Source organism: Enterobacter sp. Li2LvB3, assembly GCF_056156645.1.
The window spans coordinates 1-57671 of record NZ_JBSICG010000030.1; the positions used below are offsets into that span (position 1 = coordinate 1).

Below are 57671 nucleotides of genomic sequence, written 5' to 3' on the forward strand. Positions count from 1 at the left end.
GAAAGCCCTGAGTATTTACTCAGGGCTTTTTTCTTATCTTCCGTATAATTTTTGCTAAATTAGCAAAAATCCTCTGCGTTTTACGCTCTTTTTCTGAATAACAGCAGCAGCGATAATCTTCCTCAGTTAACGAACATTATGATTAACGAGGAATTACATGACTATCCCTGCATTTGGTCTGGGCACTTTCCGCCTGAAAGACGATGTTGTTATCGCATCTGTAAAAACTGCTCTTGAACTTGGCTATCGTACTGTTGATACGGCGCAGATTTATGAAAATGAAGCTGCCGTTGGCCAGGCGATTGAAGAGAGTGGTGTAGCCCGTAATGAACTTTTCATCACCACTAAAATCTGGATTGAGAACCTCAGCAAAGAAAAGCTGATCCCAAGCCTGAAAGAGAGTCTGAAGAAACTGCGTACCGACTACGTAGATCTGACGCTGATCCACTGGCCGTCACCGAACGATTCGGTTTCCGTGGAAGAGTTCATGCAGGCGCTGCTTGAAGCAAAAGAGCAGGGCTTAACCCGTGAAATTGGTATCTCTAACTTCACTATCCCGTTGATGGAAAAAGCCATTGCGGCTGTTGGTGCAGAGAATATTGCAACCAACCAGGTTGAACTGTCCCCTTATCTGCAAAACCGTAAAGTGGTTGACTGGGCAAAACAGCACGGTATCCATATCACCTCTTACATGACGCTGGCTTACGGTAACGCACTGAAAGATGAAGTGATTATTCGCATTGCACAGAAACACAATGCCACGGCTGCACAGGTGATTCTGGCCTGGGCAATGGGTGAAGGTTATGCCGTTATCCCATCTTCAACCAAACGTGAAAACCTGGCGAGCAACCTGTTAGCACTGGATCTCCAGCTGGATGATGAAGACAAAAAAGCGATCGCTGCTCTGGATTGCAACGATCGCCTGGTAAGCCCGGAAGGTTTAGCACCAGACTGGGATTAATATTGACCCAACCTCTGTACCCTAAACCCTCACACAGCTCCTTCGGGAGCTGTTTTCGCATGTTCGCTCAGGAAGTCGATAAATGCGCGGATGCGCGTACTCACCGCTCTGTCACTGTAATACACTGCACTAAAAGGCATCTCTACCGGCAGGCGTTTATCAGCCATTAACTCTACAAGCTCCCCACGGGCAATCTCTTTATTGATCATGTAATCGGATAAACAGGCAATCCCGTTTCCTTCAAGACAAAGTTGCTTCAGTGTTTCCCCACTGTTTGACGATAAGCCGCAATCTATCTCATGAAGCTGTCCGTCACTACAGGCGACAGGCCAGGTATTTAGCGATACGGGCTCTGTAAAACCCAGGCACAGATGCTGTTTCAAATCCTCGACCGTTTCAGGCTGACCAAACTGCGCAAGGTATTCCGGCGATGCAATAATTTTTCGGTAGCTCCTGAACAAAGGGCGGGCCCGCAAGCTGGAATCGGTAAGTGTGCCAACGCGAATCGCAACATCTACCTTTCTCTCTATCAGATTAATGAATGTCTCAGATGACACCAGCGACAATGTCATTTCCGGGTAGCGTTCACGGAAAGGTTTAATGAGTGGCATCAGGTAATGAAGGACCACAGGTGTTGCCGCATCAATACGCAGCAGCCCGCGTGGCGTGCTGCGAGACTCCATGATTTCTGTCTCTGCTGCAGCCATTTCCTGCAAGACGGACTGTACGCGGCGGAAATAGCGCTCGCCTTCTTCTGTCAGACTTAACTGCCTTGTGGTTCGGTTGAGCAGGCTAACACCGAGTTTCATCTCCAGCTTTTTCACCGAGCGGCTAATGGCGGAATTTGCCTGTCCGAGTTGCTCCGCAGCACGGCTAAAACTGCCGCTTTCTACCACGGCGACAAATATCGCCAGCTCTTCTGATGTCGCCTTCATTATTGCACCACCTGCAAAATTCTATTGAGATTTTGACCATTTTTGTTATTTAAGCACTGGCGCATACTTCTTGTCATCTTAATCCTGATGATACGGAGTATTTTATGCCACTGGCGCTACTTGCCCTGACGATCAGTGCCTTCGCAATTGGCACGACCGAATTTGTTATCGTGGGTCTGGTTCCTACGATTGCGAACCAACTTGCCATCTCTCTGCCTTCTGCCGGGCTGCTGGTTTCTATCTACGCATTAGGTGTGGCCGTTGGTGCCCCTGTGCTTACGGCGTTGACCGGACGTTTTCCGCGCAAGCAGTTATTGATGGCGCTGATGGTTCTGTTCACCGCCGGGAATATTCTGGCCTGGCAAGCACCTGACTACACCACGCTGGTCATTGCCCGCTTGCTGACGGGCCTTGCCCATGGTGTGTTTTTCTCGATTGGTTCAACCATTGCAACCAGCCTGGTGCCAAAAGAGAAAGCGGCATCTGCCATTGCGATTATGTTTGGCGGGTTAACTGTCGCGCTGGTCACCGGCGTGCCTCTGGGGACGTTTATCGGCCAACATTTTGGCTGGCGCGAAACATTCCTGGCCGTCTCAGTACTGGGAGTGATAGCCCTGGTGGCCAGTCTGCTGCTCGTCCCTTCAAATATCCCTGGCCGTGCGAGTGCCAGCCTGAGCGATCAACTTAAAGTACTGACCCATCCTCGCCTTCTGATCATCTATGCGATCACGGCTTTGGGGTATGGTGGTGTCTTTACCGCTTTTACATTCCTTGCACCGATGATGCAGGATCTGGCGGGCTTCTCACCGAGCGCAGTTAGTTGGATCTTGTTGGGTTATGGCGTGTCGGTGGCAATAGGCAATATCTGGGGTGGCAAGCTTGCCGATAAACACGGTGCAGTACCGGCCCTGAAATTTATTTTCGCTGCGCTGGTTGTACTGCTGCTGATCTTCCAGTTCACCGCTTCTGTGCAATATGCGGCGCTGGCCACGGTACTGGTGATGGGGATCTTTGCATTTGGTAACGTGCCGGGTCTTCAGGTCTATGTCGTTCAGAAGGCAGAGCTTTATACACCCAATGCCGTAGATGTTGCATCTGGTCTGAACATTGCTGCATTCAATATTGGGATCGCACTCGGTTCCATTATTGGTGGGCAGACTGTTGAGCACTTTGGCCTGACTCAGACACCGTGGATTGGCGCTGCGATCGTGCTTATCGCTTTCCTGCTGATAGGCCTGAGCGGTCGCCTTGATAAACCTGCCCGGGCGGCTCTTGGCTAAATAACAGTAAGTGCTTGCTTACAAAACTTGGAAAGGTTTCTCAGTAATTGCGTTGAAACTGTGACCTAAAATCCCTATAACATTAGAACCAGTCCGTTTTCCGGGCTGGTTCATGTTATAGAGGTCATTTCCGAAAGTGCGAAAAAATACCTATGCCATGCGTTATGTTGCCGGATTACCCGCGGAGAGAATACTGCCTCCGGGATCGTTCGCGAGCATCAGCCAGGCATTACCCGCCGGTACGCCATTAAGCAGCGATGAAAAAATTCGTGTGCTGGTGTGGAATATCTTTAAGCAACAGCGTGCTGAGTGGTTATCCGTCCTCAAAAATTTTGGTAAGGACGCTCATCTCGTTCTCCTGCAAGAAGCGCAAACGACGCCTGAGCTGGTAAGGTTTGCGACCACTAACTATCTCGCGGCCGATCAGGTGCCTGCGTTTGTGCTGCCGCAGCACCCTTCTGGTGTCATGACGCTTTCAGCGGCGCATCCTGTTTATTGTTGTCCCCTTCGTGAGCGAGAACCCATTCTGCGGCTGGCAAAATCGGCGCTGGTTACCGTCTACCCGTTACCGGATAGCCGTTTGCTGATGGTCGTAAATATTCACGCTGTTAATTTCAGCCTGGGCGTCGATGTCTACAGTAAGCAGTTACTTCCGATTGGCGATCAGATTGCCCATCACAGCGGGCCTATCATTATGGCAGGGGATTTTAATGCCTGGAGCCGCCCACGGATGAACGCCTTGTATCGCTTTGCGCGCGAGATGTCGCTGCGCGAAGTTCGTTTTAACGATGACCAGCGTAAGAAAGCCTTTGGTCGTCCTCTCGATTTTGTCTTTTATCGCGGTTTGAGCGTTCACGATGCCTCTGTGCTGGTGACACGCGCATCCGATCACAATCCTCTACTAGTTGAATTCAGTCCCGGCAAACCTGATAAATAATGGTGTGTCAGGTCTGCCGTGGGGCAGACCTATGTGCAGGTGCTGCCCTTTATTTTTTATCAACCAAAGGACAGTAAGATGACAACACACTCCCATCATGACAACGTAGAAAAACAGTTTGGCTCCCAGGCAAGTGCTTATCTGAGCAGCGCCGTCCATGCGTCTGGTCGAGATCTGACTCGTCTCAGCGAGCGGCTGGCGGCATTCCCGCAGGCGCACGTGCTGGATTTGGGTTGTGGGGCAGGGCACGCTAGTTTTGCCGCCGCGCAGCAGGTCGCTCAGGTAACAGCATACGATTTGTCCAGCCAGATGCTCGACGTTGTAACGGAGGCCGCCAAAGCTAAAGGACTGAAAAACCTCGTTACCCGTCAGGGGTACGCGGAATCATTACCGTTTGCCGATGATACTTTTGAGATTGTCATCAGTCGTTACTCCGCGCACCACTGGCACGATGTCGGGCAAGCATTGCGGGAAGTTAAACGTGTGCTGAAGCCGGGTGGGATTTTTATCATCATGGATATCATGTCGCCTGGCCATCCGGTACGGGATGTCTGGTTGCAGACGGTTGAAGCACTGCGCGACACATCGCATGTTCGCAATTATTCCAGTGGGGAGTGGTTGCAGATGACCGCAGAGGCTGGGTTGATTTCACGCTCATTGATAACAGACCGATTGCCGCTCGAATTCAGCTCCTGGATTGCGCGGATGCGGACGTCAGAAGCATTAAGCCAGGCTATTCGTCTTTATCAGGATAGCGCGTCTGCGGACGTGAAGGCGTACTTTGAGTTGCAGGAGGATGGATCGTTTACCAGCGATACCATTATGGCTGAAGTACAAAAAGCGGGATAAATAAAAAAAGGCACCGGGGGAATCGGTGCCTTTTTTATGTTCAGACTGTCTGATCAGGAGTCTGGCGTTGCGCTATTTTTCACAAACAGCGTCAACTGATCGCCGGGTTGCAGATTGTCAGTATCGTTATTCCAGCGCATAACATCCTGGATGTTCACGCCGTGACGTTTTGCAATACTGGACAGCGAATCACCCTTACGCACGCGATAAGTAATGCTATCGCTGTTGTTGGCAAGACGCTGCGCACTGCTACCTGCGCCAACCGTCAGATTCTGACCCACTTTCAGACCAGAGCTACGCAGATTGTTCCACTGCTGTAGGTCTTTTGCGCTCACGCCAAGACGTGATGCAATACCTGAAAGCGTATCACCTGAACGAACCTTATAGCTGCGGCTGCTTACTGATGAAGTATCTGCAACAAGCGTAGACTGAACCGCTGCAATCTCACCAGAAGCTAAAGACTCGCGTAACTGCTCCGCGTGTTTTTGCGGAACCATCACATACTGAGGGCCACTGGCACCCAGCGTTGAGCCTTTAACGCCTGCATTAAAGGTTTTCAGTTTACTTACCGACATACCCGTCATATCGGCAACCTGTTGAATATCAACCGGGCTGCTGAGGCGAACACGCGCCAGTGCACGACTTTCGTCTGGTGTTGGCAGTTGTACACCGTAACGCTTGCTGTTCTTGAGAATATCGCTCAATGCCAGCATTTTCGGTACGTAAACCTTGGTTTCCTGTGGCAGTGAGAGCGACCAGAAGTCGGTGGATTTTCCACGCGCTTTATTCGCTTTCATTGCCTTCAGTACACGACCTTCACCACTGTTGTACGCTGCGACTGTTAACAACCAGTCACCGTCGAACATCTTGTTCAGACGTTGCATCATGTCGAGAGCGGCAGTCGTGGAAGCGACTACGTCACGACGCGCATCGTAGCTGCGGGTCTGTTTTAAACCATAATTGCGCCCTGTGCTCGGTATGATCTGCCAAATGCCTGCGGCATTGGCGCCAGACGTCGCGTGTGGGTCAAAAGCGCTCTCCACTATGGGTAGGAGTACCAGCTCCATCGGCATGTTACGTTTCTTAACTTGCCCGGCTATCCAGTACATATACGGCTCTGCCCGTAAAGTTACATCGTGGAGATAGCTCTTATTTCTCAAATACTTCTGTTTCTGTTCGCGAATCCGGGTGTTTTCCGGAATTCCCATCTTTAGCTCGTCGCCAATAGAGGCCCACAAGTCCTGATCCTGCGCGAATGATGTCCCATCGTCCATCCATCGCGCCTGACTTGTAAACTTCCCTGCTTCCCCTTGACCAGCTGCAGAAAGGCTCTGTGCGTGCTGTTGTACGTTGCTGCCGTTTTGCGACTGGCAACCTACAAGCAGGACAGAGGCGAGTAATATCGCTTTTGCCTTCATGTGTGTGTCAATAGTTGCTTAAAAGACGAGCGATGATAACGGCGAAATTTTCAAAAGGCAACCCAGAATTATCGGAAGTTATCTTTCTTTGACCTTAACCATGCAAAACAATCTTCTGGTTGTTGCAAATTTGTTTCTTGGTTAATTTTATTAATTAAATCAATATCATGAGTTCTTAAAAATAAATTTATTTCACGCTCATTTTTCAGAATTACGGGGAGTGTTTTTTGGTTTTTTGCACGTAACTCCTTCACTTTCTGGTAATAATCCTGAATAGCGCGATCGTCGGGTAAGATGCTTACAGCAAACTTCATATTCCCTAATGTATACTCATGTGCGCAACAAATGAGCGTGTCGTCCGGGAGCGCGGCAATCTTCTGTAAAGATTGATACATCTGCGCTGGTGTACCTTCAAACAACCTTCCGCAGCCGCCTGAAAAGAGTGTGTCGCCGCAAAATAGATAAGGTTTGCTGTAGAAACAAATATGTCCTGAAGTGTGACCCGGTGTGGCAAAAACGGAAAAATCCCACCCGAGAATGAGGACTTTTTCGCCTTCTTTGACTACATGAGTGGTTCCCTTATCTTGTGTTTCTGCCGGTCCGTATACCACAAGATGCGGAAATTTTGCCCGCAATGCAGGGACACCGCCAACGTGATCGTTGTGATGATGCGTCAGGAGAATAGCTTCCGGTTGCCAGCCGTTTTCGGCAATTGCAGTTAAAATCGGCGCGGATTCTCCGGGATCGACAATGACGCAACGACGATCGTCGTCAACTAAAACCCAGATGTAATTGTCCTGGAAGGCTGGAATACTGATAAGATTCATTAATTACCTCTTTTAACGTGGCGGGCGTTTTGATGAAACCGGCAAGGATACCTCAGACTGTCGCAGCACCGGAACGTTGGGCGGAATTGCCCTGGGGTGAATACTATCGCGAGGCGTTAGAACAACAGCTTAAACCCTGGCTTGCGAAAATGTATGGTTTTCACCTGCTTAAAATTGGCAATCTCAGTGCAGAAATCAACACTGAAAGTTGTGCTATCTCACATCAGGTTAACGTCTCTCTTGGGGGATCGCCCGTTCAGGTTAAAGCCGATCCGTTGCATTTGCCTTTTGCGGAAAAATCCGTCGATGCTTGTCTGCTGGCACATACCTTGCCCTGGTGCAGTGATCCGCATCGTTTGCTGCGTGAAGCCGACCGGGTGCTGATCGATGACGGCTGGCTGATCCTCAGCGGCTTCAATCCACTGAGTCTGATGGGGCTACGTAAACTGGTGCCAGTGCTGCGCCGCACGCCACCTTATAACAGCCGAATGTTTACGCTGATGCGCCAGCTGGACTGGCTTTCACTGCTGAACTTTGAAGTCCTCTGCTACGGTGGTTTTCAGGTGTTACCCTGGTCCCGACAGGGCGGAGTGTTACTGAGCACACATCTGCCGGCGCTGGGCTGTATGCAGTTTATCGTGGCGCGTAAGCGGACGATTCCCCTCACGCTTAACCCGATGAAACAAAGTAAATCGAAAACACAGATCCGTCAGACCGTTGGCGCAACGCGGCAGTACCGCAAACCCTGATCAGGATTCAGGCTGATACCCGACATCTTCCTGAGTTGGGTTTGACGCGGCTGTACGAGCCAGCTCGTCACAGCGTTCGTTTTCCGGGTGTCCGGCATGGCCTTTTACCCATTCCCATTTGATTTCATGCTGCCCTAACGCGGCGTCCAGGCGCTTCCAGAGATCGACATTTTTGACCGGTTTTTTATCTGCCGTTTTCCAGCCGCGTTTTTTCCAGTTGAAGATCCACTGGGTAATGCCCTGGCGCACGTACTGGCTGTCGGTGCTCAGTACCACATCGCAGTGCTCTTTTAACGCTTCCAGCGCCACGATGGCCGCCATCAGCTCCATGCGGTTGTTGGTGGTCAGGCGATAGCCTTCACTAAAGGTTTTTTCATGCTGACGATAGCGCATAATGGCGCCGTAACCGCCAGGTCCTGGGTTACCGAGACAAGATCCATCGGTGAAAATTTCTACCTGTTTACGCATCTCTGGTAGACTTCCTGTATTTGAAACGTTCAGTTAAACGATAAGTCTGACATAAATGACCGACATGAGCACTGCAATTACTCGCCAGATTGTTCTCGATACCGAAACCACCGGTATGAACCAAATCGGCGCACACTACGAAGGGCACAAGATTATTGAGATCGGTGCTGTAGAGGTAGTGAACCGTCGCCTTACGGGGAACAACTTCCACGTTTATCTCAAGCCGGACCGGCTGGTGGACCCGGAAGCGTTCGGCGTTCACGGTATTGCCGATGAGTTCTTGCTGGATAAGCCGACCTTTGCAGATGTTGCAGACGAATTTCTGGAATACATCAGAGGCGCAGAGCTGGTCATTCACAACGCATCGTTCGATATCGGCTTTATGGACTATGAGTTCAGCAAGCTCAATCGCGATATTCCGAAGACCAACACCTTCTGTAAGGTGACCGATAGCCTGGCGCTGGCAAGGAAGATGTTTCCCGGCAAGCGAAACAGCCTTGATGCACTCTGTTCACGTTACGAGATAGACAACACCAAGCGTACGCTCCACGGCGCATTGCTCGATGCCCAGATCCTGGCGGATGTCTATCTGACCATGACCGGTGGGCAGACGTCGATGGCATTCAGTATGGAAAATGAAGGCCAACAAACTCTGGGTGAAGCGGGTATTCAGCGGGTTGTGCGTCAGGCGAGTCGTTTACGCGTGGTTTTAGCCAGTGATGAAGAGTTGCTTAACCACGAATCCCGTCTCGATTTAGTGCAGAAGAAAGGCGGAAGTTGCATGTGGCGTGCATAAACAGTGCCTGAATGCCTGTAAAATCACCGTCTGGGCGATTTTTGCAGCAAACGATTCAAAACTTAAGAAAAAGCGTTGACGAGTTCAGAGGCAATCCGTAATATCCGCTTCGTTCCCCAAACGGGAACAGTGGAGCGGTAGTTCAGTCGGTTAGAATACCTGCCTGTCACGCAGGGGGTCGCGGGTTCGAGTCCCGTCCGTTCCGCCACTATTCAGAAGGCCTGAATCAGAAATGATTCAGGCCTTCGTCGTTTCTATCCCGCAAAAATCTTATCTAATACCTTTTGTTAATTAACAAATATTCAATATGAGTGGTGCAATTAATTAACAATTGCATGATTGTAGTGCATTGCTTGCACTGGATTTGTGCAATTTTTGTGCTTTACTCATTCGCAGTCATTTCCATCTGTAACAATTTTGTAAAAATAAATCGCTTTAAATCATTCAGTTAACCTGCATTTTCCAGAAAGTTCCTGAACCAATGGTTTATTGGTTCATTATTTGCTTAATCATTAGGACGGTAAGTTATCGATCATATCCATAACTTATTGTTAATAAAAATAAAGAAATGATGACAGCGAGCGAACCAATATGGAAAAACCGTCACGGTTTCTGGCAAATTCCAGTACCGCACTCGAGCAATTGCGCGGGCTTATTAACCAGCATGAGTCAACACCAGGCATTCCATTGCCCACTGAACGTGAGCTTTCGGAAACACTCGGCGTAGGGCGACGTGAAGTGCGCCGTGCGCTGGACGTGCTGGAAGAAGAAGGGCGGATCTGGCGTAAACAGGGCAAAGGCACGTTTATTGGCCCGGCAGCTCCTGTAGAGCCTTTGGCGCTTCAGGGGCTGGTACAACAGACCAATTTGCTGGAAGTGATGGAAGCTCGTCTGCAACTTGAACCCGGCCTGGCCCGTCTTGCGGCGCTGCGTGCCACCAGGGAAAACCTCGCGCTGATGCAGCGTATGCTGGAACGCATTAATAAGGTCAGCCCGGATGACCGCGATCTTAATGAACTGTGGGATAGCGCATTCCATCGCGCAATAGCAGAAGCTGCAGGTAACCGCCTGATGCTGGGGTTATTCGATGCAATTGATGCCGTCAGGCGCGAACCCGGCTGGCAACATCTGCGCGAATTAGCCCGCACCCCTGAACGCGTTGATAACTACAACGACCATCATCACAAAATCATGTCAGCGATTATCCATCGCCAGCCTAACGAAGCCGCTGCCGCGATGCGCGAACACCTGCTCAGCCTGCAAACGGCCCTGATTCAGGCAATTCACCTTGAGGACGATTTCACGCTATGACAACGATCCCGTTTAAGGAAGCATCTCCTGTTCTGCGGCTGCAAAACCTCAACGTTAAATTTGCGGGGTCGCCCGTCAGCGTACTTGATGGCATCTCGTTGACCGTAAAAGCGGGTGAAACGCTGGCGCTGGTGGGGGAATCCGGGTGTGGGAAAAGTATTACCTCGTTAGCGCTGATGGGGTTATTACCCGCCAGCGCACAAATCGTCAGCGGCGAGATGCAGTTTCGTCGCCATGATCTGCTAAAGCTCTCCCCGCGCGAATACGCCGATCTCCGTGGCAGCGAGCTGGCGATGATTTTTCAGGAACCCATGACCTCGCTGAACCCCGCTTTTACCCTGGGTGACCAGCTGAGCGAAGCGGTTATGCGCCATCAGAAAATGACGCGTGCGCAAGCAATGGACGCAGCGCTGAACATTCTGGAAAAGGTTCAGATCCCGGCGGCAGAGATGCGCCTTAAGGCTTATCCGCACCAGCTTTCTGGCGGGATGCGTCAGCGTGTGATGATTGCGATGGCGCTGATTAATCACCCGCGTTTACTGATTGCCGACGAACCGACCACCGCGCTGGATGTGACCATTCAGGCGCAAATCCTCGCATTGCTCAACACATTAAAAGAAGAAACGGGCACGGCGGTGCTGATGATCACTCACGATTTGGGCGTGGTAGCGGAAGTGGCGCAGCAGGTGGCGGTGATGTACGCCGGACAAGTGGTGGAGCAGGGGAGCGTAGAGGCGATTTTTGCAGACCCGCAGCACCCGTACACCATCGGACTGATGGGATCTATTCCCTCGCTTGGGGCGCGTAAAGGCCAGCTTTCTACCATTCCGGGTGCCGTGCCGCTACCCGAATCCATGCCGAAAGGCTGCCGTTTTGCCACCCGTTGTCCTTTTGCGCAGACCCGTTGTCACGATGAAAAACCACAACTTAACACGTTGGGTGCAGGGCATCAGGTGGCCTGTTTCCGCGTACCGCTGGAACAACATATTGCACTGGGAGAGACAGCATGACGACGCCAATTCTTGAAGCCCGTGACCTCAGCAAGCTGTTCCCCGGCCCTAAAAAACTGTTTACTCCGGCGCGTTTTGTCACCGCCGTTGATCGCGTTTCCCTTTCCGTTATGCCGGGGGAAACACTGGCCATCGTGGGCGAATCCGGCTCCGGGAAATCCACGCTGGGCCGTTTGCTGCTGCGTCTGCTGGCCGCTAGCGAAGGGCGCGTATTTTATCAGGGCGAGGAGATAACGCACGCGTCTGGCGCGCGCCTTAATCAGCTCCGGCGCGAACTGCAAATTATTTTCCAGGATCCTTTTGCCTCACTGAACCCACGTATGACGGTCGAGCAGATCGTGGGCGAACCGTTGTGGCTGCATCAGAACATGAAAAAAGCAGACCGCCAGTACCGCGTTGCCGAGTTGCTTAAAACCGTTGGGCTACCGGCGGCCTGGGCCGGGCGTTATCCGCATGAATTTTCCGGCGGCCAGCGTCAGCGAATTGGCATTGCGCGAGCGCTGGCATCAGGGCCGAAACTGCTGCTGGGGGATGAGCCCGTCTCCGCGCTGGATGTCTCCGTACAGGCCCAGGTGGTCAACCTGCTGGAAAGTCTTAAGCACCAGTTGGGGCTGACGATGGTGATTGTCGCTCATGGTCTGGCGGTGATCCGTCATATGAGCGACCGCGTGGCGGTGATGTATCTCGGGCAAATTGTGGAGCTTGCCACCGTCGATGAAATCTTTGACGCGCCGCTGCACCCCTATACCCAGGCGCTGATTGCCTCTGCCCCGCAAATGCAGCCGGGCACCCAGCGCGATACGCCGCTGTTACAAGGGGATTTGCCGAACCCGTCAAACCCGCCTTCCGGGTGTCGTTTCCATACCCGTTGCCCGTATGTCACCGATGAATGCCGCCAGGTTGAGCCGATTAACCAGGTGCTTGAAGGCGGGCGTCAGGTTGCCTGTCATCGCTGGCAGGACATTAATCGCGATCGCAGTGTTATTCAGATAGCACCGCCATCCGCAGCATTTCTGCGCCGCCGCGCGCTGTTTGAACACGCGGCATCTCACTCCTCCCTTCCTTCAAGGAACTCATGATAATGACAATGCGTAATTCTCTTTTGACCGTACTGGGAAGTGTAATGTTGCTTGGTGCGGCGCTGCCCGCCCATTCAGAAAGTGTGCTGCGAATTGGTCTGGGGGCAGACCCGGACATGCTCGACCCGCATCTGGCGCGCACCTACTATGGCCGCTTTGTTTTCGCATCATTGTGCGACAGGCTGGTGGACGTTGACGAACACCTGAAAGTGGTGCCGGGTCTGGCGAAGGACTGGGCCTGGAGTGACGACGGGAAAACCCTGACCATGAATCTGCGTGAAGGGGTGACCTTCCACGATGGTGAAAAATTCGATGCCGCCGCGGCGAAATATAACCTCGAACGCGCCCTGACATTAAAAGGCTCCCTGCGTAAAAGCGAGATCTCTTCTGTTGAGTCGATTGACGTCACCGGCCCAATGCAAATCGCCCTGCATCTGAAAAACCCTGATGCCGCGCTGTTAATGCAGCTCACCGATCGTGCCGGCGCGATGATGGCACCAGAAGCGGCGAAAAAACCTGATTTTGCTGCCCATCCGGTCTGTTCCGGCCCGTATAAATTCGAGAGCCGCGTGTCACAGGACCGCATCGTGCTGACGCGTTTTGATAACTACTGGAATAAAGACGCTTACCACTTCGATAAGATAATTTATCTGCCGATCCCGGACGCCTCTGTACGTCTGGCCAACCTGCGTGCAGGCGATCTTGATCTGACCGAAGGCATTGCGGCGAGCGATGTTAAAACCGTGGAAGCCGACAGCAAGCTGATGCTGGCGAAGGTCACTGGTCTGGGTTATCAGGGCATTACCTTCAACATTAATAACGGCAAAGTCCCGGCGAACGATCCGTTCAAGGATGCCCGCGTGCGCGAGGCGTTCTCACAGGCTATCGACCGTGATGCCATCAATCAGGTGGTGTTCGAAGGGCTGTACACGCCAGCAAACCAGGCGTTTTCAACGGTAAGCCCGTATCACGTCAACCTGCCGGTACCACCGCGCGACGTCGACAAAGCGAAAGCGCTGTTGAAAGCGGCGGGCGTGGCAACACCGCTGACCGTAAATCTTCTGGTACCAAACAACCCGACCTCTCAGCAGGTAGGGCAGGTGCTTCAGGCGATGGTGGCGGAAGCTGGCTTTAACCTCAATCTGCAAATGACCGAATTCGCTACGCTGCTCGATCGCCAGCAAAGCGGTGATTATCAGCTGAGTTTCTCCGGCTGGTCTGGTCGCCCCGATCCGGATGGCAGCATCTTTGGCTTCATTAACAGCAAAGGCACCTTAAACGATGGGCGTTACAGCAATGCGCAGGTGGATGAATGGTTAACTCAGGCGCGTCTGAACACCGATCAGGCCGCACGCCAGCCGCTGTACGACAAAGTAGTGAAGCAACTGCAAACCGACATGCCTATCGCTTACCTCTACTTTGAGCCGCGTATTTTTGGCCTGAACAAAAGCGTGCAGGGCTTTAAACCTTATCCGGACGGCATTGTGCGTCTTGCCGGTCTGACGCTGGCGAAATAAATAAGTCCCTGAGGAGAAACCATGCTTGAACTGATTTGCAAACGTCTGCTGCTGGCCATCCCGACTCTGCTACTGGTGAGCATGATGGTGTTTGGTCTGCAAAAGCTGCTGCCAGGCGACCCGCTGATTGCGATGGCCGGGGAGGAGCGCGATCCGGCGGTGATTGCGCAGTTGCGCGCTGAATTAAACCTGGATGCGCCCATTCCTGTGCAGTACTTCCACTGGCTGACTCGCGCGCTCCAGGGCGATCTTGGTGTCTCCTTACGTACTCACGAACCGGTCACACAACTGATTGCCAGCAAACTGCCGGTGACGCTGGAGCTGTCGCTGCTGGCGATGATCATTGCGCTGGTGTTCGGTATCGGGATGGGGATCCTTGCGGCGGTCAATAAAAACAGCTGGGTGGATCATGGCGCGAACTTTGTGGCGATCTCGGGGATCTCAATACCGCACTTCTGGCTTGGGATCCTGCTGATCCTGGTGTTCTCGGTCAATCTGCAATGGCTGCCTGCCTCGGGGTTTGTGCCGTTCGGTGAAGATCCGCTCCAGAACCTGCGCACGCTGCTGCTGCCGGCATCGGTTCTTGGGACGGGGCTGGCGGCCACGCTGATGCGCCATACCCGCGCGTCGATGATTGCGGTGCTGAAAGCGGACTACATCCGTACCGCCCGGGCAAAGGGGTTGCTGCCGAAATCGGTGATTTTAAAGCACGCATTTCGCAATGCGCTGGTTCCGGTTATCACCCTCACCACGCTGTTGTTTGGCGAGCTGTTGGGCGGCGCGGTGCTGACCGAGCAGGTCTTCACCATTCCAGGCTTTGGCAAGATGATCGTCGATTCTGTCTTTAACCGCGATTATGCCGTGGTGCAGGGCGTGGTACTGATCGTGGCGATCGGCTTCCTGCTGCTGAACCTGCTGGCCGACGTGCTGTATGTCCTTATCAACCCGAAAATGCGAGGTTAAATGATGGCGGAACTGACGACTCAAACCGTTGCGCCTGCACTTCCGCGCGCACAGAACCGGGTACTGAAAAAATTCCTCGCCAACAAAAGTGCGGTGATTGGCGCGGTGATTGTGGGCTTCTTCGTTTTGCTGGCGCTGCTCGCGCCCTGGATAGCCCCATTTGACCCGGTCAAAGCTAACTTTCTGGCGGTGCGTAAAGCCCCTTCGGCCATGTACTGGTTTGGCACTGACGAACTGGGGCGCGATATTCTGTCGCGCATTGTCTGGGGGGCGAGAACCTCACTGATGGCCGGATGTATGTCGGTAGTGATTGCCGTTGTCATCGGCGTGCCGCTGGGGCTGGTGGCGGGCTACTTCCAGAAAATGTGGGATGGCGTGATCTCGCGTTTTATTGAAGCGCTGCTGGCCTGTCCATTCCTGATTATGGCGATCGCGCTGGGGGCGTTTTTAGGGCCAAGCCTGACCAACGCCATGATCGCCATCGGTCTTTCCGCGATGCCTATCTTCGCTCGTCTGACGCGTGGCCAGGTGATTGCCATTCGCAATGAAGAGTACATCGACGGTGCGCGGGCGATTGGCCTGCCGGATCGCTGGATCATTTTGAAATACGTTCTGCCTAACGTGATGTCACCGATTCTGGTGCAGGCCACGCTGGCGATCGCCTCGGCGATTATCGCAGAAGCCAGTCTCTCATTTTTAGGGCTCGGCCAGCAGCCGCCGAACCCGTCCTGGGGCTCCATGCTTAATACCGCGAAGGGGTTCCTTGAGCAGGCCCCGTGGATGTCTGTTTTCCCCGGTATCGCGATTTTCCTTGCGGTACAGGGCTTTAATTTACTCGGTGACGGGCTGCGCGATGCGCTCGATCCGCGCCACGACTAAGGAGTCATGATGACCAAAGCGCTTGATTTTACTTCCGGTTACGATTCACGACGCCCCCCGATGATGGGCCACAACGCCGTGGCAACTTCGCAGCCGCTGGCGGCGCAGGCGGGGATGCGGATGCTGCAACTGGGCGGTAACGCCGTTGATGCCGCGATTGCCACTGCGATGGCGCTGACGGTGGTCGAACCCACCGGGAATGGTATTGGCAGCGATGCGTTTGCCATCGTCTGGGACGGGGAAAAACTTCACGGTCTTAATGCATCTGGTCGTTCACCTGCCAGCTGGCACGCGGATATGTTTGCCGGTAAAACGGCAGTGCCGGAAATTGGCTGGGAGGCCGTGACCGTTCCGGGCGCGGTATCGGGTTGGGTCGCACTGGCGGAACGTTTTGGCACATTGCCGCTCACAACGCTGGCTCAGCCCGCAATTGAGTATGCGCGTAACGGTTTCCCGGTGTCGCCGCTGATTGGTCATCTGTGGCAGCGTGGCTACAACAAGCTGAAAGACCAGCCGGGCTTTAGTGCGTGTTTCGCCCCGGAAGGACGTGCTCCGCGTATTGGCGAAATCTTCCGTAACCCGGCGCAAGCAAACTCGCTGGAGCTGATTGCCAAAACCAACGGTGAAGCGTTTTATCGTGGCGAGCTGGCGCAGAAAATTGCCGCCTTCGCCAAAGAACATGGCGCACATCTTACGGCTGATGATCTGGCAAACCATCGCGTAGACTGGGTTGAGCTGTTGTCGCGCGATTTTGCGGGCGGCTCGGTGCAGGAGTTGCCGCCAAACGGGCAGGGGATCGCCACGCTGATTGCGCTCGGCATCCTGGAGCAGTGCGGTATCGAAAAACATCACCCGGATTCCGTGCAGGCGCTGCACTTGTCCATCGAAGCAATGAAACTGGCGCTGGCCGATCTCGACCGCTACGTGGCGGATGAAGAGCATATGGAGTTCGCCGCTAAAGAGTTACTGAGCGATGCCTACCTGAAATCGCGTGCTGCGCTGATTGACCAGGATAAAGCCTCTGACTTCACCTACGGTTCCCCAACCCAAAGCGGGACGGTTTATCTCACCGCAGCGGATTCCAGCGGCATGATGATCTCCTTTATTCAGTCAAACTTTATGGGCTTTGGCTCCGGCGTGGTGGTTCCCTATACCGGGATCAGCCTGCAAAACCGTGGCTGCGGTTTTGTGCTGGATCCAAATCACCCGAACGCGCTGGCAGGCAACAAACGCCCGTTCCACACCATCATTCCGGGCTTTGCGATGGACGGGAACGGCAAGCCGCTAATGTCATTCGGCGTGATGGGCGGGCCAATGCAGGCGCAGGGGCACATGCAAATGGCGCTGCGTATTATGCTGCACGGGCAAAACCCGCAGGCGGCAATCGACGCGCCGCGCTGGCGCGTGGTGCAGGGCAGAGAGGTTATTGTTGAGTCGACGTTTGACCGCAATACCATTGCGGCGCTGCGCGAGCGCGGGCATCAGATTGTTGTGGAAGACCCACTTCAGGATTACAACTTTGGTGGCGCGCAGGTGATTTACCGTCTGCCGGAAGGGCACTACGTTGCCGCGACGGAAAGCCGCAAAGACGGGCAGGCGTTGGTCAGCTAATGATTTTCCACCCTCTCCCTTTGGGAGAGGGCTGGGGTGAGGGGAAGCATTCACCCAATGCTAAACGGATCTGCATCCTGCCACGCCGGAAACTTCTCCCGATACTCTTTCAGCGCCGTCATCGAAATTTCAGCATCAATACGCGTTGCCTGATGCGGCTCGGCGGTGGCAATAATCTCACCCTGTGGATTAATGACCCGGCTGTCGCCCCGGTAGTGATGCCCGTTGCCGTCGGTGCCCACACGGTTACAGCCAACGACATAAGCCTGATTTTCAATCGCGCGCGCCACCAGCAGCGACTGCCAGTGCAGGGAGCGCGGTGCAGGCCAGTTGGCAACATACAGCGCCACGTCATAATCATTACGGTTACGCGACCAGACCGGGAAACGCAGGTCGTAGCAAACCAGCGGCAGAATGCGCCAGCCGCGCCACTCAAACACCACGCGCTCATTACCCGCTTCGTAGTGATGATGTTCCTCCGCCATGCGGAACAGGTGGCGTTTATCGTAAAAATGCACGTTGCCTTCCGGCTCGACCAGCAGGAAGCGGTTCACCGGCCCGCGATCGGTTTGCAGTGCGGCACTGCCGGCAATCAGGGCGTTTGTTTGCTGCGCTTTGGCGTGCATCCAGGCCACCACGTCGTCTTGTGGCATTGACTGTTTTGCCGCTTCCATCGCGAAGCCGGTGGTGAACATCTCTGGCAGGACAATGACATCGCGCCCGGTAATACCTTCCAGTTGACGATCAAAGTGACGCAGGTTGGCAGGGCCATCCATCCACACTAAAGGTTGCTGCAAAATCGAAATCTTCAGACCAGGCACAATTCAGACTCCTCAAACGACTGCTTTTTGACACTGTAGCACGACACTACGAGAAAATGTGGCAATAAAAAACCCCGCACGCGGCGGGGTTTGTCAGCACGAAACGGGTTATGCCGCTTCAGGTTTACGGTGCTTCTCCGGCAGCTTTACCGGCTGTGTCGCCAGCTCTTCCGGTTCGAAATCATCCACGTTGATACTGCGCAGACGGCTTTCTTCCGCTTTCACCAGAATTGCCGCTTCATCTTTATCGATGATACCGCCCGCCAGCGCTTGTTTAGCCAGTTCATCCAGACGGGTAAACGGCAGGTTTTTGCCCAGCTGTTTACAGATTTTCTGGTGAATCGGATCGGCGGCCATCACGTCCAGCAGCGCCTCTTCCAGCAGACCCACCGGGTTATGCTCGGTTGGCGCCAGGTACTGACCACGGCCGATACGGGAGCGGGTTGCGCTCGGTACTTGCAGGATCTTCGCCACCTTATGATCCAGCTTGTCAGATGGTGCCAGGTGATGACGTCCGGTCGGGAAGATCACCACGCGCAGGGCTCCAGCCACAAAGCGGTTCGGGAAGTTCGCCAGCAAATCGTCGATAGCCTGCTCAGCCTGATGCATAGCATCCTGTACACCCCAGTGCACCAGCGGCAGATCCGCTTCCTGACGGCCTTCGTCGTCATAACGTTTCAGCACCGCGGAGGCCAGGAATACCTGACTCAGCACATCACCCAGACGGGCAGAGATACGTTCACGACGCTTCAGGCTACCGCCCAGTACCGCCATGGAAACGTCAGACAGCAGGGCCAGGTTGGCACTCAGACGGTTCAGCTGTTGGTAATAGCGCTTAGTTGCATCACCGGTTGGCGTTGAACTGGTGCGGCCGTTGGTCAGGCCCAGCCAGAAGCTGCGCATTTTGTTGCTGCCCACATGACCGATATGTTTGAACAGCAGCTTATCGAAGGCATCCACGTCGTTATTCTGCGCGGCAGCCATCTCTTCCAGCACATACGGATGGCAGCGAATGGCCCCCTGGCCGAAGATCATCATGCTGCGGGTCAGGATATTCGCCCCTTCAACGGTGATCGCGATTGGCGCACCCTGATAACCACGGGCGAGGAAGTTGCCTTCGCCGAGCATAATGCCTTTACCGCCCGCGATATCCATTGCATCGATGATCGACTGCTGGGCACGGTGGGTACAGTGGTACTTCACAATTGCAGACAGCACGGCCGGTTTTTCGCCCAGCATAATGCCGTAGGTAATTAACGATGCTGCGGCATCCATTACGTAGGCATTACCCGCGATGCGCGCCAGCGGCTCTTCGATACCTTCCATTTTGCCGATGGAAATTTTGAACTGGCGGCGGATATGCGCGTAAGCACCAATCCCCATCGCCACAGACTTCAGACCACCGGTTGAGTTCGACGGCAGCGTAATGCCGCGACCCACCGACAGACATTCCACCAGCATACGCCAGCCCTGACCGGCCATTTTCGGGCCGCCGATGATGTAATCAATCGGTACAAAGATATCCTGACCGCGGGTCGGGCCGTTCTGGAACGGTACGTTCAGCGGGAAGTGGCGACGACCGATTTCAACGCCTGGAGTAGAGGTTGGGATCAGCGCACAGGTAATGCCCAGATCTTCTTCACCACCCAGCAGTTTTTCCGGGTCGGAAAGTTTAAAGGCCAGGCCCAGCACAGTGGCGATAGGTGCCAGCGTGATGTAGCGCTTGTTCCAGGTCAGGCGCATCCCGAGCACCTGCTCACCCTGCCATTCACCCATGCAAACCACACCGGTATCCGGGATAGCGCCTGCATCTGAACCCGCTTCAGGGCTGGTCAGCGCGAAGCATGGAATTTCAAGGCCACGAGCCAGACGCGGCAGGTAGTGATCTTTCTGTTCTTCGGTACCGTAATGTTGCAGCAACTCGCCCGGGCCTAAAGAGTTCGGTACGCCGACGGTGATCGCCAGGATACCGGAAACGCCAGACAGTTTTTGCAGTACGCGAGCCTGAGCGTAGGCAGAGAATTCCAGGCCACCGTACTCTTTCTTGATGATCATGGCGAAGAAGCGATGCTCTTTCAGATACGCCCACAGTTCTGGCGGCAGGTCGGCCATTTCGTGAGTAATCGCAAAATCGTTTGCCATGCGGCACGCTTCTTCCACCGGGCCGTCGATGAAGGCCTGTTCTTCAGCGGTCAGTCGTGGCTGCGGATAGTTATGCAGCTTTTTCCAGTCCGGGTTGCCCTGGAACAGGTCGCCTTCCCACCAGGTGGTGCCCGCATCAATCGCCTCTTTCTCAGTACGCGACATCGGCGGCATCACTTTACGAAAGCCCTTGAACACCGGTGCGGAGATCATCGACTTACGCATAGGCGTAAAGTTAAACGGCAACAAGATGATTGCCAGAGGAACCAAAAGCCAGATATTCCAGAGACCTGCGACGCCAAACGCAGCCGTCCAGGCCAGTAAAATCAGGCTGCTCAGGAATAAACTTACACGGTGATAGAACAGCACACCGAGCAGAACAACAGTTGCGATAATGCTCAAAATCATCATAAAGAAAAGCTCCCTTGCTTGTAGGAGGTCTGACCACTTGTGATGATATGGTTGTAGTGGATGTTATTTCTTTTAGCAATACGTTCACAAAATAATTACAACCTGGTTCACATTGTTCATGTTTTGGCAGGCACGAAAAATCAAAACGCCGGACGAATCGCAAGGCTTTAGCTTCTCGCTTTTATCGCTATCCGGTACACTCCACTGTGTTATTTCATCAATACTGAAGGATTATCCTCATGTACCAGGATCTTATTCGTAACGAACTGAACGAAGCGGCGGAAACGCTGGCCAACTTTCTGAAAGATGATGCCAATATTCACGCTATTCAGCGCGCGGCGGTCCTGCTGGCCGACAGCTTCAAAGCCGGTGGTAAAGTGCTCTCCTGCGGTAATGGTGGCTCTCACTGCGACGCAATGCACTTCGCGGAAGAGCTGACCGGACGTTATCGTGAAAACCGCCCAGGGTATCCGGCGATTGCGATTTCTGACGTTAGCCACATTTCCTGCGTGAGTAACGATTTTGGCTACGACTATGTCTTCTCGCGTTACGTTGAAGCGGTAGGCCGTGAAGGTGATGTTCTGCTGGGCATTTCCACTTCCGGTAACTCCGGTAACGTGATCAAAGCGATTGCTGCTGCGCGTGAAAAAGGCATGAAAGTCATCACCCTGACCGGTAAAGATGGCGGTAAGATGGCGGGTACTGCGGATATCGAAATCCGTGTTCCGCACTTCGGTTATGCCGATCGCATTCAGGAAATTCACATCAAAGTGATTCATATCCTGATTCAGTTGATCGAAAAAGAAATGATCAAGTAAGACTTCGCTGGGGGCATGAATGCCCCCGCTGTTGTGGAGGTGATGTATGTGCGAACTGCTCGGGATGAGCGCCAATGTGCCAACCGATATCTGCTTTAGTTTCACCGGGCTGGTTCAGCGCGGTGGGGGAACCGGGCCGCATAAAGACGGCTGGGGCATTACCTTCTACGAAGGCAAAGGCTGTCGCACGTTCAAAGATCCGCAACCCAGCTTTAATTCACCAATTGCCAAACTGGTGCAGGACTATCCGATAAAGTCTTGCTCGGTTATCGCGCATATCCGCCAGGCGAATCGTGGTGAAGTGGCGCTGGAAAATACCCATCCCTTTACCCGTGAACTGTGGGGCCGTAACTGGACTTACGCGCACAACGGGCAGCTTTCTGGCTATAAATCGCTGGAAACCGGTAACTTCCGCCCGGTAGGGGAAACCGACAGTGAAAAAGCCTTCTGCTGGCTGCTGCACAAGCTGACGGAGCGCTACCCGCGTACCCCAGGCAACATGACTGCTGTGTTTAAATACATCGCGACGCTGGCCTCTGAACTACGTGAAAAAGGCGTGTTCAATATGCTGCTCTCTGACGGGCGCTACGTGATGGCGTTCTGCTCGACGAATCTGTTCTGGATCACCCGCCGCGCGCCGTTTGGCGTTGCGACGCTACTCGATCAGGATGTGGAGATAGACTTTCAGAAGGAGACCACACCGAACGATGTGGTCACTGTCATTGCAACGCAACCGCTGACGGGCAACGAAACCTGGCAAAAGATTATGCCAGGCGAGTGGGTACTATTTTGCCTCGGGGACCGAGTAGTTTGATGCCAGTTGTGGCTGGACGACTTCGTGGCTCAGAGGTTTACTGACCACATAGCGGCCATCCACAACCGAAACGACAGGCGGTTTATGCGTCTGCTCGAAGTAGTCAAAACCTGGTTTCAGCTGTTTCCAGAAATCCGAGTAGTAGGAGTACTGGTGACGCTTCATGTTGGCATCGGTCATGCGGAACGGATAGATGCTTATCTGTACGCTTGACTGACCGAAGACTAACGCGCCGGTGACAAACTGGAAAATCTCATCAATGCTGGTATCGGTCATCGCATAACAGCCGATAGACACGCAGGCACCGTGGATCATCAGGTATTTACCTTCGTAACCGTGAGCACGGTCATAGGCATTCGGGAAGCCGATATTAATGGCTTTATAGAAGCGGCTGTCAGGTTTTAACTGGCTACGCTGAACGTTATAAAACCCTTCCGGGCTTTTAAAATCGCCCTGACGCTGTTTTGGCCCCAGACCACCGGAGTAATTACAAATCTTGTAACTGTCGAGCAGCTGGTATGTCTCACCCATTTTCACAAACAGGTCGAGTGTGCGTTCTTCCTTGAAGATTTGAATATAAACCGGTGATCCCATTAACTGCTGTTTATATTCTTTGCTGATCGGCGTGGTGGAGCTGTTGCTGCTGAGCAGCCCGGCAAATGACACGCACGGAATCAGAAGCATCGCAATGAACAATGCGATTTTACGCATACTACTAGTTCCTTGATAAAACTAAGACCAAATTGCCAGGACGGCAAAAGATACCCGAAATCAGATTATTCTGGTTAGGAGCGCTCACATTAGCACCGCTGTAGTTTTTCGCAAGCGTGAACGAGCGAGTTTACAAAATAGTTTTACCTTATAACCCATCCTGCCCGCGCTGGCGTTAGGAACTTTGCGTAATAGCTCGCATTTTGGCGCGCGCTTCGGCAGTTCCACTGCCCCTGAGAGGGTGAAAATGGTACACTTCGGCCCCTCTGGATTGTTGTTGATGGATACTTGCTAACCACATGTTTAGAATCAGAAAAGGACTTGATCTCCCGATCGCTGGCGTGCCAGAACAGCACGTATCACAAGCCCCTGGTATTCGCCATGTCGCCATTTTGGGGGCAGATTACGTCGGAATGCGCCCCTCGATGCTGGTGCAGGAAGGGGAACGGGTCATCAAAGGACAGGCGCTCTTCGAAGATAAAAAAAATCCGGGCGTGAAGTTCACTGCACCTGCCAGTGGCACCGTTGTGGCAATCAACCGTGGCGAACGCCGCGTATTGCAGTCGGTTGTTATCCGTATTGAAGGTAACGAACAGCGCGAGTTTGCACGTTTTGACGTCGCCGATTTCGCCACCCTGAAGCGCGAAGTTGTGCAGACGCAACTGCTTGAATCCGGCCTGTGGACTGCATTTCGCACGCGGCCGTTCAGCAAATCCCCGGTGCCCGGCTCTGTACCGGCCGCCATCTTCGTTACGGCTATCGACACCAACCCGCTCAGCGCAGACCCGCAGCCTCTTATCTTTGCACAGCGTAAAGCGTTTGATGCCGGGCTCACCCTGCTGACACGGCTGACGGCCGGGAAAGTCCACGTCTGCCAGGGCAGTGGCGGCAAGCTTGGTGGCCATCCGCAAGGTCAGGTTACCTTTAATGAATTTGCTGGCCCGCATCCGGCAGGCCTTGCCGGAACGCACATTCATTTTCTTGAACCCGTCAGCCTGACGAAGCAGGTCTGGCATCTTAATTATCAGGATGTGATTGCTATCGGTAAGCTCTTTACTGAGGGCGAATTGTGTTCTGAACGCGTGATCGCCATCGGTGGGCCGCAGGCTGTGAACCCGCGTCTGGTGCGCACGCTGCTGGGGGCGGATATCTCTGAACTGATGTCGGGTGAAACAAAAGAGGGTGAAAACCGTCTGATCTCCGGTTCGGTGCTCAGCGGCAGGCAGGCTGCTGGTGCGCAGGCATATCTGGGGCGTTTTCACTTACAGGTCAGCATTGTGCAGGAAGGGCGCGAGAAAGAACTGTTTGGCTGGGTGCTACCCGGTGCGGATAAATTCTCTGTTACCCGCACCACGCTTGGACACTTCCTGCGCCACAAGCTTTTTAACTTCTCAACCAGCACTCACGGCGGTGAGCGCGCAATGGTGCCAATTGGCAACTACGAGCGTGTGATGCCGCTCGATATCCTGCCAACCCTGTTGCTACGCGATCTGCTGGCCGGTGACAGCGATGGCGCGCAGGCGCTCGGCTGCCTGGAGCTGGATGAAGAAGACCTGGCGCTTTGCACCTATGTTTGCCCAGGGAAATACGAATACGGACCCGTATTGCGCGAGGTGTTAACCCGCATTGAGCAGGAAGGATAACTGATGGGCTTAAAACACCTCTTCGAAAAAATGGAGCCGCACTTCTTACAGGGCGGCAAACTGGAAAAGTACTACCCGCTGTTTGAAGCAACCGCGACCGTTTTCTACACGCCAGGGCTAGTCACGAAAGGCGCCACGCACGTTCGTGATGCCATTGATCTTAAAAGGATGATGATCCTGGTCTGGCTCGCCGTTTTTCCAGCCATGTTCTGGGGCATGTACAACGTCGGCCTGCAAACCATCCCGGCGCTGCATCATCTGTATGATGCGCCGCAGCTGGCACAGGTAATTCAGTCAGACTGGCATTATCGTCTTGCTCAACTGCTTGGCGTGAGCTTTGCCGCTGATGCCAGCTGGATAAGCATGATGACGCTGGGGGCGGTTTTCTTCCTGCCGATTTACCTCACGGTCTTTATCGTTGGCGGGTTCTGGGAAGTCCTGTTCGCCATTATTCGCAAACATGAAATCAACGAAGGTTTCTTTGTCACCTCTATTCTGTTTGCCCTGATTGTGCCGCCAACCTTACCTCTGTGGCAGGCTGCGCTTGGCATCAGCTTCGGGGTGGTGATTGCAAAAGAGATCTTCGGCGGAACCGGGCGCAACTTCCTCAACCCGGCACTGGCAGGGCGTGCATTCCTGTTTTTTGCCTATCCGGCTCAAATCTCTGGCGACCTGGTCTGGACGGCAGCGGATGGCTTTTCCGGTGCCACGCCGCTTTCGCAGTGGGCGGCTCACGGCGGTGAAACGCTGGTGAATAACGCGACGGGGCAACCCGTCACCTGGTTTGATGCCTTTATTGGCAATCTCCCGGGGTCGATTGGTGAAGTCTCTACGCTGATGATTTTGCTTGGCGGGGCCATCATTCTGTTCGGCCGTGTGGCCTCCTGGCGCATTGTGGCGGGTGTGATGCTGGGCATGGTGCTTACTGCCACGCTGTTCAATGTTATCGGCTCTGCTACCAACCCCATGTTCTCTATGCCCTGGTACTGGCATCTGGTTCTGGGGGGATTTGCTTTTGGCATGATGTTTATGGCAACTGACCCTGTTTCGGCCTCATTTACCGACAAAGGGAAATGGTGCTACGGCGCGCTTATCGGCGTGATGTGTGTATTGATTCGCGTGGTCAACCCGGCTTATCCGGAAGGGATGATGTTGGCCATTTTGTTTGCCAACTTGTTTGCGCCGCTATTCGATTATCTGGTGGTACGCGCCAACATTAAGCGGAGGAAAGCGCGTGGCTGATATCAAAAATAACGACAGCACCGGCAAAACGCTGTTGGTGGTGCTGGTGCTCTGCCTGGTATGTTCCATCGTGGTGGCGGGATCTGCCGTGGGTTTAAAACCTCTTCAGCAGGAGCAGCGCGCACTGGACAAACAGCGCAACATTCTGGCGGTTGCCGGGCTTATGCAGGACGGGATGAGCGCGGATGATGTGGCAAAAATCTTTGCCGAACGCATTTCGTCCCGGCTGGTGGATCTCAAAACAGGTGAGCTGCTGGACCGCGACCCAGCGAAATATAATCAGGCTCAGGCACTGAAAGATCCACAGATGAGCATTGTGCTGGAAGCATCTCAAGATCCGGCCGGCATTAAGCGACGCAGCAATCTTGCGGAGATCTATCTGGTACGCGACGAGAAAAAACGCGTGCAGGAGATGGTGCTGCCGATCTACGGCAACGGCCTGTGGTCAATGATGTATGCCTTTGTTGCGTTAGATACAGACGGTCGCACGGTGAAAGGCATTACCTACTATGACCAGGGCGAAACGCCGGGGCTCGGCGGTGAAATCGAGAACCCTAACTGGCGGGCGCAGTTTATCGGTAAAAAAGTGCTCGACGATGACGGATTACCCGCGCTGAAAGTGATGAAAGGCGCGGCGCGTCCAGGTGATGAGTTCGCTGTGGACGGGCTTTCCGGGGCTACACTCACGTCCAAAGGCGTGCAGCACAGTTTTGACTTCTGGATGGGGGAGCTGGGTTTTGGCCCCTTCCTGAAAAATGTACGTGAAGGAGCGCTGAACAATGGCTGATGCGGGTGAATTGAAAGAAGTTAAAAAGGTACTCGTTGGCCCGCTTTTAGCCAATAACCCGATTACGTTGCAGGTGCTTGGCGTCTGTTCTGCACTGGCGGTGACTACCAAGCTGGAAACTGCGCTGGTGATGACCGTCGCGGTGACGCTGGTTACTGCATTTTCCAGCATGTTTATCTCCATGATCCGCCACCACATTCCGAACAGCGTGAGGATCATCGTGCAGATGGCGATTATCGCGTCACTGGTGATCGTCGTCGATCAGCTGTTGCGCGCTTTTGCCTATGAAACCTCAAAACAGCTCTCGGTATTTGTTGGTCTGATCATCACCAACTGTATTGTGATGGGGCGCGCGGAAGCCTACGCCATGAAGATGCCGCCGCTGGCGAGCTTTATGGACGGTATCGGCAACGGCCTGGGTTATGGGGTCATTCTCCTGACGGTGGGTTTCCTGCGTGAGTTAATCGGCAGCGGTAAGCTGTTCGGTATCACGGTGCTGGACACGGTGCAACATGGCGGCTGGTATCTGCCTAACGGGCTGTTCCTGCTGGCCCCAAGCGCATTTTTCATTATCGGTTTGCTGATCTGGCTGATTCGTACCCTGAAACCAGAGCAGCAGGAAAAGGAGTAACCGACAATGTCTCATTACCTGAGTTTGTTTGTGCGCGCGGTGTTTGTTGAAAATATGGCGCTCGCGTTTTTCCTGGGCATGTGCACCTTCCTCGCAGTGTCCAAAAAGGTATCAACGGCATTTGGTCTGGGCGTGGCGGTCACCGTGGTGCTCGGATTATCTGTACCGATTAATAATCTGGTGTACAACTTTGTCCTGCGTGATGGCGCGCTGGTTGAGGGAGTCGATCTGAGCTTCCTAAGCTTCATCACCTTTATCGGTGTGATTGCGGCGCTGGTACAAATACTTGAGATGATCCTCGATAAATATTTCCCGTCGCTTTATAACGCGCTGGGGATCTTCCTGCCGCTGATCGCGGTGAACTGCGCCATCTTCGGCGGCGTGTCGTTTATGGTCCAGCGTGATTACAACTTCAGTGAATCCATCGTTTACGGCTTTGGCTCCGGTATTGGCTGGATGCTGGCGATTGTCACTATGGCGGGGATCCGGGAAAAAATGAAATATGCCAACGCGCCCGCAGGGTTGCGAGGCTTAGGGATCACCTTTATCACCACCGGGCTAATGGCGCTGGGCTTTATGTCCTTCTCCGGCGTGCAGCTCTGAGGGCTTAGATATGGAAATTATTCTTGGCGTGGCGATGTTCACGCTCATTGTACTGGTACTGTCTGGGCTGATACTGGCTGCGCGTTCTAAGCTTGTGAACGCCGGGGACGTCATTATTGATATTAATGGCGAGCCGCAGAACCAGATCCGCACTCCGGCGGGCGACAAACTGCTTAACACGCTTTCGGGTAACGGGATATTTGTCTCCTCGGCCTGTGGCGGCGGGGGTTCCTGTGGGCAATGTCGTGTGACGGTGAAAGAGGGCGGTGGCGACATTTTGCCAACTGAACTGGCGCACATCACGAAACGTGAGGCGAAAGACGGTTGCCGCCTGGCCTGTCAGGTTGCGGTGCGCCAGAACATGAAAATTGAGCTGCCGGAAGAGATCTTCGGCATCAAAAAATGGGAGTGCGAGGTTATCTCTAACGATAACAAAGCCACTTTTATTAAAGAGCTGAAACTGCGCGTGCCTGATGGGGAAGATGTGCCCTTCCGCGCAGGCGGGTATATCCAGATTGAGTGCCCGGAGCACACCGTTGCTTACGCCGATTTTGACGTGCCGGACGAATACCGCGCCGACTGGGATAAATTTAATCTCTTCCGCTTTGCGTCAGAGGTCAATGAGCCAACGTTACGTGCCTACTCTATGGCTAACTACCCGGAAGAGAAGGGCATCATTATGCTTAACGTGCGTATCGCCACGCCACCACCGGCTGTGCCGGATGCACCACCGGGCGTGATGTCGTCTTATATCTGGTCACTGAAAGCAGGTGATAAAGTCACGATCTCGGGTCCGTTTGGCGAATTCTTCGCTAAAGAGACGGATGCTGAAATGGTGTTTATCGGCGGCGGAGCAGGGATGGCACCGATGCGTTCGCATATTTTCGACCAGCTTAAACGGCTCGGCAGTCAACGAAAAATAAGCTTCTGGTACGGGGCCCGCTCGCTGCGCGAAATGTTCTATGACGATGAATTCGAACAACTGGTGCGTGAAAATCCTAACTTTACCTTCCATGTGGCGCTGTCTGACCCGCAGCCGGAAGATAACTGGACAGGTTATACGGGCTTCATCCACAACGTTCTCTATGAGCACTACCTGAAGCAGCACGCAGCACCGGAAGATTGTGAATTCTACATGTGTGGTCCGCCAATGATGAATGCGGCCGTCATTAAGATGCTCAAAGATCTGGGTGTGGAAGATGAGAACATCATGCTGGATGACTTTGGAGGCTGATGATGTTGACGTTTCTGGCAACCTTTTTGGTCTTTGTGCTGGTGGTATTCGGCATGTCGTTAGGCTGGATCATCAGGCGTAAAAGCATACAGGGCAGTTGCGGCGGTATCTCTTCTCTGGGGATGGAAAAAGTCTGCGATTGCCCGGAGCCGTGCGACGCGCGGAAAAAAAGAATGGCCCGCGAACAGCAACGCATTATTTAAGGTTTTGTAGGCCGGGTATGGCGCAGCCGCTACCCGGCGTTTTCCACATCCACTTCTCAATCCTCATAAATTTACTGTATACTTATCCAGTGATAAGTGAGGGCTTACTATGCGCAAAATAATCCATGTGGATATGGACTGTTTTTTTGCCGCAGTGGAGATGCGTGACAACCCGGCGCTGCGGGATATCCCTATCGCCATTGGCGGTAGCCGCGTCCAGCGTGGAGTGATCAGCACTGCCAATTACCCAGCGCGCAAATTTGGCGTGCGCAGCGCCATGCCGACGGCGATGGCGCTGAAACTCTGCCCGCACCTCACCCTTCTGCCGGGCCGGTTTGAAGCCTACAAAGAAGCCTCCGTTCATATCCGGGACATTTTCTCCCGTTACACGTCGCTGATTGAACCGCTTTCGCTTGATGAGGCCTATCTGGATGTCACTGACAGCGTCCATTGCCACGGCTCTGCCACGCTGATGGCACAGGAGATCCGCCAGACTATTGCCCGTGAGCTGAACCTAACAGCATCGGCAGGCGTTGCGCCGGTGAAGTTCCTTGCAAAAATCGCTTCAGATTTGAATAAACCGAATGGCCAGTACGTCATCACCCCGGATGACGTTCCGGCTTTTTTAAAAACGTTACCGCTTGGAAAAATACCCGGTGTCGGGAAAGTCTCAGCCGCGAAGCTTGAAAGTATGGGGCTGCGTACCTGCGAAGATGTGCAGCGCAGCGATCTCGTGATGCTGCTCAAGCGTTTCGGGAAGTTTGGCCGTGTTCTGTGGGAGCGCAGCCAGGGCATTGACGAGCGGAGCGTGAATAACGAGCGGCTGCGTAAATCCGTTGGCGTAGAGCGTACGCTGATTGAAGATATTCATGACTGGGCTGAATGCGAGGCCATTATTACCGGGCAACTTTACCCGGAGCTGGAACGACGCCTTGCCAGGGTGAAACCAGACCTTCTGATTGCCCGCCAGGGGATCAAACTCAAGTTCAATGATTTTCAGCAAACCACCCAGGAGCACGTCTGGCCGCGCCTGAATAAAGACGATCTTATCGCGACGGCAAAAAAGGCCTGGGAAGAACGACGGGGTGGAAGAGGGGTTCGGCTGGTGGGATTACACGTCACGCTTCTGGATCCGCAGCTTGAGCGACAGCTGGTATTGGGATTGTAAAAAAGCCCGGTGGCGCTACCGCTTACCGGGCCTGTGTTTTTCACCCTCTCCCTGCGGGAGAGGGCTGGGGTGAGGGTTTTACTTCGCAGGAATCGCTTTCAGCAGTTCAGTCAGCAGGGTCCAGTAGTGGCCCACGCTTTCGATATGAACCTGCTCATCCGGGGAGTGTGGCCCGGTGATGGTTGGCCCGATGGACACCATATCCATATCCGGATACGGTTTTTTGAACAGACCACATTCCAGACCCGCGTGGATCACCTGAATGTTCGGAGTGCTGTTGAACAGACGCTGGTATGTTTCACGCACCAGAGCCATTACCGGTGAGCTTGCATCCGGCTGCCAGCCTGGGTAGCTACCTTTAGCGGACGTTGACGCGCCAGCCAGTTTGCCCAGAGATTCCAGCATACTGACAACGTACTCTTTACCGCTGTCGATAAGTGAACGGATCAGGCAGATGATTTCTGCGCTGTCGTCGCTCATGGTCACGACGCCAACGTTCAGAGACGTTTCCACAACGCCTTTTGCGACGTCAGAGTTGCGAATAACACCGTTTGGCGAGGCATTTAGCAACTGGATAAAGTTGTCGCGAGACTGTGCAGTCAGAGCGGCTTTATCTGTCGATACCGATTCCAGAACCACAGTCAGGTTTTTTTCTTTTGCAGACAGTTCGTTTTTCAGGATATCCAGATAAACGCTGGAGAGTTTTTTCAGCTCGTCTGCTTTTGCCGCTGGCACTGCAACAGTGGTAAATGCTTCACGCGGGATTGCGTTACGCAGCGTACCGCCGTTGAAATCAACCAGACGCAGGTCCAGTTCAGCCGCGTGGCCTGCCAGGAAGCGCGCCAGCAGTTTGTTGGCGTTACCCAGGCCTAAGTGAATATCGCCACCAGAGTGACCCCCTTTCAGGCCTTTCAGCGTCAGCTTGAAGGTCTGGAAACCAGCAGGGATCGCTTCACGGGACAGTGGCAGCGTAGTGATGAAATCGATCCCGCCTGCGCAACCCATGTAGATCTCGCCTTCTTCTTCTGAGTCGGTGTTGATCAGGATATCCGCTTGCAGCCAGTTTGCTTGCAGGCCGAAAGCCCCGTCCATACCGGCTTCTTCGGTCATGGTCAGCAGTACTTCCAGTGGGCCGTGCTCAACGCTGTCGTCTGCCAGTACAGCCAGGGCTGATGCCATGCCAATACCGTTATCCGCGCCAAGCGTGGTGCCGCGCGCTTTTACCCAGTCGCCGTCGATATAAGGCTGAATAGGATCTTTAGTGAAATCGTGAACGGTATCGTTGTTTTTCTGTGGAACCATGTCCAGGTGCGCTTGCAGTACAACCGGTTTACGGTTTTCCATGCCTGCGGTTGCGGCTTTGCGGATCAGAATGTTGCCAACCTGGTCGCGCTCAGTGTGCAGACCTTTTTCCTTCGCCCAGCCAATAATATGTTCGGCAAGCTGTTCTTCATGATAGGACGGGTGCGGAATGGAACAGATTTTGGCAAAAATATCCCACAGCGGCTGTGGAGATAATTGAGACAGTTCAGACACGATAAGTCTCCTTGTCGATGCTCTGCAAACATTGATGCAGGTCACAGGGTTAGCAGGTTAATAGTTACCACAAGTCAGGCTTGCGAGATGCAACTGAGAATACCACTTTCTCTGGTTGCTGGTAGCATAAAGCATGTAAAAACTCGGGCTCAGGGCGCTAAACACTGGTTTTTAGCGCGTCAGATCTCTATAATCTCGCGCAACCTATTTCCCCCTTGAACACTTTTTAAGCCGTATACAAACAGGCTGGGACACTTCACATGAGCGAAAAATACGTCGTCACCTGGGACATGTTGCAGATTCACGCACGCAAACTGGCTGCGCGTCTGATGCCTTCCGAGCAGTGGAAAGGCATTATTGCCGTTAGCCGTGGTGGTCTGGTACCGGGCGCATTGCTGGCACGTGAGCTGGGTATTCGTCATGTCGATACCGTATGTATCTCCAGCTATGATCACGACAACCAGCGCGAACTGACTGTGCTGAAACGCGCCGAAGGCGACGGTGAAGGCTTCATCGTTATTGACGATCTGGTCGATACCGGCGGTACTGCGGTTGCGATCCGCGAAATGTACCCTAAAGCACACTTCGTCACTATCTTCGCGAAACCTGCTGGCCGTCCGCTGGTTGACGATTACGTGATTGACATCCCTCAGGATACCTGGATTGAGCAACCGTGGGATATGGGCGTGGTCTTCGTTCCACCTATCTCTGGTCGTTAATACCTGCGCGAAATTATTTTAACGCCCGGTGATACCGGGCGTTGTTTTTTTTAGCTTGTGGCGAGTTACAATAGTCTCTATACGATGTATTCACGGAGGCAATGCAATGACGCAGGCAAATCTTAGCGAAACGCTATTCAAACCCCGCTTTAAACACCCTGAAACGTCGACGCTGGTGCGCCGTTTTAACCAGGGGACTATGCCGTCAGTACAGTCTGCGTTAGACGGCAAAAATGTGCCTCACTGGTATCGCATGATTAACCGCCTGATGTGGATCTGGCGCGGAATCGATCCCCGTGAAATCCTCGACGTGCAGGCGCGTATCGTGATGAGTGACGCCGAACGTACTGACAGCGAACTCTATGATACCGTGGTCGGTTATCGTGGCGGAAACTGGATTTACGAATGGGCCAAACAGGCGATGCTCTGGCAACAGAAGGCCAGCCAGGAAGAGGATGCCACTCTGAGCGGCCAGCACTGGCTCCATGCTGCTAATCTCTACAGCATTGCTGCTTATCCTCATCTGAAAGGCGACGAACTGGCCGAACAAGCGCAGGCGCTGGCAAACCGTGCTTATGAAGAAGCGGCCCAGCGTTTACCAGGCCGGATGCGTGAACTGGAGTTCACTATCCCGGGAGGCGCCTCCGTGACCGGATTCCTGCATATGCCTGATGGCGAAGGTCCGTTCCCGGTCATATTAATGTGCGGTGGTCTGGATTCTCTTCAGACTGACAACTACAGCCTTTTTGAGCGCTACTTTGCACCAAAAGGGATCGCGATGTTAACGCTCGATATGCCGTCTATTGGCTTTTCCTCTAAATGGAAACTGACCCAGGATTCGAGCCTGTTGCACCAGCACGCGTTAAAAGCGCTGGAAAATATCCCGTGGGTAGACCACACCAGAGTAGCCGCTTTTGGTTTCCGCTTTGGCGCGAACGTCGCGGTGCGTCTGGCTTATCTTGAATCTTCTCGTCTTAAAGCTGTTGCCTGTCTTGGCCCGGTGGTTCATGCGCTTTTAAGTGAGCCTGCTCGCCAGGGAAGCGTACCGGAAATGTATCTGGACGTACTGGCAAGCCGACTTGGTATGCATGATGCATCTGATGATGCACTGCGTGTTGAACTGAATCGTTACTCATTAAAAATGCAGGGCTTGTTGGGACGGCGTTGTCCGACGCCGATGCTGTCCGGTTACTGGAAAAACGATCCCTTCAGCCCGGAAGAAGAGTCGCGCTTAATCACTTCGTCATCTGCGGATGGCAAGCTGCTTGAGGTACCGTTCAGCCCGGTGTATCAGAATTTTGACAAAGCGCTAAATGAGATTACGCGCTGGATCACGCAGAGATTGTGTTAAGAGATTGCTAAATTTTGATGGTTTGGTAAAACAGTGGCTTCACAAAAGGAGATCGCAATGACGTTACCGAGTGGACACCCGAAAAGTAGACTGATTAAGAAGTTCATGGCTCTTGGCCCGTATATTCGAGAAGAGCAGTGTGAAGAGAATCGCTTTTTTTTCGATTGCCTGGCTGTATGCGTCAATGTGAAGCCTGCACCCGAAAAACGTGAGTTCTGGGGCTGGTGGATGGAAATGGAAGCCGAGGAAAAACGTTTCACTTACAGCTATCAGTTTGGTCTGTTTAATAAAGACGGTAACTGGCAAGCTGCGCCAATCAAAGATCAGGAAGTGATCGATCGCCTCGAGTACACCCTGAAAGAGTACCTCGGTAAAGCAAGAGCGTTGTTGGCGACGCTGGATCTGAAGCTTGAACCCGCGGATGACTTTTCCAGTGAAGCGGTAAAATTGACAGCGTAACCGTTTTTCTCCCTCTTCCTGCGGGGTGAGGTGAGGGCAATAAAAAACCGGCTATAAGCCGGTTTTTTTATATCTACATTATTAGAACTGGTAAGTCATACCCAGTGCAACGATGTCGTCGTTGCTCAGACCCAGTTTGTTATTGTCATCGAGTTGGTTGATTTTATAATCAACAAACGCTGACATATTTTTGTTGAAATAATAGGTCGCGCCCAAATCGATATATTTCACGAGATCTTCGTCGCCGATACCTTCGATATCTTTGCCTTTAGACTGTACATAGCCCAGGGACGGACGCAGACCAAAATCAAACTGGTATTGCGCAACCACTTCGAAGTTCTGCGCTTTATTCGCAAAACCACCGGAAATTGGGGTCATGTTGCGGGTTTCGGAATACATGGTTGCCAGGTAAATATTGTTCGCGTCATATTTCAGACCGGTAGCCCAGGCTTCCGCTTTGTCACCCTGGCCACGAGCCAGCAGGTTCTGGTCATTGGTACGGTCAGAGTTGGTGTACGCGCCGCTGATGGCGAAGTCGCTGCCACCGAAGTCATACGTCACAGAAGTACCGAAACCGTCGCCGTTCTGCTTTTTGGCGTCACGGTTTTCGTTTTTGCCCTGGTATTGCAGGGTCACATCCAGGCCATCAACCGCACCGAAGAAGTCGGTGTTGCGGTAGGTTGCCAGGCCGCTGGAACGCTTGGTCATGAAGTTATCAGTCTGAGCAGAAGAGTCGCCACCGAATTCAGGGAACATATCGGTCCAGGCTTCAACGTCGTACAGTGCGCCAAGGTTACGACCGTAGTCGAAGGAACCGAAGTTTTTCAGTTTCAGACCAGCAAATGCCAGACGGGTTTTCTGTGAAGAATCGCTCTCTGCTTTGTTACCCGAAAACTCAGCTTCCCAACGACCGTAACCGGTCAGCTGATCGTTAATCTGAGTTTCACCTTTGAAGCCGAAACGTACGTAAGTCTGGTCACCATCTTTAGAGGCATCATCACTGATATAGTGCATGGCTTTGACTTTGCCGTACACGTCCAGTTTATTGCCATCTTTATTATAAACTTCGGCTGCGTGTACAGATGCGGAAGCCACAACGCCCATTACCACTAATGCCAGAATACTCTTTTTCATTTTCAATCCTGAGTTTTATAAACGCGCTAAAATTCGCTGAGCAATGAACGCCTGTTCTTGCCCCGTGAAAAACAGAAAGGGTTTTAACGTTCTGGAATTAAAGTTTTATGACAATTTGAGAATTAATTTAAAAAATTGTGATTTATTATTTCAGTAATAAAAATGTCAAAATCTGCCGCTACGCTTGCTGATCCCGCGCAACAAAGTGTTCCGCATTGTGCGAAGGCAGTTGGCAACGGGGCTGAGTCCTGCTACAACGTTCGTTTGACATCATTTTCCCTTATCGTTGAACGGCAGAGAATCATGAGTGACAGCCAGACGCTGGTGGTAAAACTCGGTACCAGTGTTTTAACAGGCGGATCGCGCCGCCTAAATCGCGCCCACATTGTTGAGCTTGTACGTCAGTGCGCTCAGTTACATGCCGCAGGGCATCGAATTGTGATTGTGACCTCCGGGGCAATTGCTGCCGGGCGTGAACACCTGGGCTACCCCGAACTCCCCGCGACGATAGCATCCAAGCAGTTGCTGGCCGCCGTGGGGCAAAGCCGACTCATTCAACTCTGGGAACAACTGTTCTCTATTTATGGTATTCACGTCGGCCAGATGTTGCTGACGCGTGCGGATATGGAAGACAGAGAACGCTTCCTGAACGCCCGCGATACGCTGCGCGCGTTGCTCGACAACAATATCGTTCCCGTCATTAACGAAAACGACGCCGTCGCGACCGCTGAAATCAAAGTGGGCGATAACGACAACCTTTCTGCGCTGGCCGCCATTCTGGCCGGGGCGGATAAATTGCTGCTGCTGACCGATCAGCAAGGGCTGTTTACCGCCGACCCGCGTAACAATCCAGACGCTGAGCTGATAACCGATGTTCACGGTATTGATGATGCACTGCGTGCCATTGCCGGGGATAGCGTGTCTGGTCTTGGTACCGGAGGTATGGGAACCAAACTGCAAGCGGCGGACGTCGCATGTCGTGCGGGCATCGACACCGTTATCGCGGCCGGCAGCCGTCCTGGCGTGATTGGCGATGTGATGGAAGGCCTCTCCGTAGGGACGCGCTTCCACGCGCAGGAATCGCCACTGGAAAACCGCAAGCGCTGGATTTTTGGCGCGCCTCCGGCAGGTGAAATTACCGTGGATGAAGGGGCGACCTCCGCAATTCTGGAAAGAGGGAGTTCATTACTTCCAAAAGGAATTAAAAGCGTGACAGGTAACTTCTCCCGTGGTGAAGTGATTCGTATCCGCAACCTTGCAGGTCGCGACATCGCGCACGGTGTCAGTCGCTATAACAGCGATGCGTTGCGCCGTATCGCCGGGCACCATTCCCAGCAGATCGATGCGATCCTGGGCTATGAATATGGCCCGGTTGCCGTGCATCGCGATGACATGATTATTCGTTAAGGAGCCTGAACATGCTGGAACAAATGGGCGCAGCCGCCAAAGCCGCCTCTTACAAACTGGCGCTCCTTTCCAGCCGCGAGAAAAACCGCGTGCTGGAAAAAATCGCTGATTATCTGGAATCGCAGTCTGCTGACATTCTGCGTGCCAACGAACAAGATTTAGCTGAAGCCCGTGAAAACGGCCTGAGCGACGCTATGCTTGACCGCCTGGCGCTGACGCCAGCACGCCTGAAAGGCATCGCTGACGATGTGCGTCAGGTGTGCAACCTGGCTGACCCGGTAGGGCAGGTGATTGATGGCGGGCTGCTCGACAGCGGTTTACGCCTTGAGCGTCGCCGCGTGCCGCTCGGCGTTATCGGTGTTATCTATGAAGCGCGTCCGAACGTGACCGTTGATGTGGCCTCTCTGTGCCTGAAAACCGGCAACGCGGCCATCCTGCGTGGCGGAAAAGAGACCTGGCGCACCAACGCCGCAACGGTAAAAGTCATCCAGCAGGCGCTGGAAGAGTGCGGTTTACCCGCAGGCGCTGTTCAGGCCATCGAAAGCCCGGATCGCGCACTGGTGAATGAAATGCTGCGTATGGACAAATACATCGACATGCTAATCCCTCGCGGTGGCGCGGGCCTGCACAAGCTGTGCCGTGAGCAGTCGACGATCCCGGTTATCACCGGCGGTATCGGTGTGTGTCATATCGTAGTGGATGACAGCGCCGAAATTGAACCGGCGCTGAAAATCATCGTCAATGCGAAAACGCAGCGTCCAAGTACCTGCAACACGGTCGAAACGCTGCTGGTTCATCAGGGGATCGCGGATACCTTCCTGCCTGCACTGAGCAAGCAGATGGCGGAAAGTGGCGTAACGCTGCACGCCGAAGCTAACGCTCTGGCGTTGCTGAAAGAGGGCCCCGCGACGGTGGTTCCGGTTAAAGCAGAGCAGTATGACGATGAGTTCCTGTCGCTGGATCTGAACGTGAAGGTGGTGGCCGATCTTGATGACGCCATTGCGCACATCCGTGAACACGGTACGCAGCACTCTGACGCGATCCTGACCCGCACGCTGCGCAACGCTGACCGCTTTGTGAATGAAGTGGATTCATCTGCGGTATACGTGAATGCTTCAACCCGTTTCACCGATGGCGGCCAGTTCGGCCTGGGGGCAGAAGTTGCCGTCAGTACCCAGAAGCTGCACGCGCGCGGCCCGATGGGGCTCGAAGCGCTGACCACCTACAAGTGGATCGGTTTCGGTGATGATACGATTCGTGCGTAAATAAGCATGGGTGGTGCAAAAATAGCCGTTTGATTCGCAAGGCCATTGACGCACCACCCTGTTAGATCTACTCTTTTGCCCCGTGGTTACGCTCGTAACCGGCCTCTCAGGGCCGATATAGCTCAGTTGGTAGAGCAGCGCATTCGTAATGCGAAGGTCGTAGGTTCGACTCCTATTATCGGCACCATTTCAAACTCTTCCCAAGTCTACCGAAATCAACTAAAAGCCCGTATACTGCGGTTCATGGCCCGTATCTTATCTCCTGTTATCAACTGGACTCAACCGAAATCAAGTCGCAGTTGGGGGCATAAGTGGGGGCATTCTGTGTTCGGTCCAGGGAGATGCCCCCAATGAAACTTAATGCGAGACAGGTAGACGCTGCTAAACCCAGAGAGAAAGCCTATAAGCTGGCAGATGGTGCTGGTTTGTATCTTGAGGTTGTTCCCTCTGGTTCCAGATACTGGCGGATGAAGTATCGCTTCAATGGAAAAGAGAAACGCCTGGCTTTCGGTGTCTATCCAGCAGTGTCGCTTGCGCAAGCAAGAGCACTGCGTGACGACGCCAAGAAAAAGCTGGCTGAGGGTATCGATCCATCTTTTGCCAAGAAAGAAGAAAAGCTGGTTCGCGATGTGCAACTCAACAACACGTTTCAGTCTGTGGCACTTGAGTGGCACGGTACGAAGGTGAGCCGGTGGTCAGAAGGCTATGCCTCCGATATTATTGAAGCTTTCAATAAAGATATTTTCCCCTATATCGGCCAACTTCCGGTGAATGAAATCAAACCACTGGTTCTGCTGAATGTGCTGCGTCGAATGGAAAGCCGTGGCGCGACAGAGAAGGCTAAGAAGGTTCGCCAGCGCTGCAGCGAAGTCTTTCGTTACGCCATCGTTACTGGCCGTGCGGAATACAACCCAGCAGCGGATCTAACCAGCGCGATGTCAGGGCATGAATCGAAGCATTATCCCTTCCTTACTGTTGAGGAGCTACCAGACTTCTTTAAAGCTCTCGCAGGCTACACAGGAAGCCCGTTAGTTGTTCTTGCCGCTCGTCTGCTGATCCTTACGGGAGTTCGTACTGGCGAGCTCCGAGGTGCTTTCTGGAGTGAATTTGACCTTGAGAAAGCGGTGTGGGAAATCCCTGCTGAGCGTATGAAGATGAAACGGCCTCACCTTGTCCCCCTATCTACCCAAGCGCTGGAAATCGTACAACAACTCAAGGTGATATCTGGGCAATATCCACTGGTATTCCCAGGGCGAAATGATCCCCGCAAGACGATGAGTGAAGCGAGTATTAATCAGGTGTTCAAGCGGATTGGATACACGGGGAAGGTAACGGGGCATGGTTTTCGCCACACGATGAGTACGATTTTGCATGAGGAAGGATTCAATACGGCATGGATTGAAACCCAGCTTGCGCATGTTGATAAGAATGCGATTCGTGGGACGTATAACCATGCGTTGTATCTGGAAGGGCGAAGGGAGATGATGCAGTGGTACGCTGATTATATTGATAAGCTTCTCAGTTCATCGACAAAAAGTTAGTGGTTGTTCACCCGCACCTGAAGGTGCGGGGAACGCAATTCTTTTGTTTTTTGTTTGTTCTATAACCTTCTGGAATATTTAACGCGCTGCATAGACTTTTGCGTGAAGCGATCCAGTACTCATCAATGATTGAGGCCAGGAAAGACATCATCGAATACTTGATGCAATACTACAATCGGCAAAGCCCACATCAACACAATGGTGGCGTTGCACCTGTTGATGCCGAGAATCGGCTTAACTTACTGTCCGGAATTAGTTGACAACTACAAGTACTTTCGCCCCAGAGCCACCTGGAGTGCCTCCTTATCCAGCATGGCTTCGGCAAGCAGCTTCTTGAGTCTGGCGTTCTCTTCCTCAAGCGACTTTAGGCGATTAACCTCGGGCACCTCCATACCACCATACTTCTTACGCCAGGTATAAAAGGTGGCGTCGGAAATGGCGTGCTTGCGGCAGAGCTCACGGGCAGAAACCCCGGCTTCAGCTTCGCGGAGGATACTGATGATCTATTCGTCGGAAAAACGCTTCTTCATGGGGATGTCCTCATGCGGCCTATGAAGACATTACTAACATCGCGGTGTATTAAGCAACGGGGAGCAGGTCAACCCCATGATTTCTGAGTTGCTGATTTTAATGCAATCATACGTTTTTACTACAAATTATGGTGGGAGAATTAGCATGAGATCTGTGTAATTCTTATTCAGAAACTCAGGTGATGGGTTTTAATTAACTAAACTTATTAAGGACGCTCTTACCCGTGATGCGTCCTTCTTTTTTATTACCGACATATTATGCTCAGTTATAGTGCACAAGCATTATTTCTGTGCAAAGATCCTCCATGAAGTTCCGTGGTTTGCTTTTTTTTTATTTTTTTGATAAAAAATAGGATGTTTCAAGCTGCATTGAGACAGAACATAAAAATGCAGACAAAGTCGTATCATTCTCTAATTGGTCAAGCAATCATAGTTTACAGTATGTGAGAGAGTCGATGCTGAGAAACCTTAACCGAGACAAGTCGGTTCTTTTACGAGCAAAGAGGATGCTTATAAGCCCTGATTCAGGGCGAGACGAAATGCTTCATCAGCTCGTTGAACTCACTAGTAATGCATTACAAATCCCGGCATGCTTTATCACAATTCCTGATGATCAAAAAAACCATATTATTGCTTTCAACAATAAGAAATTAGCTAACTCCCACCTGACAACCCGCTTTTGCTGTAAGATTGTGGAGAAAATTTCTCCTCTTATAGTTCCTGATGTCAGCTCTGATACCGCTTTATCCGATGACACAACGATAGCAGACGCGCCAGATCTCCTTTTTTTTGCGGGGATTCCCCTGAGAAATTATGAGGGAGCGGTACTTGGTACTTTATGTGTAGCTGATACTACTCCTCATACTTTCAATAACAAGAAATACAGCATACTGACATCATCGGGAGAGTTGGTCGAGTCGTTTCTGGAGTTCTGGCATTCTGCCGGGTTGATTGATCCTTTAACTGAATTACCAAATCAGCAATGCTTGATACGCGATCTCCAGAATTTGACTATGTCTGACGATAGTGCATCGGGACGGATTATTGTATTGGAATGTTTCGACATTGGGCGTACCTATGAGTTCGTGCGTTCAATGTCATTTGGACCAGTCGAAAGGCTGCTGCGAAACGTTGTATATCTTCTGCGCTTGCACTTGTGTTTAACATCCGAAGAGACACTCTATTCTATTGCGGTTGGACGGTTTGCTCTTATAACGAGTCATCAAAGTAGGATGACTGCTAATTCCGTATCAAGAGCACTCAACGGCCTCAAAGCAGAACTCGGAAATGGGCTTGCGATCACGATAAAACCTTATGCGGGTGAAATCTTTTTCACAGCGGGTCACATTCCGGCACAGGAGCTCATTCGTCGAGCCCTTAGTGCACTGCATGAGGCTATTGCTCTTAACTTACCAGCTTTTAATTTCAGTGAAAAAGAGGATCAACGCCGAACTCAAGAGTTTATGCTGATGACCGATTTATCGTATGCCCTCAAGCATGATTCCGGACTCTGGTTGGCTTACCAACCAAAGATTTGTCTGCACACTGGTAAACCAATTGGGCTGGAAGCACTTATACGTTGGTGTCATCCAACAAGAGGTGAGCTATTACCTTCAGAATTCGTCTCGTTGGCAGAACAAACAGAACTTCTGACAGAACTTACTTCATGGATTGTTGACCGGGTTATTAAACGCCTATCGCGACTTCAAGGGAGTGCAATCCAGCTTCCGGTAACGATCAACATTAGCGAACGAGATTTCGCTCGTAATGGATTTGCTGAACAGTTATCAGAGAAAATGATGAATCAGAAATTACCCCTGTCACTTTTTGGTATAGAATGTCTGGAAACGGAGAAAATACTGGATAATCCTGTCGCCCTGTATGGATTGGAGATACTGAAATCCAAAGGAGTGAATATTTCGCTTGATGATTTCGGCGCTGGGTATAGTAATATCAGTTATCTGAGACGTATGCCTCTGGATACTATCAAGCTCGACAGGTCGCTTATTGTTGAAATAACTTCAAGTAAAGAATCGCGAATTATTGCAAAAAGTATTATTGATATGCTTAAGAAGTTACATTATACCGTTCTAGCTGAAGGGGTGGAGGATGCATCGACAGTTGAAGCATTGAAGGATCTCGGATGTGATCAGGCACAAGGCTATTACTTTTGTAGACCATTATCGGAAATAGACCTTGATAAAATACTGGAGGCAAAGATAGATAAATTCGAATAAAAAGTTTACTGTAACTAATTATTATGTGTTGTCACTCATGTCTCCTGAACCCTTCTTTATCTGCAATAATTACTACATTACGTCCGGCACCTTTAGCTTCATAAAGAGCTTCGTCAGCGCGTCGTAGTAAAACCTGAATATCACCAGCACAATCAGCCAGAGAAGCTATACCCGCAGAAACAGTCACATGCCCAATATAGGGGAAATGCTCAATATTTATTTTCTGACGAATACGTTCAGCAATAGCAGATGCGTCATGAATGTTTGTATCAGGCATAAGGAGTATAAACTCTTCTCCACCAAACCTGCTAACTATGTCATCATTGCGGCAGGATTCTTTTAAAATAGCTGCCAACATAATCAAAACGTCATCACCAGCATCATGACCAAAGCTGTCGTTAATTTTTTTGAAATGGTCTATATCAAATGAAACTACACATACTTCCTTTGCATTAAGAATTTTTTCAGATAGCCGCTGGAACCCTCTACGGTTGTAAATACTAGTTAATGGGTCAGTGAGGGCATCGTCGGTCAGTTCAGCGACCTGCGCTACGGTGTTGCGAAGGTGCTCACCAACTGCATCTCTTAGCTGACTTGCTTCATAATACCAAATATCTACTGTTTCAAGATGGTGTACACCACCATCATCTTCGCCTCCTTTTCGTACAATGTTTGCCAATTTTTCTAAAGGAGATGCAACTCTCACACCTAGAAAGATCATCACACTTCCCACAATAATGATGATGGCCAAAATGAACCAGAACGTTTTTTTGATCATCTGAAAAAGTAGATCATTCACTGTTCTTTCTGCGCCGGAAATAAATATATTCCATCCGGTTTTTGACAAACTGGCATAGCCTTCCTGTTGAGTTTTCCCATTATTAATTACAGTCAGTATCCCGCTCATATTTCTGCTCATATATTCCTTCAATGAAGGTGCTAAGTTCATTTTAGTTCCTATCAGTGAGGATTCATGGCTGAAGATGATTAGGCCATTATCGCTGACGATTCGTATATTTGTACCCGTCGGATAGAAATGTTGGCTTAAAATATCACTCAACATGCTCTTTCTTTTGAGATAAATGCTACCACCAATAAACCCTAAATACTGTCCTTTATCAGAGAAAATTGGCTGTGAAAGGAACACAACATGATTACCTGATGCTGAAATGAAAGGTTCTGAGATGAAAGATTTCTTCGTCGTAATGGCTATAAGACTGGCTCCTGAGGTTAATGTTCTGCCAACCAGTTTTAAACTTTCTGGCGAAGTTGCAGCAACAACTCTGTTACTGTTTACTATTACAACTGAGTTGAAAAATCCAGACTGAAGACGCAGACGATCTACCTCTTCCCGGAGTTGTTGTATATTGGTGAGCCCATTGAGTTGGCTGGCACTCCAGTGAAGCTCACTTAAGGCGCTACTGAGATAGCGGTCAGTTGTATCAGCTAGTTTGCGAGCGTACGCAATATTGTTCTGCATAATGCTCTCTGCAATATTGACTTTTTGATAAAAAGTTAATGCGCCCAAAAGCAGGCTGGAAGTAAGTAATACTGATCCTAACGAAAGAGTGATCAGAAGTGTTCTGAGACGTATCTTTTTATGTGGCATCAGATAATTCGTAAGTATAGTTTGGTTGCTATACCCCATCTTAATTCGAAAATCGTGGTGTGACCATACACTCCTCCTTTCATCTTGAAATTGTATTACTATGTTCTGGCTTAGATTTGACAAAGCCCATGTAGTCCGATTCCTCCTATGTTCAAACTATTGGGCTGGACTGTCTACCGGTCTGGGAACAGTCCAATATCCAGACCGACAATACTAGTATAACCATTTGATTTTAGATATTAATTTATGGTGACTCAAAAATCATGAACGATGTTTGTATTTATAATTACTGAACGATTTGTGTTATCTGATTCTTACCAATAATCTTTCCCGTTTTGTTTTCAATCGTAAACAAAATCGACACGTCATCCTGGCCCTCAGGCGTTGCCGTAAGCGTTTTAACCATCGTTCCCGAATCTGCTCTGATCGTCATCGTTTTCGTGCCTTTTGCCAGCACCTTGTCGCGCTGCGTGATGCGCCAGCTCAGGCGGCATTCGCGGCACGGTTTCCAGGTGTCGTTGATGGCCCACAGACGCACGATCGCCGCCGCTCCGGATTGCCACTGCGCGGTGACCGGTTCAATGGACGGCAGAACAGGCTGGTACGCACGCTGGAGCGCGTAAAACCCGGCCTTAGGTTTACGCAGGTAGTCCACCACGCCCCAGTTGATGGAGGGCCAGGTTTCCACGAACATGAAGTGAAACAGGGCCGTCACCGGCTGGTAGCGCTGTCGACGGTAGCTTTCTGCCGCCGTGGCCACCAACTGCGACTGATACGCCTGAGTATTGCGGATCATCGCCTGAATGTTGTCCCCGCGCGAAATACCAGCAAACTTAAAGGTCTGGAAGGGCTGAAAATTATGGTATTTCCAGACGGTCCAGCCGGGATCGTCTGCGGCGGTCGTTTTTGGCCAGAGCGACGCCGCCGGGATGATGGTTTTTAGCGTCGATAAGCGGGGAAGCGCCTGCGCGCCGAACTCGGTGATGATCCCCGTTTTAGCCGGAACAAGCAGGTCGCGCATGGAACCAAAGTACCAGCCCGCCCAGTAATGCTCCTCAACGGCGGAGAAGCGGTGCACGATGCGGGAGGTATCTTCGGCAAGCGTATCCGCTACCCGCTGCGTGAGCTCGCGATTCAGATCTTTATTCCAGTCCGGGAAGCGTTTTTCCATCCACGGCGAGTTCCACGGCGGTTCGTTGTGGCCACCCCAGACGATGATGGAGGGGGAATTTCCGAACTGTTCTATCATCACCCGCGTCTGTCGAACCGCATTTTCCGTGAAAGCAGAACTGTTGTTGTAGCCCCACTGCAGCGGAACATCCTGCCAGATCATCATCCCCATCTCATCGGCTACGTCATACAATGCACGTCCGGCAACGTGTCCGTGCACGCGTATGGCATTGGCGTTCATTGCTTCAACCAGACGAAGATCGCGTCGGTATTTTTCTCGCGTCATGGTGCTGAGCCAGGGGGAGCCGATGTAATTGCTGCCCTTAATGAAAAGGCGTTTGTCGTTAATGAGCCAGCCCTTATTGTCGGGCTGCTCGACGAGCTTGCGCAGCCCGGTGCGGGTGACCGCCGTATCCATCAGGCCTTTTTCATCCCGCAATGCCACGCGAATGCTATACAGGTGGGGTTTTCCGGTACCAACGGGCCACCACAGTTTTGCCTTCGGCATGGGCAGCGTCACCTGCACGGAATGGGCGCCGCTTTCGAGGGTAACCGGAAAGTCAGCCTGGAAGCGCTTGCCGATGAAATTGGCGGGCGTGGCGGTGAGCCGCACGGTCGCCGGGCCCTGGCCGAGCGCCCGATAGCGAATATCTGCTTTCAGCGCGGGGTGCGTCAGCCCCTGTGACCAGTCTGGCCGCACGATGGTCTCATCTAGGGTAGCGCCCCGGCTAAGATGCAGCCTCACCGGTGCCCAGATGCCGCCCGAGTTGGCGTCCTGTCCTTGCGGCGACCAGGCCCCGCCGGGACGGGTGTCATGCTGGTTAAGGATCCCCTTCATGAGCGTTTTATGCAGCGGCCAGACCTTATTGGGATCTTCGTAAGGGCTGTCCACCCTGACCACCAGTCGGTTATGACGTTGTAACGCCCGGCTGGCATCCAGCGAAAAGCGCTGAAAATAGCCCTCATGCTGGCCGAGCGGCTGGCCGTTCAGGGTGACCTCGGCCAGGTAATCGACGCCGTCAAACACCAGGGTGCTCATTACGTCGGGCGGCTGCACGGGCAGGGAAAAGGCGTGATTGTACCACAGCGCGCCCTGATGATCGAACCCGGCGCTGTACCAGTTGGCTGGAACCTGAAGCGGGCGCCAGCCTGATGCGGCAGGATGTGCGCTATTATTGGCGTCCTGAACCTGCCATTCTCCAGCAAGAGACCAGCTGACCGGCGCGGAGTTCGCCACAGTGTGGGTGGTCAACAGGGTAAAGAGCAGCGCGCAGTTGCGAGCGTTCATGCGTTTACCCCGCGTGCGTTGAGCCACGCCATCAGGCGCAGCGATTCCTTCTGAAGCAGCTGGTTTAGCGTCGCAAGCTGCTGCCCCTCCAGCGTGTGCGCCTCGCTTTCCAGCACCTGTAGCTGTTGCGCGAGCGTGCTGAAGTCAAGGGTGACGGCTTCTCCCCGTAGCTTGTGGACCGCGCGGCGCAGCGTGTCGCGGTCATCGCTGTCGATAGCCCGGGTGATGACCTTCATGGCCTCCCCCAGCCCTTCGCCAAACAGGGCCAGCAGCTCCTGCACCAGGGCAGGATCGTCAGCGCACTGCTTCAGCAGGCGAGCTTCATCCGGAAAACCGGAGGAATCTTCGTGGCGCTGGAGCACACGAGCAATCTCTTCAGCGAGACGCTCCTGGCTGATGGGTTTGGCAATGTAGCCGTCGAAACCCATGTTAAGACAGCGCTCTTTGTCCCCCTGCATGGCGTGTGCGGTCATGGCGACGGCGGGCTGAGCCGGGCCGGGGCGGGACCGTTCTTCTTCACGCAGCAGGCGAATGGCGGTTTCACCGTCCATCTCTGGCATCTGAAGGTCGATCAGCAAAACGTCCCACCCGCCCGCCCGCCAGCGTTCCAGCAGCGCGACACCATTATCGACGCTCTGACAGGTGTGCCCGAGTCGCTCAAGCAGGCGCGAGGCGACCTTCTGGTTAACCAGATTATCTTCCGCCAGCAGGACCCGAAGTTCCGTGGCTGCTGGCGAGCCGACAGGCGTGGGCGTGCTTTCACACACGGGCGCCGGCGAACGTTCAAACGCTGCGGCAATCGCCTGATATAATTCATCCTGGTCGATAGGTTTATGCAGATAGTTCTTGATACCGATCCGCTTCAGCATATTGATATCAAAATGTCGGCTCATGGAGCTCAGCATGATGATGTGGCTCTCAGCAATCTGCGGCAGCACCGAAAGTTCGAGGGCCAGCGACACGCCGTCCATATCCGGCATCTGCGCGTCCAGCAGGATCAGGGGCCAGGCACTCGCTTTAACCCGGTTGATGGCCTCGCTGGCGTTATTAACGCAGGTGGGTTTCAGCCCCATCTGGCTGAGCATGGCGGCCAACAGCCGCAGGTTGGTCGCGTTATCATCCACTACCAGCACGGGTTCCCCGTTAAAGCGATGGCTATGCTGCCGTTCCTCCGGGCCAGGCGCCTGGGTCGCAAGCGGCAGCGCGAAGGAAAATTCGCTGCCTTTCCCTGGCTCGCTGGATACCGTTAATTCGCCGCTCATCGCTGCGACCAGTCGCGCAGAGATGGTTAGCCCGAGCCCCGTGCCGCCGTAGCGGCGGGTGGTTGAGTTATCCGCCTGGCTGAAGGCCTCAAAAATGACGTTCTGCTTATCCGCCGGTATGCCAATGCCGCTGTCGCGCACGCGAAAACGCCATCGATCTGCACTATCAGCGGGCTCAACAATCAGGATGATTTCTCCCTGATGGGTAAACTTCAACGCGTTGCCCAGCAGATTGGTCAGGACCTGGCGCAGCCGCGCACCGTCGACCAGCAGCACGTCGGGGACGTCGGGTGCAATATCGACCAGTAGCTCGATGCCTTTTTCGCTCGCCCCTGGCATGTGCGGGCGAATCAGTGAATGTATAAAAGGACGAATATTAACCGGTCCGGAGTCCAGCACCACTTTGCCCGCTTCAATACGGGAAAAGTCGAGAATATCGTTGATGATATGCAGCAGAGACTGGGCAGAACTCATCACCAGCGTTAGGTAATCGCGCTGATCGGCACTGAGAGACGTATCCAGGCACAGCTGGGTCATGCCAATAATGCCGTTCATAGGGGTGCGAATTTCATGGCTCATATTCGCCAGGAACGCGCTTTTCGCCTCATTGGCTTTTTGTGCCTCTAGGGCCGAGGCGAACGCCTGAATCTCAGCCTCCTTGCGCCGCGTAATATCCTGCAGCGTGCCAATCACGCGCTCGGCGTCTCCCTCAATGGAGAGCGTGACCACTTGGCCGGAGAGCAGCATCCAGCGCAGTCCTTCGGTAGGGTGATGCGCGCGAATTTCACATTCAAAGACCGGGCGGTGTTCCTGCTTCGAAGCGTCCAGCGCATTGTGCAGCGCAGCGCGATCGTCCTCGTGGACCAGGTTGAGCAAAAAGTGCACCGGATATCGCCACCGGGTGCGCGACTGGCCCAGCATGGCAAGCAGGGTGTCGTTCACCTGGAGCGTGTCGTCGGAAACCTGCCAGTCCCAGATCCCGATATGGATGGATTCCGCCGTCAGCAGAAAGTCGTCATGAAGCTGATGGCGCGCCCGCTGCGCCTCATCCAGCTCGGTAATATCGCTGTGCAGGCTGACAATGCCGCCGTCCGCAAGGCGCTGATGCTGAACGAAGATACGCCGCTGGCCCGCCTGCCGCACTTCGCAGTGTTTATCCTGCCGACAGTTGCGCACGATCGACTCGCGCAGCGTCTGGCGAAGGCTTGGATCGACGTTGTAAACGGCGTCGATAAAGCGTTCAGCCAGCGACTCCAGCGTTGTGCCCGCCTTCAGCCACGGGGTAATGACCGGATAAAACAGGGCCACGTTGTGATTCCAGGCCTGCAGGCGTTCCTCGCGGTCATAAATCATGACGGCCGCCGGCAGCGCGTTAAGATCGTACGTGAATGCGCTCATCGTAATCCTCCTACGCGCGGTAGTGCAGTTCTGCCTGTCGGCGCAGGTATTCCAGCCCTGGCGCGATCGCCATGGCCCAGGCCGTCAGGACTTCATCGTCGCACTGCGGATCGCGCAGGCTCACCGCGTTCAACATCGCTTCGCGCCACAGAGCGAAAAAACGCGGGGGAAGGTGGAGGCCGTCGTCGCTTTGCTCCCGCGCCAGGCGCTCGAGAAAATCAGGCACGATCAGGGCGCCGTCTACCGCAAGCATGGCGAAGAAACTCTTAAACAGAGTCTGCTGACCCTCGCTATCCGGCTGGCGGGAAAAATGCTGCTCAGTATCGGGGGACATATGAACGAAGGCATCATAGAACGTCTGAAAAAACGCCGTTTTATCATTATCCGGAAAGACGCGGTTCAGGCTGGATTCAAACAGATCGCGGTAAAATTTCACGGCGTCCTCCTTGCGGCGTTTTCGCCCGGTAGACAGTGGCCGATAGACGTGTATTCCTCTGCCAGACGGTGTGAAAAATAGCTCTCTTTCTTCGACCGACGCACGTCAAACAGCGGCCCGGCGTTGTGTTTAAAGAAAAGGGCTTCCAGAACTGTGGCATTGGTCGAGAGGGTTAAGGCAGCGTTGGTATCGCCCGTGGCTTCCTGGCGGCCTTCGTACCAGCCTTTTTGCGGATCGTTAAGATGCTTTGTCACCGCCATCAGCACGTCGGTGTATGGGGTGTCCCAAAGGGCCCACAGGGCAAAGACCGCTTTGGTCGATACCTGCGCGAAACGGGTGTAGTCCCGTCCATCGTCACCGACAGAGTTCCAGGCATAGCCATTTCCCCAGACCGTATCCTGAATATGCCAGGGGGCCTGCAGGAGCGAGAAATCTGCCCTGGCCGTCATGATTTTATCGGTCTCCCAGCGGCTCTTCTGGCTCAGCCAGACGTTTTCGGCCTGCTTGCGCAGGTGCTTTTGCCGATCGGCCGCAACGCCTTCGGGCTTCCAGCCAAACTCCAGGCCCGGCAGCATATAGGGAAGGGTGGTGATCAGGGAGGGCTGCCACGTGGTGCGCGGATCCCTGGCATCGACGGCCAGACGCCGCTGGGCGATGATGACGTGGTGCGCCGGGGGCGTAAACGCTTTCTCCGGGGAAAATCCCCACAGCTGAAACGCCGTTGCGGCATATTCGCTATCGCCCAGGCGCAGCTCCTCGCGCACCACCGGCTGGCCGTTTTGTAGGGAAGATGACCACAGTTCGCCTTCACGATCGATGACCGGACAGAAATTCCACCGCAGGATGATTTTATCCAGGTACTCGCTGTACTGCGGCTCCCGCTCTGCGGTGAGGCGCAGGGCGAGCATCAGGCGCGCCATATCGCGTGCGGACCAGCCATTTTTAACGGGCTTGCCGCTAAAGTCGATCGGCGTCGCCGTCTGGCTGGAATAGAGTCGACCCGGCGTCCGGGCCTCGGTCAGCATCAGGCGGTTAAGGGTGCCCATCAGCCGCGTCAGGCGAGCGTCATATTCGGCCTCATCAATCAGCCCCAGCTCTTTTGCCGCCAGCAGGGCGATAAGCGTATCGCCCATTTGCCAGAGCGTGACGCGGGGCTGTTTGTCGCTTCCGTTGACCAGGCCCGTTTGCGGCTGGGTATTATTGACGAAATAGCGCCAGGCGATCGCCGCCCATTTCCGTTCTTCCGGCGTCAGGGCAGCGATACGCGCGCTGGAGTGCCAGCCGCCATTGATTAGCCAGCGCCAGCCAGCCCCCTGATGGCCAAACAGAGCAAAGATGACCACACCTGTGAGGATTAATCCCGCGAGCCCTCTGGCTAAGGTTTTAAGCATTGCGCAGTCACCGGAGGCAGTTTAACCGGCACGTCCGCGCTGCATGACGCGCACTGACAGGCCTGGCAGGCGGGTTTGGTGCGCTGCGTGACGCCGGTCCGGTCGCACCAGCTTTTTACGGCCGGCGTGCTGGTCAGGAACGGACGGCTACGAAGCGCGTTATTCTCTTCAAACTGATCGAGCAGCTTTTGATCCCACAGCGACGGAGCAAAATCCTTGCTTTTCGGGTTGTCGGTATTGAAGGCCAGCAGTTTGCCCTCTTTTTTGAACAGCAGGGATTCCAGCATGATGCCGTTATTGTTCGCGGTGAACTCCTTGATCGGCCCGTCGCCGTTTTCATACAGCCCTTCGTAGTAGCCTTTTCCCTCTTCGTTCGCATTTTCAATGGTGTTCAGCAGGCGGTCGGTATAAGGCGAGTTCCACAGGACCCACATTCCCAGCGCCGCCTTCAGTGAAATGGCTGCAGCGTTAGGGACGAATTGTCCTTTGTCGGTAATGGTGTTCCAGTTGTACCCGTCGCTGAAGACGGTGTCATAGACGAAGTATGGCGCTTTATCGAGCTGGTGCTCAGAGCGCGCGGTGAGGACACCGGTGATGGTATAGCGGTTCTCCTGAGCCTGATAAACCCGATCGGCAAAGTTTTTCATCCACGTCAGGGAGTAGTCGCGCGGGGCGTTATCACGGTCGGTCGGCTTATCGAAGCCGAACTCCAGACCGTAGAGCAGGTAGGATTCCGTCACCACGTAGTTATGCTGAGACGTGTTGCGCGGGTCGCGTGAATCATACGGAACCAGCACGCAGTAAATCTCGGCCAGCTCGTATGGCTGCGGACGGCTGGCTTTACAGGTATTAAACCCCCACAGCTGAAAACCTGCCGCGCCGTACTCTTCATAGCCCAGGCGGCCTTCCTGAACATACTTCGGCTGGCCGTTCTCCAGATAGGCCCCGTACAGCGTGCCGCAGGGGTCGATCGCATGGCTGAAATCCCAGCCCAGCACCACGTTATCAACGCTGTTGCCGTATTCCGGGTAACGCTCTTTGATGATTTTCAGCCAGACCAGCATTCGCCCGATATCCAGCGCCGAGAAACCAATTTCACCGGGCTTGTTGGTGTAGTCCACTTTCTGGCCGCTGATGGTGTTATAGGCCTTGTTGGGCAGCTCGTTGCGGAACAGTACCAGGGTGTTTAACGTGGCGAGGAATTTTAGCATCCGGCGGTCAAATTCCGCTTTATCAATGATCCCCAACTCGCGCGCCGCCGTCAGGGCGGCCAGATAGGAGGCGCTGTCCCACATGGTGGTGGAGGGGTATTTGTTGACCGCATTCACCAGGCCCGTCGTGGGCTGATAGTTGGAGACGAAATACTGCCAGGCGTTTTTCGCGATGGTCATCTCTCGGGCGGTCAGCTCGCCGCTGCGTGGGGAGTAGCCTGATGCAGGCAGCCCGGTGTCCGCACGCACGGTCGATAAGGCCAGCCAGAAGATCGTTATTCCCGTGAGCAGGTGGAAAAGGATCGGGGATCGTGGCTTCATGGCGTTGCTCCTGCGGGAGTGGATGAATGAGTGGCTGTGGAGAAGCAGGCCAGACAGAGCATCTGGCCATGCGAGATGTAAGACAGACTTTCCAGCACGATGGCATTGGTATCGGCGTCCACGACGGCATTGACGCTGTTGTTGAGATTTAACCCGCGCTGCCAGCCTTTACCCGGAACCTGAAGCGGCAGAACCTGCTGGCGCAGCGCTTCGCTCCAGCTGTTGCGGAACAGGGCGTACCAGGCAAACGCGGTGCGTGTGGAGGTAATCGCCACCTTCTCCGGCACCTCGTCGCGCAGGTTGCGCGCCTGTACCGGCTGCCTGTCCGGCAGATCGTTAACGTAATCCGGCGCGGGTTCGGCATAATCCGTGCTGACGGGGGGTTTTGGCGCGCGCAGGCCGTGGCGCCGCTGCTGGATCTGCATAATCCGCCACGCAATTTCAGCGCTCTGGGCATCAAAGCCCAGCTCAAGACCGGTTAACAGATAGGGCAAACTGATCAGCGAAGTTTGCTTGCCCCATGGCGTGCGAAGCCCTTCATCGGGCACCATTACGCCATCCAGATCGATCATCTTTTGCCCTTCAGGCGGGTTGGTCACCGCGAGTCCTGCCGCGCTGTCAATCAGGCGCAGCGTATGGCTGGCATAGAGACGGTAGCCAAAAGTGTTCTGCTGTTCATCGTCGGCCAGCGTCCAGTGGTGGAGCGGCACCGCAGCCTGGCTTTGGGTGTTATTTTCAATCAGCGCCGCGGTGCGCCACACGCTCAACAAATCGCGGATGGCCGCCGCGTGCTGCGGATAGCGCCACAGCAGGGTCTGTAATGCCGTCAGCAGCCGGCTCAGACCGATTGCGGAGGCGTCAGGTTTGCCCAGAATCTTGAGTGTGTCAGCATGGTAATACGCGGCAGGGAGGCCTCGCTCGTTGAGCGGCAGCTGCCCCAGCGTAAACAGGGCCGTGCTGACCCTTTCGTCAAACTCATCGGTGGAAATGATGTTGAGCTGCTGTGCGGCGGCAGTCGCAAACAGATAGCTCCCCACGCTCCATAGACTCAGCCACGGTTCACCGTCGCTGGCGTTCGCCAGGCCGTTTGGCTGGGTATTATTCACGTAGTATTGCCAGGCGACCCGCGCCCAGATGGCTTCGTCATAGGTCAGCGCCCGTTTTGTGGGCAGCGGCGGAAAGTCTTTACTGAGCGCGATGCCGCCGCTACTTTCCACGCGCGTGGGCATCTGCTTCTCCACCCAGACCACAATGGCAAAGCCGAGCAGGAACCCGAGCAAAATGGTGAGGTAGCTGCGAGCGGGCAGCAGGGCGTCACGTATCCTCATTGGGTGACCTCGTCCTCTTCGGCGGGCGTCCACATGGCCGCGAAAATCAGCGGCAGCATGGCGGCGATGTTCACCCCTCCCCAGAAAATATTGATGACGTAACCGGAGGGATCGTCCACCTGCCCACGTGCCACCTGGAAACCGCCCCAGACAAGCCCTGCGAGGGTGAGCACCACGATGGCAATCTGCGGCTTCACCAGGTAGAGAAAACGGCCCGTCTGCCGCTCTTTTGGCGTGACGTGAAATTTGATCTGTTCGCCCCGCAGCACCGTATTGAGCGCGCGCAGGTTCATGGAAAAGAAGGAGAGGTATGAGGCCCTGCCGTCCCAGGCCGAGATCCCCCAGGTCCCGAACATAAAGGCCAGCTCGGAGAAAATAAAGAACGGGAGAAAGTGGAGATAGAACGGCGTCGACCAGGCGGACACCGGCGGAATGCCGGTGAACAGATAGATAATGGGTGAAATCAAAAACACCGTGTTCCACACGCAGGCCATGTATGACCAGAAGGTGGTGGCATACATCAGCGTCTGGGGCAGAGAGAGCCTGAAGCGGCGACGGCTGAAGATGTTGTCATGAAACAAAATATCCAGCGAACCGGCGGCGTACTTAAAGCGCTGGATCATCCAGGTGAGCATATCCTGCGGAGAGAGCATCTTCGACTCAACCCGCGGATGCATAACCGAGCGCCAGCGTCGTGCGGCGTCACCGTGCAGCAGCACCGAGGTGTAAATATCTTCCGAGACGTGGAATTTGTAGGGGGTAAGTTCGGTGTCAAATGCCACGTGCGGACGCATTGCATTCTGCAGCGCGTCCCGGGTCTCCTCATCGCGAATGTCGCGCGTATGACGATGGATCTCCTCTTCGACGGACCAGACATAGCTTCTCAGCGCGGCCTGCATGACCGCCTCGCGACGGTGAATGGACGCCGCGCCACAGCAGAAAGCCCCGTTCGCCCAGTTGCGCCGCCGCAGGATCACGTCATAGAACATGCGCGGATCGTTAAAAAACGGGTCGCGGCCTACGGTGATCGGGCCAACACATTTTTGAATCATCCAGCCCAGGCCGTAGCCCACTTTTCCGGCTTTTCGCTGGCCCCAGCGCGACAGATTTTCTCCTTCCGGAAGATCGAAGAACCACTGCGGCGTCTGCACCCAGGCCACGTTCGGATCGCGAAAATAGCCCAGCGTATGGCTGAGCAGGGTGGGAAATACGCGGGTATCGGCGTCGCAGATAACAATGAAATCGCCGTCGGTTTGCTCAAGGCCGTTGCGCAGGTTGCCGGCCTTAAAGCCGATGTTGGTCTGGCGAGTGATATAGTTAACGCCTTCCTCTTCACAAACGGCTTTCATCTCCGGGCGGCGGCCGTCATCAAGCACGTGGATGCGGTAGTCAATCGGGAACGGGTACGCCATCTTCAGGGCGTCGCGAATGGACAGCCTGACCAGCTCGGTGTCTTCCGAGTAGGTGGCAATGAACAGATCCACCTTGACAGGGCGGGGCTCTACGGCCTCCTCAGGCGACAGACATTCGTTAATTTCGCCGGGCGGCGGACTCTGAGGAGGATCCTGTTCTTTCCACAAATTGATGGTAAACAGCACGGTGCCAATCCACGCCAGGGTTTCGGCGAGGACCAGCGGAATGGCATACCATAATGCGTCAGTATTCAGGGAGGCGGTCCAGCGCCAGTAAATATAATTGGCACCCAGAATAAGCGCCGCGACCGCTAACACCTGCCAGGTCATCATTACCCAGCGCGGTGTTGTTAACGGTTCCGGAGGACGACGATGTTCAAAACGGGAAAAATAAAAATCCATAGTTCCGGCGTTCCTGATTCTGATAAAACCAGACACATTGTCTATTAGAGTTGATTACAGACCGGCAAAAATAATGAATTAACAGTTATTAAGGTAAGTATAGAATGTAAAAAGGTTTTTCCACAAACATTTTACCATCATTTAGCAAGGCTTAAGCTAACTTAAGCTGTGATTACTTTATACAACATGCCTGTTTGTATTGCAGGTGCTATTTTTTTAGAGTATTAAATCTATTAATGGCACTTTTCCAAGTTAAGGATAGCGTATGAGCCATTTTGCGCCTTCGATTACTCAAGAAGATCTAGCCAAATCAAAATCATGGCGGTATGCCATTGCAGGGGGCAGGGACCTGAGAATTGACTTTATGCGCGGCATTGCCCTCGTCATGATGGTCGTGGCGCATACGGAGGTGATGTCGGTATTTAATATATTCTCCTGGGAGCGTTTTGGGTTAACAACCGGTGCAGAAGGTTTTGTTATTCTCTCAGGCTTTATGCTGGGAATGCTGAACCGCGCGCGTCTGCAAAAAGTGGTTTTGCTCACGGTTTCCTGGGGACTTTATCTTAGGGCCTGGAAAATATATCGCGTAAATATCATTATCATAGTGTCATTTATTCTCTTGGCCTATATTCCATATATTAACGTTTTCGAGGCCACCCATTTTACCGATCGTTTTTCGGGTCAAAGCTGGTCGCTTTATCCTGTTACGCCGCAAATTAAAGAGACCTGGTTCAACATTATCCTCTATTTGCAGATTGGCCCCCATCAGACGCAAATTCTGGGGCTGTATATCTTTTTGCTGCTCTTTAGCCCGCTATTTTTGGGGATGCTGCAGAAAGGGAAAGTCTGGTGGCTGCTGGGGCTGTCGCTGCTGGTGTACGGCCTGTGGCAGCGCTGGCCGCTTCGGCTGACGCCGTCGGAGTTCGAATTTGCCTTCCCGCTGCTCGCCTGGCAGTTCATCTTTGTGCTGGGCATGGCCAGCGGCTGGTATAAAGCCGAGCTGATCTCTTTCGCCCGTACGCAGCCGGGAAAAGGGGTAGTGATCGCACTGGTGCTGGTATCGCTCGTACTGGGATTTGTTGCCCAGAACCATACCAACCCGTTTATGCCTCCTGCGCTACTCATGCACGTCATCCCGCCTGACAGCTTCAATACGTTTTATCATTCCTGGGCGGCGAAGAATGGGCTGGGCCCGGTGCGGGTGTTAAACGATATCGCCCTGATGATCACCGTCTACCTGGTGCTGACGTTTTGTTGGACGCCGCTCAACCACCTGCTGGGATGGTTTCTGATCCCGCTCGGCCAGCACTCGCTTTATACCTTTATTTTGCATGTGTACGTGGTGCTGCTGGTGAGCCAGTTCATCACCTTCGACTTATGGCGTCATGCCTGGATAGAGAACACCTTAGTGCATGCGGCGGCACTGGGTATTTTGTGGTTGATGGC

The 57671-nt window shown here is 53.4% G+C and carries 48 protein-coding genes, 2 tRNA genes and 1 pseudogene (1 of these 51 running past the window's edge); 33 read left to right on the forward strand and 18 right to left on the reverse strand.

Annotated elements, in window-relative coordinates:
- The first annotated feature begins 157 nt into the window (after positions 1–157).
- Positions 158–961 (forward strand): 2,5-didehydrogluconate reductase DkgB, encoded by an 804-nt coding sequence (dkgB, locus tag ACS603_RS20360; protein ID WP_182059677.1) that lies wholly within the window; start codon positions 158–160, stop codon positions 959–961.
- Positions 962–990: 29 nt separating this feature from the next.
- On the opposite strand, the gene yafC is transcribed toward dkgB, so the two are convergent.
- Entirely contained in the window at positions 991–1896 is a 906-nt protein-coding gene (yafC, locus tag ACS603_RS20365; RefSeq protein ID WP_182059678.1) for a DNA-binding transcriptional regulator YafC, read from the reverse strand.
- A 104-nt stretch (positions 1897–2000) separates the two neighbouring features.
- Between yafC and ACS603_RS20370 the strand changes: the two genes are divergently transcribed.
- The 3 genes from ACS603_RS20370 (at position 2001) to ACS603_RS20380 (ending at position 4962) form a co-directional block, all read left to right on the forward strand.
- On the forward strand, positions 2001–3176 hold the full coding sequence (locus tag ACS603_RS20370; protein ID WP_315687949.1) for an MFS transporter: 1176 nt from the start codon (positions 2001–2003) through the stop codon (positions 3174–3176).
- A gap of 136 nt (positions 3177–3312) precedes the next feature.
- Positions 3313–4113, forward strand: coding sequence for an endonuclease/exonuclease/phosphatase family protein (locus ACS603_RS20375; RefSeq protein ID WP_014068998.1), 801 nt, complete (start codon positions 3313–3315; stop codon positions 4111–4113).
- A 78-nt stretch (positions 4114–4191) separates the two neighbouring features.
- The gene (locus ACS603_RS20380; RefSeq protein WP_474944790.1) at positions 4192–4962 is read left to right on the forward strand and encodes a class I SAM-dependent methyltransferase; all 771 of its coding nucleotides are present in this window, start codon (positions 4192–4194) and stop codon (positions 4960–4962) included.
- A gap of 53 nt (positions 4963–5015) precedes the next feature.
- Here the strand turns inward: ACS603_RS20380 and mltD are convergent, their stop codons facing one another.
- Positions 5016–6380, reverse strand: coding sequence for a murein transglycosylase D (gene mltD / locus ACS603_RS20385; protein WP_182059682.1), 1365 nt, complete (start codon positions 6378–6380; stop codon positions 5016–5018).
- Positions 6381–6448: 68 nt separating this feature from the next.
- Positions 6449–7207, reverse strand: coding sequence for a hydroxyacylglutathione hydrolase (gloB, locus tag ACS603_RS20390; protein ID WP_315687951.1), 759 nt, complete (start codon positions 7205–7207; stop codon positions 6449–6451).
- A gap of 32 nt (positions 7208–7239) precedes the next feature.
- Between gloB and ACS603_RS20395 the strand changes: the two genes are divergently transcribed.
- A complete protein-coding gene (locus tag ACS603_RS20395; RefSeq protein WP_182059686.1) occupies positions 7240–7956 on the forward strand; it encodes a class I SAM-dependent methyltransferase in 717 nt (238 codons plus the stop codon).
- On the opposite strand, the gene rnhA is transcribed toward ACS603_RS20395, so the two are convergent.
- Complete coding sequence (gene rnhA / locus ACS603_RS20400) at positions 7957–8424, reverse strand: ribonuclease HI (RefSeq protein WP_446492219.1); 468 nt, start codon at positions 8422–8424, stop codon at positions 7957–7959. It lies immediately after the preceding gene.
- 64 nt (positions 8425–8488) lie between these two features.
- Between rnhA and dnaQ the strand changes: the two genes are divergently transcribed.
- From dnaQ to ACS603_RS20445, 9 genes are all read left to right on the forward strand, one after another.
- Complete coding sequence (dnaQ, locus tag ACS603_RS20405) at positions 8489–9220, forward strand: DNA polymerase III subunit epsilon (RefSeq protein WP_074392815.1); 732 nt, start codon at positions 8489–8491, stop codon at positions 9218–9220.
- 131 nt (positions 9221–9351) lie between these two features.
- Positions 9352–9428: transfer RNA gene (locus ACS603_RS20410), tRNA-Asp, on the forward strand.
- A gap of 383 nt (positions 9429–9811) precedes the next feature.
- Entirely contained in the window at positions 9812–10531 is a 720-nt protein-coding gene (locus tag ACS603_RS20415; RefSeq protein WP_166717170.1) for a FadR/GntR family transcriptional regulator, read from the forward strand.
- A complete protein-coding gene (locus ACS603_RS20420; protein ID WP_474944791.1) occupies positions 10528–11541 on the forward strand; it encodes an ABC transporter ATP-binding protein in 1014 nt (337 codons plus the stop codon). Before ACS603_RS20415 ends, ACS603_RS20420 begins: the two co-directional genes overlap by 4 nt.
- A complete protein-coding gene (locus ACS603_RS20425; RefSeq protein WP_182059700.1) occupies positions 11538–12620 on the forward strand; it encodes an ABC transporter ATP-binding protein in 1083 nt (360 codons plus the stop codon). Before ACS603_RS20420 ends, ACS603_RS20425 begins: the two co-directional genes overlap by 4 nt.
- 2 nt (positions 12621–12622) lie before the next feature.
- Positions 12623–14137, forward strand: a complete 1515-nt coding sequence (locus ACS603_RS20430; protein ID WP_474944792.1) for an ABC transporter substrate-binding protein — start codon at positions 12623–12625, stop codon at positions 14135–14137.
- A gap of 21 nt (positions 14138–14158) precedes the next feature.
- Positions 14159–15100 carry an ABC transporter permease gene (locus ACS603_RS20435; protein ID WP_474944793.1) on the forward strand — a complete coding sequence of 314 codons (942 nt, stop codon included), beginning with the start codon at positions 14159–14161 and terminating at the stop codon, positions 15098–15100.
- Between the two features lie 3 nt (positions 15101–15103).
- Positions 15104–15979, forward strand: a complete 876-nt coding sequence (locus ACS603_RS20440) for an ABC transporter permease (protein ID WP_474944819.1) — start codon at positions 15104–15106, stop codon at positions 15977–15979.
- Positions 15980–15988: 9 nt separating this feature from the next.
- Complete coding sequence (locus ACS603_RS20445) at positions 15989–17590, forward strand: gamma-glutamyltransferase family protein (protein WP_474944820.1); 1602 nt, start codon at positions 15989–15991, stop codon at positions 17588–17590.
- A gap of 50 nt (positions 17591–17640) precedes the next feature.
- Here the strand turns inward: ACS603_RS20445 and ACS603_RS20450 are convergent, their stop codons facing one another.
- A complete protein-coding gene (locus ACS603_RS20450; RefSeq protein ID WP_315687955.1) occupies positions 17641–18411 on the reverse strand; it encodes an amidohydrolase in 771 nt (256 codons plus the stop codon).
- A gap of 108 nt (positions 18412–18519) precedes the next feature.
- Positions 18520–20964 carry an acyl-CoA dehydrogenase FadE gene (fadE, locus tag ACS603_RS20455; protein WP_182059707.1) on the reverse strand — a complete coding sequence of 815 codons (2445 nt, stop codon included), beginning with the start codon at positions 20962–20964 and terminating at the stop codon, positions 18520–18522.
- Positions 20965–21203: 239 nt separating this feature from the next.
- On the opposite strand from fadE, the gene lpcA reads away from it, so the two are divergent.
- Positions 21204–21782, forward strand: a complete 579-nt coding sequence (gene lpcA, locus ACS603_RS20460) for a D-sedoheptulose 7-phosphate isomerase (protein WP_182059709.1) — start codon at positions 21204–21206, stop codon at positions 21780–21782.
- A gap of 46 nt (positions 21783–21828) precedes the next feature.
- Positions 21829–22596, forward strand: coding sequence for a class II glutamine amidotransferase (locus ACS603_RS20465; RefSeq protein WP_182059711.1), 768 nt, complete (start codon positions 21829–21831; stop codon positions 22594–22596).
- Here the strand turns inward: ACS603_RS20465 and dpaA are convergent.
- Entirely contained in the window at positions 22567–23307 is a 741-nt protein-coding gene (dpaA, locus tag ACS603_RS20470) for a peptidoglycan meso-diaminopimelic acid protein amidase (RefSeq protein WP_182059713.1), read from the reverse strand. The genes ACS603_RS20465 and dpaA overlap by 30 nt on opposite strands.
- A 299-nt stretch (positions 23308–23606) precedes the next feature.
- Between dpaA and ACS603_RS20475 the strand changes: the two genes are divergently transcribed.
- From ACS603_RS20475 to dinB, 8 genes are all read left to right on the forward strand, one after another.
- Positions 23607–24950, forward strand: coding sequence for a Na(+)-translocating NADH-quinone reductase subunit A (locus ACS603_RS20475; protein ID WP_182059716.1), 1344 nt, complete (start codon positions 23607–23609; stop codon positions 24948–24950).
- 3 nt (positions 24951–24953) lie between these two features.
- Positions 24954–26192 (forward strand): NADH:ubiquinone reductase (Na(+)-transporting) subunit B, encoded by a 1239-nt coding sequence (locus tag ACS603_RS20480; RefSeq protein WP_315687956.1) that lies wholly within the window; start codon positions 24954–24956, stop codon positions 26190–26192.
- Positions 26185–26979: a Na(+)-translocating NADH-quinone reductase subunit C gene (locus ACS603_RS20485; protein ID WP_315687957.1), complete on the forward strand. Its 795-nt coding sequence runs from the start codon at positions 26185–26187 to the stop codon at positions 26977–26979. The genes ACS603_RS20480 and ACS603_RS20485 overlap by 8 nt, the downstream gene beginning before the upstream one ends.
- On the forward strand, positions 26972–27610 hold the full coding sequence (locus ACS603_RS20490) for an NADH:ubiquinone reductase (Na(+)-transporting) subunit D (RefSeq protein ID WP_182059722.1): 639 nt from the start codon (positions 26972–26974) through the stop codon (positions 27608–27610). Before ACS603_RS20485 ends, ACS603_RS20490 begins: the two co-directional genes overlap by 8 nt.
- Before the next feature lie 6 nt (positions 27611–27616).
- On the forward strand, positions 27617–28213 hold the full coding sequence (nqrE, locus tag ACS603_RS20495; RefSeq protein ID WP_474944794.1) for an NADH:ubiquinone reductase (Na(+)-transporting) subunit E: 597 nt from the start codon (positions 27617–27619) through the stop codon (positions 28211–28213).
- A 10-nt stretch (positions 28214–28223) separates the two neighbouring features.
- Positions 28224–29447, forward strand: a complete 1224-nt coding sequence (nqrF, locus tag ACS603_RS20500; protein WP_474944795.1) for an NADH:ubiquinone reductase (Na(+)-transporting) subunit F — start codon at positions 28224–28226, stop codon at positions 29445–29447.
- Complete coding sequence (gene nqrM / locus ACS603_RS20505; RefSeq protein WP_474944796.1) at positions 29447–29650, forward strand: (Na+)-NQR maturation NqrM; 204 nt, start codon at positions 29447–29449, stop codon at positions 29648–29650. The genes nqrF and nqrM overlap by 1 nt, the downstream gene beginning before the upstream one ends.
- Before the next feature lie 109 nt (positions 29651–29759).
- The gene (dinB, locus tag ACS603_RS20510) at positions 29760–30818 is read left to right on the forward strand and encodes a DNA polymerase IV (protein WP_182059736.1); all 1059 of its coding nucleotides are present in this window, start codon (positions 29760–29762) and stop codon (positions 30816–30818) included.
- A 78-nt stretch (positions 30819–30896) separates the two neighbouring features.
- Here the strand turns inward: dinB and pepD are convergent, their stop codons facing one another.
- A complete protein-coding gene (gene pepD, locus ACS603_RS20515) occupies positions 30897–32354 on the reverse strand; it encodes a cytosol nonspecific dipeptidase (RefSeq protein WP_182059738.1) in 1458 nt (485 codons plus the stop codon).
- 260 nt (positions 32355–32614) lie between these two features.
- Between pepD and gpt the strand changes: the two genes are divergently transcribed.
- The 3 genes from gpt to crl all read left to right on the forward strand — a co-directional run bounded on the left by gpt (position 32615) and on the right by crl (position 34883).
- Positions 32615–33073, forward strand: a complete 459-nt coding sequence (gene gpt, locus ACS603_RS20520; protein ID WP_010427903.1) for a xanthine phosphoribosyltransferase — start codon at positions 32615–32617, stop codon at positions 33071–33073.
- Between the two features lie 106 nt (positions 33074–33179).
- Positions 33180–34424, forward strand: a complete 1245-nt coding sequence (frsA, locus tag ACS603_RS20525) for an esterase FrsA (RefSeq protein ID WP_474944797.1) — start codon at positions 33180–33182, stop codon at positions 34422–34424.
- 57 nt (positions 34425–34481) lie between these two features.
- Positions 34482–34883, forward strand: a complete 402-nt coding sequence (crl, locus tag ACS603_RS20530) for a sigma factor-binding protein Crl (RefSeq protein WP_182059741.1) — start codon at positions 34482–34484, stop codon at positions 34881–34883.
- A gap of 81 nt (positions 34884–34964) precedes the next feature.
- Here crl and phoE read toward each other — a convergent pair whose 3' ends face one another.
- A complete protein-coding gene (gene phoE / locus ACS603_RS20535; RefSeq protein WP_182059742.1) occupies positions 34965–36017 on the reverse strand; it encodes a phosphoporin PhoE in 1053 nt (350 codons plus the stop codon).
- Between the two features lie 303 nt (positions 36018–36320).
- On the opposite strand from phoE, the gene proB reads away from it, so the two are divergent.
- The 4 genes from proB (at position 36321) to ACS603_RS20555 (ending at position 40230) form a co-directional block, all read left to right on the forward strand.
- On the forward strand, positions 36321–37424 hold the full coding sequence (gene proB, locus ACS603_RS20540; RefSeq protein WP_182059743.1) for a glutamate 5-kinase: 1104 nt from the start codon (positions 36321–36323) through the stop codon (positions 37422–37424).
- An 11-nt stretch (positions 37425–37435) separates the two neighbouring features.
- Positions 37436–38689 (forward strand): glutamate-5-semialdehyde dehydrogenase, encoded by a 1254-nt coding sequence (gene proA / locus ACS603_RS20545; protein ID WP_474944798.1) that lies wholly within the window; start codon positions 37436–37438, stop codon positions 38687–38689.
- A gap of 111 nt (positions 38690–38800) precedes the next feature.
- Positions 38801–38876: transfer RNA gene (locus ACS603_RS20550), tRNA-Thr, on the forward strand.
- Between the two features lie 163 nt (positions 38877–39039).
- A complete protein-coding gene (locus tag ACS603_RS20555) occupies positions 39040–40230 on the forward strand; it encodes a tyrosine-type recombinase/integrase (protein WP_474944799.1) in 1191 nt (396 codons plus the stop codon).
- A 266-nt stretch (positions 40231–40496) separates the two neighbouring features.
- Here the strand turns inward: ACS603_RS20555 and ACS603_RS20560 are convergent.
- Positions 40497–40733, reverse strand: a pseudogene (locus ACS603_RS20560) (transposase); the annotation flags it as partial.
- 482 nt (positions 40734–41215) lie between these two features.
- On the opposite strand from ACS603_RS20560, the gene ACS603_RS20565 reads away from it, so the two are divergent.
- The gene (locus ACS603_RS20565; protein WP_474944800.1) at positions 41216–42997 is read left to right on the forward strand and encodes a sensor domain-containing diguanylate cyclase; all 1782 of its coding nucleotides are present in this window, start codon (positions 41216–41218) and stop codon (positions 42995–42997) included.
- A 31-nt stretch (positions 42998–43028) separates the two neighbouring features.
- On the opposite strand, the gene ACS603_RS20570 is transcribed toward ACS603_RS20565, so the two are convergent.
- From ACS603_RS20570 to ACS603_RS20605, 8 genes are all read right to left on the reverse strand, one after another.
- Positions 43029–44606 carry a sensor domain-containing diguanylate cyclase gene (locus ACS603_RS20570; protein WP_474944801.1) on the reverse strand — a complete coding sequence of 526 codons (1578 nt, stop codon included), beginning with the start codon at positions 44604–44606 and terminating at the stop codon, positions 43029–43031.
- 286 nt (positions 44607–44892) lie between these two features.
- Positions 44893–47064, reverse strand: coding sequence for a glycoside hydrolase family 2 protein (locus tag ACS603_RS20575; RefSeq protein WP_474944802.1), 2172 nt, complete (start codon positions 47062–47064; stop codon positions 44893–44895).
- Positions 47061–49724: a hybrid sensor histidine kinase/response regulator gene (locus ACS603_RS20580; RefSeq protein ID WP_474944803.1), complete on the reverse strand. Its 2664-nt coding sequence runs from the start codon at positions 49722–49724 to the stop codon at positions 47061–47063. Before ACS603_RS20580 ends, ACS603_RS20575 begins: the two co-directional genes overlap by 4 nt.
- Positions 49725–49734: 10 nt before the next feature.
- On the reverse strand, positions 49735–50160 hold the full coding sequence (locus ACS603_RS20585) for a globin family protein (protein ID WP_474944804.1): 426 nt from the start codon (positions 50158–50160) through the stop codon (positions 49735–49737).
- Positions 50157–51551: a DUF3131 domain-containing protein gene (locus ACS603_RS20590; RefSeq protein ID WP_474944805.1), complete on the reverse strand. Its 1395-nt coding sequence runs from the start codon at positions 51549–51551 to the stop codon at positions 50157–50159. The genes ACS603_RS20585 and ACS603_RS20590 overlap by 4 nt, the downstream gene beginning before the upstream one ends.
- Positions 51536–53083: a DUF3131 domain-containing protein gene (locus ACS603_RS20595; RefSeq protein ID WP_474944806.1), complete on the reverse strand. Its 1548-nt coding sequence runs from the start codon at positions 53081–53083 to the stop codon at positions 51536–51538. Before ACS603_RS20595 ends, ACS603_RS20590 begins: the two co-directional genes overlap by 16 nt.
- Complete coding sequence (locus ACS603_RS20600) at positions 53080–54411, reverse strand: DUF3131 domain-containing protein (protein ID WP_474944807.1); 1332 nt, start codon at positions 54409–54411, stop codon at positions 53080–53082. Before ACS603_RS20600 ends, ACS603_RS20595 begins: the two co-directional genes overlap by 4 nt.
- On the reverse strand, positions 54408–56225 hold the full coding sequence (locus ACS603_RS20605; RefSeq protein WP_474944808.1) for a glycosyltransferase family 2 protein: 1818 nt from the start codon (positions 56223–56225) through the stop codon (positions 54408–54410). The genes ACS603_RS20600 and ACS603_RS20605 overlap by 4 nt, the downstream gene beginning before the upstream one ends.
- 265 nt (positions 56226–56490) lie before the next feature.
- Here ACS603_RS20605 and opgC point away from each other — a divergent pair, with 265 nt between their 5' ends.
- On the forward strand, positions 56491–57671 hold the 5' portion of the coding sequence (gene opgC, locus ACS603_RS20610; RefSeq protein WP_474944809.1) for an OpgC domain-containing protein. Its footprint extends 37 nt past the window's final position; 1181 of the gene's 1218 nt are visible here — the first part of the coding sequence; the start codon lies at positions 56491–56493; its stop codon lies off the right edge, out of view.

What these genes read in the sequence shown, in the direction of transcription:
- dkgB (WP_182059677.1), top strand. Translation starts at nt 158, where the DNA reads ATGACTATCCCTGCATTTGGTCTGGGCACTTTCCGCCTGAAAGACGAT.
- yafC (WP_182059678.1), bottom strand. Translation starts at nt 1,896, where the DNA reads ATGAAGGCGACATCAGAAGAGCTGGCGATATTTGTCGCCGTGGTAGAA.
- ACS603_RS20370 (WP_315687949.1), top strand. Translation starts at nt 2,001, where the DNA reads ATGCCACTGGCGCTACTTGCCCTGACGATCAGTGCCTTCGCAATTGGC.
- ACS603_RS20380 (WP_474944790.1), top strand. Translation starts at nt 4,192, where the DNA reads ATGACAACACACTCCCATCATGACAACGTAGAAAAACAGTTTGGCTCC.
- mltD (WP_182059682.1), bottom strand. Translation starts at nt 6,380, where the DNA reads ATGAAGGCAAAAGCGATATTACTCGCCTCTGTCCTGCTTGTAGGTTGC.
- gloB (WP_315687951.1), bottom strand. Translation starts at nt 7,207, where the DNA reads ATGAATCTTATCAGTATTCCAGCCTTCCAGGACAATTACATCTGGGTT.
- ACS603_RS20395 (WP_182059686.1), top strand. Translation starts at nt 7,240, where the DNA reads ATGAAACCGGCAAGGATACCTCAGACTGTCGCAGCACCGGAACGTTGG.
- rnhA (WP_446492219.1), bottom strand. Translation starts at nt 8,424, where the DNA reads ATGCGTAAACAGGTAGAAATTTTCACCGATGGATCTTGTCTCGGTAAC.
- dnaQ (WP_074392815.1), top strand. Translation starts at nt 8,489, where the DNA reads ATGAGCACTGCAATTACTCGCCAGATTGTTCTCGATACCGAAACCACC.
- ACS603_RS20415 (WP_166717170.1), top strand. Translation starts at nt 9,812, where the DNA reads ATGGAAAAACCGTCACGGTTTCTGGCAAATTCCAGTACCGCACTCGAG.
- ACS603_RS20420 (WP_474944791.1), top strand. Translation starts at nt 10,528, where the DNA reads ATGACAACGATCCCGTTTAAGGAAGCATCTCCTGTTCTGCGGCTGCAA.
- ACS603_RS20425 (WP_182059700.1), top strand. Translation starts at nt 11,538, where the DNA reads ATGACGACGCCAATTCTTGAAGCCCGTGACCTCAGCAAGCTGTTCCCC.
- ACS603_RS20430 (WP_474944792.1), top strand. Translation starts at nt 12,623, where the DNA reads ATGACAATGCGTAATTCTCTTTTGACCGTACTGGGAAGTGTAATGTTG.
- ACS603_RS20435 (WP_474944793.1), top strand. Translation starts at nt 14,159, where the DNA reads ATGCTTGAACTGATTTGCAAACGTCTGCTGCTGGCCATCCCGACTCTG.
- ACS603_RS20440 (WP_474944819.1), top strand. Translation starts at nt 15,104, where the DNA reads ATGGCGGAACTGACGACTCAAACCGTTGCGCCTGCACTTCCGCGCGCA.
- ACS603_RS20445 (WP_474944820.1), top strand. Translation starts at nt 15,989, where the DNA reads ATGACCAAAGCGCTTGATTTTACTTCCGGTTACGATTCACGACGCCCC.
- fadE (WP_182059707.1), bottom strand. Translation starts at nt 20,964, where the DNA reads ATGATGATTTTGAGCATTATCGCAACTGTTGTTCTGCTCGGTGTGCTG.
- lpcA (WP_182059709.1), top strand. Translation starts at nt 21,204, where the DNA reads ATGTACCAGGATCTTATTCGTAACGAACTGAACGAAGCGGCGGAAACG.
- ACS603_RS20465 (WP_182059711.1), top strand. Translation starts at nt 21,829, where the DNA reads ATGTGCGAACTGCTCGGGATGAGCGCCAATGTGCCAACCGATATCTGC.
- dpaA (WP_182059713.1), bottom strand. Translation starts at nt 23,307, where the DNA reads ATGCGTAAAATCGCATTGTTCATTGCGATGCTTCTGATTCCGTGCGTG.
- ACS603_RS20475 (WP_182059716.1), top strand. Translation starts at nt 23,607, where the DNA reads ATGTTTAGAATCAGAAAAGGACTTGATCTCCCGATCGCTGGCGTGCCA.
- ACS603_RS20480 (WP_315687956.1), top strand. Translation starts at nt 24,954, where the DNA reads ATGGGCTTAAAACACCTCTTCGAAAAAATGGAGCCGCACTTCTTACAG.
- ACS603_RS20490 (WP_182059722.1), top strand. Translation starts at nt 26,972, where the DNA reads ATGGCTGATGCGGGTGAATTGAAAGAAGTTAAAAAGGTACTCGTTGGC.
- nqrE (WP_474944794.1), top strand. Translation starts at nt 27,617, where the DNA reads ATGTCTCATTACCTGAGTTTGTTTGTGCGCGCGGTGTTTGTTGAAAAT.
- nqrF (WP_474944795.1), top strand. Translation starts at nt 28,224, where the DNA reads ATGGAAATTATTCTTGGCGTGGCGATGTTCACGCTCATTGTACTGGTA.
- nqrM (WP_474944796.1), top strand. Translation starts at nt 29,447, where the DNA reads ATGATGTTGACGTTTCTGGCAACCTTTTTGGTCTTTGTGCTGGTGGTA.
- dinB (WP_182059736.1), top strand. Translation starts at nt 29,760, where the DNA reads ATGCGCAAAATAATCCATGTGGATATGGACTGTTTTTTTGCCGCAGTG.
- gpt (WP_010427903.1), top strand. Translation starts at nt 32,615, where the DNA reads ATGAGCGAAAAATACGTCGTCACCTGGGACATGTTGCAGATTCACGCA.
- frsA (WP_474944797.1), top strand. Translation starts at nt 33,180, where the DNA reads ATGACGCAGGCAAATCTTAGCGAAACGCTATTCAAACCCCGCTTTAAA.
- crl (WP_182059741.1), top strand. Translation starts at nt 34,482, where the DNA reads ATGACGTTACCGAGTGGACACCCGAAAAGTAGACTGATTAAGAAGTTC.
- phoE (WP_182059742.1), bottom strand. Translation starts at nt 36,017, where the DNA reads ATGAAAAAGAGTATTCTGGCATTAGTGGTAATGGGCGTTGTGGCTTCC.
- proB (WP_182059743.1), top strand. Translation starts at nt 36,321, where the DNA reads ATGAGTGACAGCCAGACGCTGGTGGTAAAACTCGGTACCAGTGTTTTA.
- proA (WP_474944798.1), top strand. Translation starts at nt 37,436, where the DNA reads ATGCTGGAACAAATGGGCGCAGCCGCCAAAGCCGCCTCTTACAAACTG.
- ACS603_RS20555 (WP_474944799.1), top strand. Translation starts at nt 39,040, where the DNA reads ATGAAACTTAATGCGAGACAGGTAGACGCTGCTAAACCCAGAGAGAAA.
- ACS603_RS20565 (WP_474944800.1), top strand. Translation starts at nt 41,216, where the DNA reads ATGCTGAGAAACCTTAACCGAGACAAGTCGGTTCTTTTACGAGCAAAG.
- ACS603_RS20570 (WP_474944801.1), bottom strand. Translation starts at nt 44,606, where the DNA reads ATGCCACATAAAAAGATACGTCTCAGAACACTTCTGATCACTCTTTCG.
- ACS603_RS20575 (WP_474944802.1), bottom strand. Translation starts at nt 47,064, where the DNA reads ATGAACGCTCGCAACTGCGCGCTGCTCTTTACCCTGTTGACCACCCAC.
- ACS603_RS20580 (WP_474944803.1), bottom strand. Translation starts at nt 49,724, where the DNA reads ATGAGCGCATTCACGTACGATCTTAACGCGCTGCCGGCGGCCGTCATG.
- ACS603_RS20590 (WP_474944805.1), bottom strand. Translation starts at nt 51,551, where the DNA reads ATGCTTAAAACCTTAGCCAGAGGGCTCGCGGGATTAATCCTCACAGGT.
- ACS603_RS20595 (WP_474944806.1), bottom strand. Translation starts at nt 53,083, where the DNA reads ATGAAGCCACGATCCCCGATCCTTTTCCACCTGCTCACGGGAATAACG.
- ACS603_RS20600 (WP_474944807.1), bottom strand. Translation starts at nt 54,411, where the DNA reads ATGAGGATACGTGACGCCCTGCTGCCCGCTCGCAGCTACCTCACCATT.
- ACS603_RS20605 (WP_474944808.1), bottom strand. Translation starts at nt 56,225, where the DNA reads ATGGATTTTTATTTTTCCCGTTTTGAACATCGTCGTCCTCCGGAACCG.